The 57,671-nt window shown below is 72.2% G+C and carries 48 protein-coding genes and 5 pseudogenes (2 of these 53 cut by a window edge); 35 read left to right on the top strand and 18 right to left on the bottom strand.

All coding sequences use genetic code 11. From position 1 onward, the window contains the following. The 17 genes and pseudogenes from ACFV9M_RS25630 to ACFV9M_RS25550 all read left to right on the top strand — a co-directional run. Positions 1-1,032 carry the 3' portion of a peptidoglycan-binding protein gene (locus ACFV9M_RS25630; protein ID WP_385066080.1) on the top strand. 279 nt of this gene lie to the left of the window's left edge, so the window shows 1,032 of its 1,311 coding nt (coding positions 280-1,311); its start codon lies beyond the left edge, outside the window; the stop codon is at positions 1,030-1,032. Then, positions 1,029-1,751 (top strand): ABC transporter ATP-binding protein, encoded by a 723-nt coding sequence (locus ACFV9M_RS25625; RefSeq protein WP_385066077.1) that lies wholly within the window; start codon positions 1,029-1,031, stop codon positions 1,749-1,751. The genes ACFV9M_RS25630 and ACFV9M_RS25625 overlap by 4 nt, the downstream gene beginning before the upstream one ends. A 137-nt stretch (positions 1,752-1,888) precedes the next feature. Next, positions 1,889-3,007, top strand: a complete 1,119-nt coding sequence (locus tag ACFV9M_RS25620) for an ABC transporter permease (RefSeq protein WP_385066109.1) — start codon at positions 1,889-1,891, stop codon at positions 3,005-3,007. A gap of 313 nt (positions 3,008-3,320) precedes the next feature. Further along, positions 3,321-3,545: an MbtH family protein gene (locus tag ACFV9M_RS25615; RefSeq protein WP_385066075.1), complete on the top strand. Its 225-nt coding sequence runs from the start codon at positions 3,321-3,323 to the stop codon at positions 3,543-3,545. 70 nt (positions 3,546-3,615) lie between these two features. Then, positions 3,616-5,790, top strand: coding sequence for an ABC transporter ATP-binding protein (locus ACFV9M_RS25610; protein WP_385066072.1), 2,175 nt, complete (start codon positions 3,616-3,618; stop codon positions 5,788-5,790). A 237-nt stretch (positions 5,791-6,027) separates the two neighbouring features. After that, complete coding sequence (locus ACFV9M_RS25605; RefSeq protein ID WP_385066069.1) at positions 6,028-7,101, top strand: streptomycin biosynthesis protein; 1,074 nt, start codon at positions 6,028-6,030, stop codon at positions 7,099-7,101. 355 nt (positions 7,102-7,456) lie between these two features. Further along, the gene (locus ACFV9M_RS25600) at positions 7,457-8,347 is read left to right on the top strand and encodes a streptomycin biosynthesis protein (RefSeq protein ID WP_385066066.1); all 891 of its coding nucleotides are present in this window, start codon (positions 7,457-7,459) and stop codon (positions 8,345-8,347) included. 366 nt (positions 8,348-8,713) lie between these two features. After that, positions 8,714-11,506, top strand: coding sequence for an AAA family ATPase (locus tag ACFV9M_RS25595; protein WP_385066063.1), 2,793 nt, complete (start codon positions 8,714-8,716; stop codon positions 11,504-11,506). Between the two features lie 118 nt (positions 11,507-11,624). Further along, positions 11,625-12,098 (top strand): annotated as a pseudogene (locus tag ACFV9M_RS25590) (alpha-hydroxy-acid oxidizing protein); the annotation flags it as partial. 3 nt (positions 12,099-12,101) lie between these two features. After that, positions 12,102-13,898 (top strand): aminotransferase class I/II-fold pyridoxal phosphate-dependent enzyme, encoded by a 1,797-nt coding sequence (locus ACFV9M_RS25585; protein WP_385066106.1) that lies wholly within the window; start codon positions 12,102-12,104, stop codon positions 13,896-13,898. A gap of 88 nt (positions 13,899-13,986) precedes the next feature. Then, positions 13,987-15,108: a 3,5-dihydroxyphenylacetyl-CoA synthase DpgA gene (dpgA, locus tag ACFV9M_RS25580; RefSeq protein WP_385066060.1), complete on the top strand. Its 1,122-nt coding sequence runs from the start codon at positions 13,987-13,989 to the stop codon at positions 15,106-15,108. Between the two features lie 26 nt (positions 15,109-15,134). Then, positions 15,135-15,797 (top strand): enoyl-CoA-hydratase DpgB, encoded by a 663-nt coding sequence (dpgB, locus tag ACFV9M_RS25575; protein WP_385066057.1) that lies wholly within the window; start codon positions 15,135-15,137, stop codon positions 15,795-15,797. A gap of 49 nt (positions 15,798-15,846) precedes the next feature. Further along, a complete protein-coding gene (gene dpgC, locus ACFV9M_RS25570) occupies positions 15,847-17,163 on the top strand; it encodes a (3,5-dihydroxyphenyl)acetyl-CoA 1,2-dioxygenase DpgC (protein ID WP_385066054.1) in 1,317 nt (438 codons plus the stop codon). Next, on the top strand, positions 17,160-17,972 hold the full coding sequence (dpgD, locus tag ACFV9M_RS25565; RefSeq protein ID WP_385066052.1) for an enoyl-CoA-hydratase DpgD: 813 nt from the start codon (positions 17,160-17,162) through the stop codon (positions 17,970-17,972). Before dpgC ends, dpgD begins: the two co-directional genes overlap by 4 nt. Before the next feature lie 73 nt (positions 17,973-18,045). Continuing rightward, positions 18,046-18,900 (top strand): alpha/beta fold hydrolase, encoded by an 855-nt coding sequence (locus ACFV9M_RS25560; RefSeq protein WP_385066049.1) that lies wholly within the window; start codon positions 18,046-18,048, stop codon positions 18,898-18,900. An 89-nt stretch (positions 18,901-18,989) separates the two neighbouring features. Continuing rightward, positions 18,990-20,295: pseudogene (locus tag ACFV9M_RS25555) on the top strand (AAA family ATPase); the annotation flags it as partial. Beyond that, the gene (locus ACFV9M_RS25550) at positions 20,291-20,479 is read left to right on the top strand and encodes a hypothetical protein (protein ID WP_385066104.1); all 189 of its coding nucleotides are present in this window, start codon (positions 20,291-20,293) and stop codon (positions 20,477-20,479) included. The pseudogene ACFV9M_RS25555 and the gene ACFV9M_RS25550, both read left to right, overlap by 5 nt. Positions 20,480-20,515: 36 nt before the next feature. Here the strand turns inward: ACFV9M_RS25550 and ACFV9M_RS25545 are convergent, their stop codons facing one another. Together ACFV9M_RS25545 and ACFV9M_RS25540 are read right to left on the bottom strand one after the other, a co-directional pair. Next, positions 20,516-21,247 (bottom strand): response regulator, encoded by a 732-nt coding sequence (locus ACFV9M_RS25545; RefSeq protein ID WP_385066046.1) that lies wholly within the window; start codon positions 21,245-21,247, stop codon positions 20,516-20,518. Further along, complete coding sequence (locus ACFV9M_RS25540; protein WP_385066044.1) at positions 21,244-22,989, bottom strand: sensor histidine kinase; 1,746 nt, start codon at positions 22,987-22,989, stop codon at positions 21,244-21,246. Before ACFV9M_RS25540 ends, ACFV9M_RS25545 begins: the two co-directional genes overlap by 4 nt. Before the next feature lie 176 nt (positions 22,990-23,165). Here ACFV9M_RS25540 and ACFV9M_RS25535 point away from each other — a divergent pair, with 176 nt between their 5' ends. Further along, a complete protein-coding gene (locus tag ACFV9M_RS25535) occupies positions 23,166-23,972 on the top strand; it encodes an ABC transporter ATP-binding protein (protein WP_385066041.1) in 807 nt (268 codons plus the stop codon). Then, positions 23,969-26,443 carry an FtsX-like permease family protein gene (locus ACFV9M_RS25530; RefSeq protein WP_385066039.1) on the top strand — a complete coding sequence of 825 codons (2,475 nt, stop codon included), beginning with the start codon at positions 23,969-23,971 and terminating at the stop codon, positions 26,441-26,443. Before ACFV9M_RS25535 ends, ACFV9M_RS25530 begins: the two co-directional genes overlap by 4 nt. Before the next feature lie 175 nt (positions 26,444-26,618). Here ACFV9M_RS25530 and ACFV9M_RS25525 read toward each other — a convergent pair whose 3' ends face one another. Further along, positions 26,619-27,578, bottom strand: coding sequence for a D-2-hydroxyacid dehydrogenase family protein (locus ACFV9M_RS25525; protein WP_385066037.1), 960 nt, complete (start codon positions 27,576-27,578; stop codon positions 26,619-26,621). 158 nt (positions 27,579-27,736) lie between these two features. Between ACFV9M_RS25525 and ACFV9M_RS25520 the strand changes: the two genes are divergently transcribed. Beyond that, entirely contained in the window at positions 27,737-28,630 is an 894-nt protein-coding gene (locus ACFV9M_RS25520) for a glycosyltransferase family 2 protein (RefSeq protein WP_385066035.1), read from the top strand. A gap of 43 nt (positions 28,631-28,673) precedes the next feature. Here the strand turns inward: ACFV9M_RS25520 and ACFV9M_RS25515 are convergent, their stop codons facing one another. After that, complete coding sequence (locus ACFV9M_RS25515) at positions 28,674-30,359, bottom strand: bifunctional 3'-5' exonuclease/DNA polymerase (protein ID WP_385066102.1); 1,686 nt, start codon at positions 30,357-30,359, stop codon at positions 28,674-28,676. Positions 30,360-30,706: 347 nt separating this feature from the next. Between ACFV9M_RS25515 and ACFV9M_RS25510 the strand changes: the two genes are divergently transcribed. Beyond that, on the top strand, positions 30,707-31,825 hold the full coding sequence (locus ACFV9M_RS25510) for a DUF2786 domain-containing protein (protein ID WP_385066032.1): 1,119 nt from the start codon (positions 30,707-30,709) through the stop codon (positions 31,823-31,825). Positions 31,826-31,842: 17 nt separating this feature from the next. On the opposite strand, the gene ACFV9M_RS25505 is transcribed toward ACFV9M_RS25510, so the two are convergent. The 6 genes and pseudogenes from ACFV9M_RS25505 to rpmB form a co-directional block, all read right to left on the bottom strand. Beyond that, entirely contained in the window at positions 31,843-32,706 is an 864-nt protein-coding gene (locus ACFV9M_RS25505; protein WP_385066100.1) for a pectate lyase, read from the bottom strand. A 3-nt stretch (positions 32,707-32,709) separates the two neighbouring features. After that, positions 32,710-33,123 (bottom strand): annotated as a pseudogene (locus tag ACFV9M_RS25500) (RICIN domain-containing protein); the annotation flags it as partial. Between the two features lie 248 nt (positions 33,124-33,371). Then, the gene (locus tag ACFV9M_RS25495; RefSeq protein ID WP_385066030.1) at positions 33,372-33,902 is read right to left on the bottom strand and encodes a DUF4232 domain-containing protein; all 531 of its coding nucleotides are present in this window, start codon (positions 33,900-33,902) and stop codon (positions 33,372-33,374) included. A gap of 201 nt (positions 33,903-34,103) precedes the next feature. After that, positions 34,104-34,601 carry a hypothetical protein gene (locus ACFV9M_RS25490; RefSeq protein ID WP_385066027.1) on the bottom strand — a complete coding sequence of 166 codons (498 nt, stop codon included), beginning with the start codon at positions 34,599-34,601 and terminating at the stop codon, positions 34,104-34,106. A 314-nt stretch (positions 34,602-34,915) separates the two neighbouring features. Then, positions 34,916-35,221 carry a 30S ribosomal protein S14 gene (gene rpsN, locus ACFV9M_RS25485; RefSeq protein ID WP_385066025.1) on the bottom strand — a complete coding sequence of 102 codons (306 nt, stop codon included), beginning with the start codon at positions 35,219-35,221 and terminating at the stop codon, positions 34,916-34,918. Next, positions 35,221-35,457 carry a 50S ribosomal protein L28 gene (gene rpmB / locus ACFV9M_RS25480; RefSeq protein ID WP_385066022.1) on the bottom strand — a complete coding sequence of 79 codons (237 nt, stop codon included), beginning with the start codon at positions 35,455-35,457 and terminating at the stop codon, positions 35,221-35,223. Before rpmB ends, rpsN begins: the two co-directional genes overlap by 1 nt. 62 nt (positions 35,458-35,519) lie before the next feature. Here rpmB and rpmG point away from each other — a divergent pair. The 4 genes and pseudogenes from rpmG to ACFV9M_RS25460 all read left to right on the top strand — a co-directional run. Further along, positions 35,520-35,635: pseudogene (gene rpmG / locus ACFV9M_RS25475) on the top strand (50S ribosomal protein L33); the annotation flags it as partial. 11 nt (positions 35,636-35,646) lie between these two features. Continuing rightward, positions 35,647-36,125: pseudogene (locus ACFV9M_RS25470) on the top strand (GTP-binding protein); the annotation flags it as partial. Positions 36,126-36,135: 10 nt separating this feature from the next. Then, a complete protein-coding gene (locus ACFV9M_RS25465) occupies positions 36,136-36,309 on the top strand; it encodes a bS18 family ribosomal protein (RefSeq protein WP_385066098.1) in 174 nt (57 codons plus the stop codon). 729 nt (positions 36,310-37,038) lie between these two features. Further along, positions 37,039-37,299 (top strand): DUF397 domain-containing protein, encoded by a 261-nt coding sequence (locus ACFV9M_RS25460; protein WP_189943666.1) that lies wholly within the window; start codon positions 37,039-37,041, stop codon positions 37,297-37,299. A gap of 146 nt (positions 37,300-37,445) precedes the next feature. Here the strand turns inward: ACFV9M_RS25460 and ACFV9M_RS25455 are convergent, their stop codons facing one another. Next, entirely contained in the window at positions 37,446-37,946 is a 501-nt protein-coding gene (locus ACFV9M_RS25455) for an ATP-binding protein (RefSeq protein ID WP_385066018.1), read from the bottom strand. Positions 37,947-38,321: 375 nt separating this feature from the next. Between ACFV9M_RS25455 and ACFV9M_RS25450 the strand changes: the two genes are divergently transcribed. Together ACFV9M_RS25450 and ACFV9M_RS25445 are read left to right on the top strand one after the other, a co-directional pair. After that, complete coding sequence (locus tag ACFV9M_RS25450; RefSeq protein ID WP_385066096.1) at positions 38,322-39,146, top strand: helix-turn-helix domain-containing protein; 825 nt, start codon at positions 38,322-38,324, stop codon at positions 39,144-39,146. A 109-nt stretch (positions 39,147-39,255) separates the two neighbouring features. Beyond that, entirely contained in the window at positions 39,256-40,716 is a 1,461-nt protein-coding gene (locus ACFV9M_RS25445) for an aldehyde dehydrogenase family protein (protein ID WP_385066016.1), read from the top strand. 109 nt (positions 40,717-40,825) lie between these two features. Here ACFV9M_RS25445 and ACFV9M_RS25440 read toward each other — a convergent pair whose 3' ends face one another. Then, positions 40,826-42,226, bottom strand: a complete 1,401-nt coding sequence (locus ACFV9M_RS25440) for a glutamate decarboxylase (protein WP_385066013.1) — start codon at positions 42,224-42,226, stop codon at positions 40,826-40,828. Between the two features lie 198 nt (positions 42,227-42,424). After that, positions 42,425-43,708 (bottom strand): ion channel protein, encoded by a 1,284-nt coding sequence (locus ACFV9M_RS25435; protein ID WP_385066011.1) that lies wholly within the window; start codon positions 43,706-43,708, stop codon positions 42,425-42,427. Between the two features lie 136 nt (positions 43,709-43,844). On the opposite strand from ACFV9M_RS25435, the gene ACFV9M_RS25430 reads away from it, so the two are divergent. Continuing rightward, positions 43,845-44,606 (top strand): MerR family transcriptional regulator, encoded by a 762-nt coding sequence (locus ACFV9M_RS25430; protein ID WP_385066008.1) that lies wholly within the window; start codon positions 43,845-43,847, stop codon positions 44,604-44,606. A gap of 182 nt (positions 44,607-44,788) precedes the next feature. Then, positions 44,789-45,769, top strand: coding sequence for a DedA family protein (locus ACFV9M_RS25425; protein WP_385066006.1), 981 nt, complete (start codon positions 44,789-44,791; stop codon positions 45,767-45,769). 145 nt (positions 45,770-45,914) lie between these two features. Here ACFV9M_RS25425 and ACFV9M_RS25420 read toward each other — a convergent pair whose 3' ends face one another. Further along, positions 45,915-47,579 carry a threonine/serine exporter ThrE family protein gene (locus ACFV9M_RS25420; protein ID WP_385066002.1) on the bottom strand — a complete coding sequence of 555 codons (1,665 nt, stop codon included), beginning with the start codon at positions 47,577-47,579 and terminating at the stop codon, positions 45,915-45,917. 174 nt (positions 47,580-47,753) lie between these two features. Next, the gene (locus tag ACFV9M_RS25415; RefSeq protein ID WP_030734045.1) at positions 47,754-48,245 is read right to left on the bottom strand and encodes an inorganic diphosphatase; all 492 of its coding nucleotides are present in this window, start codon (positions 48,243-48,245) and stop codon (positions 47,754-47,756) included. A gap of 79 nt (positions 48,246-48,324) precedes the next feature. On the opposite strand from ACFV9M_RS25415, the gene dacB reads away from it, so the two are divergent. The 6 genes from dacB to folE all read left to right on the top strand — a co-directional run bounded on the left by dacB (position 48,325) and on the right by folE (position 56,338). Further along, on the top strand, positions 48,325-49,995 hold the full coding sequence (dacB, locus tag ACFV9M_RS25410) for a D-alanyl-D-alanine carboxypeptidase/D-alanyl-D-alanine-endopeptidase (protein ID WP_385065999.1): 1,671 nt from the start codon (positions 48,325-48,327) through the stop codon (positions 49,993-49,995). 264 nt (positions 49,996-50,259) lie between these two features. Continuing rightward, positions 50,260-51,390 (top strand): zinc-dependent metalloprotease, encoded by a 1,131-nt coding sequence (locus tag ACFV9M_RS25405; RefSeq protein ID WP_385065996.1) that lies wholly within the window; start codon positions 50,260-50,262, stop codon positions 51,388-51,390. A gap of 234 nt (positions 51,391-51,624) precedes the next feature. After that, positions 51,625-52,746 carry a tRNA lysidine(34) synthetase TilS gene (gene tilS / locus ACFV9M_RS25400; RefSeq protein WP_385065993.1) on the top strand — a complete coding sequence of 374 codons (1,122 nt, stop codon included), beginning with the start codon at positions 51,625-51,627 and terminating at the stop codon, positions 52,744-52,746. A gap of 62 nt (positions 52,747-52,808) precedes the next feature. Beyond that, the gene (gene hpt / locus ACFV9M_RS25395) at positions 52,809-53,369 is read left to right on the top strand and encodes a hypoxanthine phosphoribosyltransferase (RefSeq protein WP_094057060.1); all 561 of its coding nucleotides are present in this window, start codon (positions 52,809-52,811) and stop codon (positions 53,367-53,369) included. 181 nt (positions 53,370-53,550) lie between these two features. Further along, on the top strand, positions 53,551-55,590 hold the full coding sequence (gene ftsH / locus ACFV9M_RS25390) for an ATP-dependent zinc metalloprotease FtsH (RefSeq protein WP_385065990.1): 2,040 nt from the start codon (positions 53,551-53,553) through the stop codon (positions 55,588-55,590). A gap of 142 nt (positions 55,591-55,732) precedes the next feature. Then, positions 55,733-56,338, top strand: a complete 606-nt coding sequence (gene folE / locus ACFV9M_RS25385; protein WP_385065987.1) for a GTP cyclohydrolase I FolE — start codon at positions 55,733-55,735, stop codon at positions 56,336-56,338. A 22-nt stretch (positions 56,339-56,360) separates the two neighbouring features. Here the strand turns inward: folE and ACFV9M_RS25380 are convergent, their stop codons facing one another. The 3 genes from ACFV9M_RS25380 to folB all read right to left on the bottom strand — a co-directional run. Continuing rightward, positions 56,361-56,846, bottom strand: a complete 486-nt coding sequence (locus ACFV9M_RS25380; RefSeq protein WP_385065985.1) for a DUF3180 domain-containing protein — start codon at positions 56,844-56,846, stop codon at positions 56,361-56,363. Positions 56,847-56,917: 71 nt separating this feature from the next. Beyond that, on the bottom strand, positions 56,918-57,529 hold the full coding sequence (gene folK / locus ACFV9M_RS25375; RefSeq protein WP_385065982.1) for a 2-amino-4-hydroxy-6-hydroxymethyldihydropteridine diphosphokinase: 612 nt from the start codon (positions 57,527-57,529) through the stop codon (positions 56,918-56,920). Next, positions 57,526-57,671: the 3' end of a dihydroneopterin aldolase gene (gene folB / locus ACFV9M_RS25370; RefSeq protein WP_385065979.1), read on the bottom strand. 214 nt of this gene lie beyond the right edge of the window; the window shows 146 of its 360 coding nt (coding positions 215-360); the start codon falls outside the window, past its right edge — the gene reads right to left on this strand; the stop codon is at positions 57,526-57,528. The genes folK and folB overlap by 4 nt, the downstream gene beginning before the upstream one ends.

The following is a 57,671-nucleotide window of genomic DNA, read 5'->3' as shown; positions in this document are numbered from 1 at the left end:
GGACCGCCCGCCACGACGAAGGTGAAGCGGACGACGCTGACCAGCTCCCAGACCGTGGACGGGCAGCTCGGCTACGGCGACACCTCGGCCGTCCAGGCCCCGGCGTCCGGCTCGGCACAGTCCGGCGGATCCACCCAGGGCGGCGGCGCGACATCCTCCGGGATCGTCACCTGGATGCCCTCGGACGGCGACACCGTCACCCGCGGGGAGCCGGTCTACAAGGTCAACCAGCAGTCAGTGCCGCTGCTGTACGGCTCGGTGCCGCTGTACCGGACGCTGAAGTCGGGCAGCAGCGGGAGCGACGTCAAGATGCTGGAGAAGAACCTCCGGGCGCTCGGCTACGACGGCTTCACCGTGGACGGCACCTACAACGCCGACACGGCGGCCGCCGTGGAGAAGTGGCAGGACGAGCTCGGCCGTTCGGAGACCGGGGAGGTGCAGGTCGGCGACGCGGTGGTGGCCTCCGGCGCGCGGCGGGTCGCCAAGGCGGAGCTCGCCGTCGGCGACACCCTCGCCGGGGACGTGCTCACTTGGACGGGCACCGACCGGGTCATCTCCGTCGACCTGCCCGTGCAGTACGCGGACCTGGCGAAGAAGGGCGGGGACACGACGGTCACGCTGCCCGACAACACCACGGTGACCGCCTCGGTGACGGACATCGGCACGCCGACGACGTCGGGCGACTCCTCGGGCTCGGGCTCCTCGTCCTCCGGGAACTCGTCGGGCTCCTCGGGCTCGGGTACCTCGAACGCCACCGTCCCGGTCGAGCTGAAGGTCAAGGACGCCAAGAAGATCGGCGCCTACCAGGCCGCCTCCGTCAGCGTCGAGTTCGCGTCCGAGACGCGCCCGAACGTGCTGGCGGTGCCGATCAGCGCCCTGTTCGCGCTCCCCGGCGGCGGCTACGCGGTCGAGGTGGTGACCGGCTCGACGACGGAGTACCGCACGGTGAAGCTCGGGATGTTCGGCAACGGCATGGTCGAGGTCTCCGGCACCGGCGTCACCGAGGGCACGGTCGTGGGGGTCCCGAAGTGACCGTCGCCGCCCACCCGGTGATCGAACTGACCGGGGTCAGCAAGTCCTACGGGGACGTGGCCGCCCTGGTCGAGACGGACCTGGTGGTCCATCGCGGCGAGTTGCTCGCGGTCGTCGGCCCGTCGGGCTCGGGCAAGTCCACCATGCTCAACATCATGGGCACGCTGGACCGCCCCACCGCAGGGACGGTGGCGATCGCCGGCCATGCCGTGGCCTCCCTCAACGACCGCGAGCTGTCGGCGCTGCGGGCCGGCACCATCGGCTTCGTCTTCCAGCAGTTTCACCTCGCCGCCGGAGTGCCCGCCCTTGACAGCGTGGCGGACGGTCTGCTGTACAGCGGCCGGCCGCGCCGCGAGCGGCGCCGGGTCGCCGAGGTGGCGCTGCGCAGGGTGGGCCTGGGGCACCGGCTCCTGCACGAGCCGCAGCAGCTGTCCGGCGGTGAGAAACAGCGGGTGGCGATCGCCCGCGCGGTGGTCGGCGATCCGCCGCTGCTGCTGGCCGACGAGCCGACCGGCGCGCTGGACTCCCGCTCGGGCACGGTCGTGATGGAGCTGCTCCACGAGCTGCACGAGGCCGGGACGACGGTGGTCGTCATCACCCACGACCGGGACATCTCGGCGTCCCTGCCGCGCGAGGTCAGGGTGCGGGACGGCCGTATCGAGCATGACTCGGGGGCGCCGGAGCCCCGGGCCCTGGCGCACACGGGGGTGGAGCGGTGAGTACGACGCATTCGGCGCGGCCGGCCGAACGGCAGCGGCCCTGGGCCGACCTGCCCCCGCCGCCGCGGCCCCGGGCGGCTCGGCTGAGCCTGTCCGACGTGGCCCGGGTGGGCGGCTGGGGCCTGCGCTCGCGGCCCATGCGGGTCTTCCTCTCGGCGCTCGGCATCGCGATCGGCATCGCCGCGATGATCGGCGTGGTGGGCATCTCCACCTCGTCGACGAACGACCTGAACAAGAAGCTGGCCGCGCTCGGCACCAATCTGCTCACGGTCGCCCCGGGCACCACCATGACCGGCGCGAAGGCCCATCTGTCCGAGGACGCCGTAGCGATGATCGCGAACCGGTCGGAGGTGATCTCGGCCTCCGCGACGGGCACCACGGACGCGAAGCTCTACCGCAACGACCACATTCCGGCGGTCGAGTCCGGCGGCCTCACGGTCAGCGCGGCGCGCACCGACCTGCTCCGCTCCATCGGAGGGGAGATCGTGGACGGCCGCTGGCTCAACGGCGCCACCAGCCGCTATCCGGCCGTGGTGCTGGGCGCGGAGACGGCGCGGAGTCTCGGGATCCACCAGGCGGGGCCGGACGTGCAGGTGTGGCTCGGCAACCGCTGGTTCACCGTGGTGGGTCTGCTGGCGCCCAACCAGCTGCTGCCGGTCCTTGACACACAGGCCTTCGTGGGCTGGTCGGTGGCGGAGGAGGAACTGTCCTTCGACGGGTATCCGACGACCGTCTACACCCGGACGAAGGACGCGGACGTCGAGAAGGTGCACGGCGTGCTGGGCCCGACGGTCTCCCCGGAGGACCCCAACGAGGTCAACGTCTCCCGTCCCTCCGACGCGCTGGCCGCCAAGAACGCCACGGACAAGACGCTGAGCGGGCTGCTGCTGGGCCTGGGCGGGGTCGCGCTGCTGGTCGGCGGAGTCGGGGTCGCCAACACCATGGTCATCTCGGTGCTGGAACGGCGCTCGGAGATCGGACTGCGCCGCTCGCTCGGCGCCACCCGGGGCCAGATCAGGATCCAGTTCCTCGCCGAGGCGCTGCTGCTGTCCGGCCTCGGCGGTGTGGGCGGCGTGCTGCTGGGCATCGGCGTGACCGACGGCTACGCCACCTACCAGGGGATAGCTGCCCTGGTGCCGCTGTGGGCGATGGCCGGCGGCCTGGCCGCCACCCTCGCCATCGGCGGACTGGCCGGCTTCTACCCCGCGGTCCGGGCGGCCCGGCTGCCCCCGACGGAGGCCCTCGCGACCAACTAGCCGGCACCGGCCGGGCTTGACATCCAGACCGCGGCGCTCCCGCCGTTCCCCCCCGTCCGGCGGGGGCGCCGCACCCCGGACGCTCCGGTGTCCAAGTGCTCGGGTCGGTCGGTTGGACGACTCTGTCGCGCCGGCGCCCGGCACGTGACACTGGTGAGCCGACTCTCACCTGGTCCGACGGAAAAACAATACCTATATCCACATCCACGGATTGTTCCTCGGAATGCTCGTCGAATTGGTGAACCTTGTTCGCCCCATATGGGTCGGCTAAGGTTTTTCCATCCGCCGAGGAATCCGATCCGTGGGAGCGACTATGGCGAACCCGTTCGACGATGAAAACGGGACCTTTCTGGTGCTTGTAAACAGGGAGAATCAGCACTCGTTGTGGCCTGCATTCGCCGAGATTCCGAATGGCTGGCGGCTCGCTTTCGGTGAGGCCACCCGCAAGGAATGCCTCGCCTATGTGGAGGAGAACTGGACTGATCTCCGTCCGCAGAGCCTCATCGACGCGATGAGGCAGACCGAGGCGGCCCGCTAGTGGCGCGCCCGACCGCAGCGACGCGACCCTGGGAGTACCTGTGGCAATGATGGGCGGGCCCGGCCCGGTCATGGTCCGATCCGACGGGCCGGATTCCTCGAACGACAGACAGCGGGCGAAGCCCGGAACGACGAAAAGGATCATCCCGTACACCCGCGGGCACCGCCGCTCCATCGGCTTCCTCGTGGTCTGCACCACGCTGAACGCCGTCTGCGCGGTGGCCCCGCCCCTGCTGCTCAAGTACCTGATCGACGACGGCATCATGGCCGGCGACACCGGGACCGTGGTCTGGCTCGCGGTCGCGGTCGCCGCGGTCTCCGTGCTGGCCGCCCTGGTGGGCTTCGGGGAGACCTGGTTCTCCGCCAAGGTCAGCGAGGGCCTGGTCTACGACCTCCGCGTGAAGGTCTTCGACCATGTGCAGCGCCAGTCGCTCGCCTTCTTCACCCGCGCGCAGACCGGTGCCCTGGTGAGCCGGCTGAACACCGACGTGATCGGTGCCCAGCAGGCGGTCACCCAGATGCTCTCCACCGTGGTGTCCGCCGGACTGACCGTCGTCTTCGTGCTGGCCACGATGTTCTACCTGTCTTGGTCGATCACCCTGGTCTCGCTGGTGCTGGTCCCGTTCTTCATCCTGCCCGGCCGCCTCATAGGCCGCCGTCTGCAGGGTCTGGCCCGCCGGCACATGCAGGTCAACGCCGAGATGGGCTCGCTCATGCACGAGCGGTTCAACGTCGCCGGCGCGCTCCTCGCCAAGCTCTACAGCCGTCCGGACCGGGAGAGCGCCGCCTATGCGCGGCTCGCCGCCCGCGGCCGCGACATCGGCGTCCGCAACTCGGTCTCCATGAAGCTGCTCTTCCTGTCGACCATGTTCATCGGCTCGATCGCCACCGCCGCGGTCTACGGCGTCGGAGGGGTGCTCTCCGTCCACGGCGCCTTCCGGATCGGCACCCTGGTGGCCCTCACCACGCTGCTCACCCGGCTGATGGCACCGGTGGGCCAGCTCTCCAACGCCCAGGCCGACGCGATGACGGCGCTCGTCAGCTTCGACCGGCTCTTCGAGATCCTCGACCTCAAGCCGCTGGTCACCGAGAAGCCCGACGCGGTGGCGCTGCCGCCCGCCACGGCCCGCGACGCGGCGCCTGCCGTCGAGTTCCGCGGGGTGTCGTTCCGTCACCCGAAACCCACCGACGTGTCGTTGGCCTCTCTGGAGGACTTCGCCACGCCGACGCCCGAGCGCGGCGGCGACAGCTGGGCGCTGCGCGACCTCAGCTTCACCGTGCCGGCCGGCAAGCTCACCGCGCTGGTCGGCCCGTCCGGGGCCGGCAAGACCACCGTCACCCACCTGGTGCCGCGGTTGTACGACTCGGAGGAGGGCACCGTCCTCATCGACGGCCGCGACGTACGCGACCTGACGCTGGAGTCGCTGGGCGACACGGTCGGGATGGTCACCCAGGACGGGCACCTGCTGCACACCACCATCCGGGAGAACCTGCTCTACGCCCGCCCGGACGCCACCGAGGAGGAACTGGTCGCGGCCTGCCGGGCCGCGCAGATCTGGCGGCTCGTCGCCTCGCTGCCCGACGGTCTGGACACCATGGTCGGCGACCGCGGCTACCGGCTCTCCGGGGGCGAGAAGCAGCGCATCGCCATGGCCCGGCTGCTGCTCAAGGCCCCGCCGGTGGTCGTGCTCGACGAGGCGACCGCGCATCTCGACTCCGAGTCCGAGGCCGCCCTGCAACAGGCCCTCAAGACCGCGCTCGCGGGCCGGACCTCGCTCGTCATCGCGCACCGCCTCTCCACCATCCGGGACGCCGACCAGATCCTCGTCCTGGACCAGGGGCGGATCGTGGAGCGCGGCACCCATGACGAACTGCTCGCGCTCGGCGGGCTCTACGCCGAGCTGTACCGCACGCAGTTCGCCGGCCGGGCCCTCGGCAACGAGGACGACGGCGATGTCGAGCTCCTGCCGGAGCAGCGGATCCCGGAACCGGTGGGCCCGGGCGCGGGGCCGGTCGTCTTCGGTGGTCCGGGCGGTCCCGGGGGTCCCGGGGGCCCGGGCGCGGGGCCGGTCGTCTTCGGTGGTCCGGGCGGTCCCGGGGGCCCGGGGATGCGCGGCGGCCCGGGGATGGGCGGCCCCGGACCGGTCGTCTTCGGCGGCCCCGGCGGCCCCGGCGGTCCGGGAGGCCCCGGCCACCCGGGTGGCCCGGGTGGCCCCGGCGGTCCGGGAGGTCCACGAACCCGCTGACTCCCCTTTGCGAGCGGTGCCCGCGACGCCCCCACGGCGGCCGCGGGCACCGCTTCGTCGTCCCGTCAACCCCCTACGCCGCGCTGCCGTTCCTCGGGCAGCAGGGGTTTCGAACAACCTGTGGGGCTGTTACGTTCGGCCTTGTCCAGGTCGGATGGTGTGTGTGGCGCTAGGTGACGAAATAAGCAGAACGGAAACGGCCGCCCGTCGTGACGGTGGGCAGGTGAGGAGTACGGGGTGGAGCACGGGGGAACCATCGATCAGCAGTCCGTGATGGAAGTGGAAATCGACTCCTTACGTCTGGCCGGGTCACCACGCCTGGCCGGCGAGAGGCAAGAGCACATCGAGATACTCGCGGCGGCACCGAACCCGCTGCCGCCGATCACCGTCCACCGTCCCACGATGCGCGTCATCGACGGCTTCCACCGGCTGCGCGCGGCCCGGCTGCGCGGGGACACCACCATCGCCGCCCGCTTCTTCGACGGCGACGAGTCGGCTGCCTTCGTCCTCGCGGTCCGGCTGAACATCACCCACGGGCTGCCGCTCGGGCTGGCCGACCGGCAGCGGGCCGCGGAACGGATCATCATCTCGCACCCCCAGTGGTCCGACCGAAAAGTGGCTTCCGTCACCGGCATCGCCCCCGGAACCGTCGGCGAGATCCGCCGCCGTCTGGGTTCCGGCGCGGCCGGCCCGGACGAGCGCCGGCTCGGCCAGGACGGCCGGATGCGCCCGCTCGACGGCACGGCCGGCCGCCTGCGCGCCGGCCAACTGCTCACCGAGGAACCCGGTCTGTCGCTGCGTCAGGTAGCCCGCGCTGCCGGCATCTCCCCGGAGACCGCGCGCGACGTGCGCAACCGCCTGCGCAACGGGGAGGACCCGCTGCCCCGCTCGCGCCGCCGTGACCGTGACCCCGAACCCGAGCCGGGCCGTGAGTCCGTGCCGGGCCGTGAGTCCGTGTCGGGCCGTGAGTCCGTGCCGGGCCGTGAGTCCGTGCCGGCGCCGCGCGGCGAAACCGCCGCCCTGCGGCTGGCCGGCCCCGTCGCCCGGGCCCGCGCCCACGCCGCGCCCGACCGTGTCGTCCTGGTCAGGCGGCTGACCGCCGACCCGGCGCTGCGCTTCTCCGAAACCGGCCGCAGCCTGCTGCGACTCCTCGCGATCCACGCGGTCCGCGAGGAGGAGTGGGACGAGATCACCGGCAACGTCCCGCCGCACTGCAGCGGCGTCGTCGCCGATGTCGCCGTCCAGGTCGCCGACATGTGGGCGGACTTCGCGACGCGGCTGAGGCGGGACAGCGCGGCCTCCGTCGGCTGAGTGCCCCCTAGGTGTAGGGGGGCGTGACCGCGAAGTCCACAGGGGTTTCGGCCCGGATGTCGGACTGTTAATTTCGGTCACATCCGAAGCGTGCATATGCACAAGTCGCTGGAATCGCCATCTCCCGCGTTCTCGCGGCAGGCAGTGAATTTTCCGCGAAAAGCATGCTCGGGCAAGAAATTCTTCTTCGTGGACGGCGACCGCCTTTCGCATCAGCGGGGGTATGTGAGGAGCTGGGGTGGAGTCCGAGGGGGCCATAAGTCAGCAACCCGTCGTGGAGATCGAGATCGGCTCGTTGAGTCTGTCCGGATCACCGCGGCTGGCAGGAGAGAGACCCGAACACATACAGGTACTCGTGGCAGCGCAGAACCCGCTGCCGCCGATCACGGTGCACCGGCCGACGATGCGGGTCATCGACGGCTACCACCGGCTGAAGGCCGCCCGGCTGCGCGGCGAGAGCACCATCGCGGCCCGCTTCTTCGACGGGGACGAGGCCGAGGCCTTCGTCCTCGCGGTGAAGCTCAATGTCACCCACGGCCTGCCGCTGGCGCTCGCCGACCGCAAGCGGGCCGCCGAGCGCATCATCGTCTCCCATCCGCAGTGGTCGGACCGGAGGGTGGCCTCGGTCACCGGGATCGCCCCCGGGACCGTGGGCGACATCCGCAAGCGGGCCGTCCAGGGGGCGGGGCCGGAGGGGCGAAGGCTGGGTCAGGACGGCAGGCTCCGGCCGGTCGACGGCAGCACCGGCCGCATCCTCGCCGGTGAACTGCTCGCCGAGAACCCGGACCTCTCGCTGCGGCAGGTCGCCCGCGCGGCGGGCATCTCCCCGGAGACCGCCCGGGACGTACGCAATCGGCTGCGCGACGGCGAGGATCCCCTGCCCCGCAAGCGCCGGCGGAAGAAGGAGGCCGAACCCGGCGAGGAGCCCGCCGCCCGGGCGGAGTTCGCAGCCCTGCGGCTCGCCCAGCCGGGCCCCCGGACCCGTCCGGAGGCCGCGCCGGCTCTGGACCGTGCCGTGCTGATCAAGCGTCTGAAGGCCGATCCGGCGCTGCGCTTCACCGAGACCGGCCGCAATCTGCTGCGCCTGCTCGCCCTGCACACGTTACGCAAGGAGGAGTGGGAGGCGATCATCGACAACGTCCCGCCGCACTGCAGCGGCATCGTGGCCGACCTCGCCCGGCAGTTCGCCGACCTGTGGTCGGAGTTCGCCGAGCGGGTCAGGGAGGACGTCGCGCAGATCGGCTGAGCCGGCGCATCGGCACGAGGGGCCGTCGCGGAAGATGCCGCTTTCGCGACGGTTTCCTGGTACATGTGCACCGTCGGCAATATGGCGTGAATCGTTCCACCATTTTTCGGCAGGAGCTACGCGTTACTTTTGAGGTTTCCTTGAATTCCTGGGTGTCGATGTCCGAAAGGCATCCCATCCGTTCCCTGCCGAGTGGCTGAAACTCTGCCCGTGTCGGCGTGAACGAGACGCTATCCTGGCGATGTCGTTGCAGGTCAGAGTCGCTGCTGCTCTGACCTCAATTGCCTGAAAAGTCGCGAGCCGATAGCGCCACGTTGGCCGCCACTGAGTTGCGCTGACGGATCGGCGAAGGTGCGGGGGGTACCTGTGGAGCTCAGTGAAAGGGACGAAGAACTCGGTCTGCTGCGGGAGCTCTACCGGGGATGTGTGGCCGGAAAGGGTGCCCTGGTCATCGCCAACGGCCCCGTGGGGTGCGGCAAGACAGCCTTGGTCCAGGCGTTCGCGGAGCGGATCGCGGGGCAGGGGGGTGTCTTCCTGTCGGTGACCGGCTCCGCGAGCGAGAGCGTCGACAGGCTGGGGCTGATCGACCAGCTGGTGACCGCGATACGTGCTGCGGGCCCGGCCGACGGGCCGTCGGCCGTCGCGGAGGTCGCGACGGCGGCGGCGGAGGCGAGCGGACGGGTGCCGCGCGCGCTGATGCAGCGCGTCTACCGGGCCGTCGCCGAACTCGCCGAGCGGCGGCCGCTCGTCCTGCACGCCGACGACGTGCACTTCGCCGACGAGGCCTCGCTGCAGTGCCTCAGATATCTCGTGAGGCGTATCGATTCGCTGGCCGTCCTGGTCGTCCTGACCGAGAGCTCCAGCCATGAACGGGCCCTCGCGACGCTCCACGCGGAGACGCTGCACCTGCCCTACTGCCATCGGATCAGGCTCGGTCCGCTCACGGTCGACGGGGTCGCCGGATACCTGAGGGGTCATCCGGCGACGCGTTCGGTGGCGCCCGAGGCCGTCGGGCAGTGGGCCCGCACGAGCGGCGGGAACCCCCTGCTGCTGGACGCCCTGATCGAGGACCTCGCCGAGCAGGGGACGGACCGGGCGTCAGGGTGGGACGCCCCGGTGCCCCGCGAGTCCTTCCGGAACGCCTTTCTGCGCTGCCTCCACCGCTGTGAGCCGACCCTGCTCGCCGTCGCGCGCGCCGCCGCCGTCCTCGGCGAGTCGGTCACCCTGGCCCTGATCGGCGACCTCATCGGGGAGGACGCGACCTCCGTCCGCTGGAGCGTCACCGACCTGCGCGCGGCCGGCCTGTTCTCGGGATCGTGGTTCGGGCACGAGCGCGCCCGGCTGACCGTCCTCGCGGACATTCCCGGCAGGGATCTCCCCGCCATGCGGGCCCGGGCCGCCGAACTGCTCCGCGAGAGCGGCGCTCCCGCCATGGTGGTGGCCGAACAGCTGCTGGCCACCCACGACTCGGCCCAGGCCGCCTGGCAGCCCGACATCCTCCGGGAGGCCGCGCGCGAGGCCCTGGCCGCGGGAGACATCGGCGCCGGCGTCGACTATCTGCGCCACGCCTCCGGCATCTGCACGGACGACAAGCAGGAGGCGGAGGTGATCGCCGCCCTCGCCGAGGCCCAGTGGCCCATCGACCCCGCGAAGGCGTACCGGTACCTCCCGCAGCTCAGCCGTATGGTGCGCGCCGGTCTGCTCACCGGGTCCGACGCCCTGGTCGTGGTGAAACAGAAGGTGTGGCGGGGCGAGTTCGCGCAGGCCGACGACCTGTTGCGGATCATCGAGGCGCGGGAGGGGACCGGCGCGGAGAACTCCTGGGACCCGGTGGACTACCTCCCTGCCGTCATCCGCTCGGACCTCACCCTCGTCCGTGTGTGGCTGTCCTTCTGCTGCCCCGTTCTGCGGCGCGGGGCCAAGCCGGCGACGCGTACGCGGACAGGGGCCGACCTCTCGGCCGGGGATCTCGCCGCGATGTCGCCGCGTGCCTTCATCGCCCTCTCGGCCGACCTCGTCGAGCTGGAGAAGGGCAGGGCCACCGACCAACTGCTGCGCGGCACCGGCATCGCCAGCCCGCTCGCGGACACACTCGTGGCGCTGATCTTCCTGATCGGGGCCCAGCGGCTGGACGAGGCGGTGCTCTGGTCGGAGCGGCTGCTGGACGAGCCGCGCAACCGGCGTGTCCCCATGGGGCGCGCGCTGCTGGAGACGATCAGGGCGGCCGCGGCCCTGAGCCGTGGCGACGTCACCGACGCGGGCGAGGCCGCCGGAACCGCGCTGCGACTGGTCAGCCCCGAGGCCTGGGGTATCGCGATCGGTCTGCCGCTGGCCCTGGCGATCCGGGCGGCGACCGAGAGCGGCGACATCGACACGGCGAGGACCTACCTCGACCTGCCGGTGCCCATGGTCATGTTCGGCACCCCCTTCGCGCTGCCCTACCTCCACGCCCTGGGCCGCTTCCGCCTCGCCCTGGGCCGGCCGCACGCGGCCCTGCGGGACTTCGAGTCGTGCGGGGAGCTGATGGCGAAGTGGCAGCTCGACTCCCCGGAACTCGTGGACTGGCGCAATGACGCGGCCGCCGCCCTCATCGCCATGGGCGATCACCGGCGGGCCCGGGAGCGGATCGAGGAACATCTCGCCCGGCTCGGTGAGCGGCCCGGCCGGGCCCGCGGCATCGCGCTGCGCCATCTCGCCGCGGTGGGCGCGTCCCGGCACCGGCTACGGCTGCTCCAGGAGGCGGTACGCATCCTCGACGCCTGCGGCGACGGTCTGGAGCTGGGCCGTGCCCGCGCCGACGAGGAAGCCGCGCGCCGGGCGGAGGGGCAGACCCCCGCGCTCGGGCCCGCGCACCCGCCGGCGGCGCTGGGGGGCACTCCGTCCCCGCCGGCCCGGGGCGAGGTCCTGACGGGCGACGCCGATCCGGACGCGGTGCCCGCGGCGCTGGCCGAACTCACCGAAGCCGAACGCCGGGTCGGAGCCCTCGCCGCTTCCGGCCGCACCAACCGTGAGATCGCCGACCGGCTCTCCGTCACGGTCAGCACAGTGGAACAGCACCTTACCAAAATATATAGGAAACTGAAGGTGCGCGGCAGGGCGGATCTTCCGATGTCGATCGTACGTTTTTCCGAGGTCTCATGTCCTCCTGGTGAACCGTGAAATTCCCCGTCCAAGTGGCGGTTCCGGACCGTTGGACAGTGTTGTGGTGAGGATTGCGACCGTGTGATCCTGAGCGCCGAATCCACTTTCCAAAACCGATTCCGCCGGGAGGAATTCCATGGCCGGACGGAGCCTCGACGACTATGCGCGGCTGGCGCGAAAAGGCCTGGATCGCGTTCTGGCGGAATCCCTGGAAGCCGGTGAACGCGCCTCCGCGGAGAACAGGGCGGCCTTCGACCGGACCGGTCTGAGGCCGGGCCGGCCCACCCGGCCCGGGCCGCCCGACACCGCCACGAAGATCCTGGACCGTTCCTGGGCCGCGCCGGTCGCCGTCGGCCGGCTCGCCGGGCTCGCCCGGCCCGCGGCCGAGCCCGCCGTGCTGCGGGCGGCCGACGCGGCCGGACTCCCCGTCGTGGTCGACCTGTTCACCTCGCACGACCCCGGGAACGCGCACGACCCCAGGAATGCGCACGACCCCGGGAATCCGGTGCTCTCCGGTGACGGTCCGCGATGGCTGCGGACGTACGCCTTCCGGGACCGCGACGACGCCGAGCGGGCGGTGGCCGACGCGGAGAGTGCCGGTTTCGCCGCTCTCCTGCTCGCGCTGGGCCCCCAGGACGGCGCCGAGCTCCCGCGCCCCACCAGCTCCTTCGCGGACTGGGCCGACGTGGAGCGGCTGCGCGCCACGTCCGCGCTGCCGCTGCTCGTCGCGGGAGTACGCACGGCCGCGGACGCCTCCCGCGCGTTCGACGCCGGGGCCGACGGCCTCGTCACCGACTCGCTGGACGCGCTGCCCGACCTCGCCGCGGTCGCGGGCGGGCACCGGCCCGTGCTGCTCGGCGGCGGCATCCGCCGGGGCGCCGACGTCCTGGTCTCCCTCGCCTCGGGGGCGGACGCGGTCCTCGTGGGACGGCTGGTGCTGGACGGGCTGCTCGTCGACGGGGAGGCGGGCGTCACCGAAGTGCTGGGCGCCCTCGTGCGCGAACTGGAGGAGGCGATGACGTTCACCGGAACCGCCTCGGTCGCCGAGGCCCGCCCCGACAGCCTCCGTACCGGACGCCGGCCGCCGGCCCCCGCACGCCCGGCCGCCGCCGGGCACCCCCTGCGCAAGGACGACCTCCACCCCAGCCTCTCCGATCCCGTCCTGGACACGATGACCTTCCTCAACGAGGTCACCCACCGCTATCCGGACGCGATCTCCTTCGCGCCCGGGCGGCCCTACGACGGGTTCTTCGACACCGAGCAGATCTTCGCCCACCTCCGCCGCTACCTGGACCACCTGGCCGCGCAGGGCCACACGGAGCAGGACATCCGTACCGCCATGTACCAGTACGGCCCCACCGCCGGCCAGATCCGTGAGATCGTCGCCGACTCGCTGCGCAAGGACGAGGGCATCGACGTCCCGGCCGAGTCGATCGTGATCACGGTCGGCGCGCAGGAGGCCATGCTGCTGGTGGTGCGGGCCCTCACCGCCGGCCCCGACGACGTGCTCCTCGCGGCGAGCCCCTGCTACGTCGGCATCACGGGCGTGGCACGGCTGCTGGGCGTGCCGGTGACGGCCGTCGAGGAGCGGGAGGACGGGTTCTCCTGCGCCGGTCTGGAGGCCGCGATCCTGCGGGAGCGGGCCCGCGGACGGCGCCCCCGCGCCCTCTACGTGATCCCCGACCACTCCAACCCGTCGGGCACCACGATGGACGCGCCGACGCGCGCCGCGCTGCTGGAGACGGCGGAGCGGCACGGCATCCTCCTCATCGAGGACAGCCCGTACCGCAGGGTGAGCCCCGGCACGCCGCTGCCGACGCTCAAGTCCATGGACCGTTCGCGCAGCGTCGTCCACCTGGGCTCGTTCGCCAAGACGGTCTTCCCGGGCGCCCGGGTCGGCTTCGCCGTCGCCGACCAGCAGGTGGCCGACGACTCGGGCCGCACCGGTCTCCTGGCCGCCGAACTCGCCAAGATCAAGAGCATGGTGACGGTCAACACCTCGTCCCTGAGCCAGGCCGCCGTGGCGGGCGCCCTGCTGGCCGCCGACGGCCTGATCTCCGAACTGAACGCCGAACCGGCCGCCTACTACGGCAACGCCATGCGGACCACACTGCGCGCTCTGGACGCCCGGCTGCCCGCGGCCCGGCGCGCCGCCCTGGGCGTGCGATGGAACGAACCCACCGGAGGTTTCTTCCTCACGGTCCACGTCCCCTTCCGGGCGGACAACGCGGCCCTCGCCCGGTCGGCACAGGAATTCGGCGTCATCTGGACGCCGATGAACTACTTCTACCCGCAGGGCGGCGGCCATCAGGCCCTCCGCCTCTCCACCAGCTATCTGACGACGGCCGATATCGAAGAGGGCACCGCGCGGCTCGCACGGTTCATGGAAGCCCAGGCCCCGGCGTCGTGAATTCCCCGGGAAAGGTGAAGCAAGTGATCGGGAACAGCACTGCACAACGACCGCGGTCAAAGCCGCGTATGTGGGGGTGGACTTTTCGATGACCATCAATCTGGAACGGCCCTTGGTCCTGACCGGTGACGGCGCCCTGAAAACGCCGTACCGTCCCCGGATCGTCGGGGTGGGGACCGCCGCGTCGGAGACCACCTACTCCCAGCAGGAGGTGCTCGACGCCTTCGCCATCACCGACCCGAAGATCCGGTCCGTCTTCGCCAACAGCGCCATCGACCGGCGCCATCTGACCCTGCCGGAACCGGACGCCGACGGTGTCCGCGCCCCCGAACCGCAGGGCGACCTGCTCGACAAGCACAAGGCCATGGCGGTCGGGATGGGCGCCGAGGCGCTGCGCGCCTGCCTGAAGAGGGCCGGCGCCGAACTCTCCGATCTGCGGCACCTGTGCTGCGTGTCGTCCACCGGCTTCCTCACCCCCGGCCTGAGCGCCCTGATGATCCGTGAGCTGGGCATCGACCGGCACTGCAGCCGCAGCGACATCGTCGGCATGGGCTGCAACGCGGGGCTCAACGCGCTGAACGTCGTGGCTGGCTGGTCCGCCGCCCACCCCGGCGAACTCGCCGTCGTGCTCTGCACGGAGGCCTGCTCGGCGGCGTACGCGATGGACTCCTCGATGCGGACCGCGGTCGTCAACAGCCTCTTCGGCGACGGTGCCGGAGCGATCGCCCTGATGTCCGGCCCCGGTGACGCGGCGTCCGGTGCCGCCGAGGGCCCGACCGTCCTGAAGTTCGCCAGCTGCATCATTCCCGAGGCGATCGGCGCGATGCGCTACGACTGGGACCGCGAGCTGGACCGGTTCAGCTTCTACCTCGATCCCCAGATCCCCTACGTCGTCGGCGCCCACGCCGAGATCGTGGTCGACCGCCTGCTGGGCGACACGGGCCTGCGCAGGAGCGACATCCGCCACTGGCTCGTGCATTCCGGCGGCAAGAAGGTGATCGACGCGGTGGTCGTCAACCTCGGACTGACCCGCCACGACCTGCGGCACACCGTCGGCGTCCTGCGGGACTACGGCAACGTGTCGAGCGGATCGTTCCTTTTCTCGTACGAACGCCTCCTCGACGAGCAGGTGACCCGGCCCGGCGACTACGGAGTGCTCATGACCATGGGACCGGGATCGACGCTCGAGACGGCGCTGGTCCAATGGTGAAGACAGGAGAGAGCGCGGTGCGAGGCGTGAGTGACGTTCTGACACTGGCCATCGACGGATCTCAGCCGCTATCGGTCGGGACCGTCAGGGACCTCACCGTCCTGTGCGACGAGGCGGAGGACCGGGGGGACCTGGGCGGGGCCGTGACGCTGCACGTCACCGGCGTACCCGCGGCGGGCTGGGCCGACGGGCTGGACGTCTCCGTCGTCACCAAGTGGGAGCGGACGCTGCGCCGGCTCGAACGGCTGCCCGCGGTGACCGCCGCGGTCGCGACCGGCGACACCGGGGGAGCGGCCCTCGACGCCTTCCTCACCGCCGACATCCGGATCGCGACGCGCGGCACCCGGCTGCTCCTGTCCTTCGACGGGGAGGCCACCTGGCCCGGCATGGCCGCCTTCCGGCTCGCCCGCCTGGCCGGCGCCGCGCGTGCCCGCCGTGCCGTCCTGTTCGGGCACCCGATCCAGGCGCCCGAGGCGCTGATGCTGGGCATCGCCGACGAGCTGGACGAGGCACCGGAAGCCGCGGCGGCCGCCGCCGTCCAGCGCTGCGCGGGCCTGTCCGGCAAGGAACTCGCCCTACGGCGCCAGCTGCTCTTCGACGCGACGGCGACCAGCTTCGAGGACGCCCTCGGCCCGCACCTGGCGGCCTGTGACCGCGCTCTGCGGCGTACCGCCGAGGAGGCCGCCTGATGCCGAGGCCGAGCCATGGACCCCAAGACGCGCCAGGCGGGGCGGCGGTATGACGACCGCCCCGCTGGAACAGGAGACCGCGCGCGAGGAGTGGTCGGCGCTGACGGAGGCCGCCGAGCACGTGGAGAAGACTCTCGCGTCGCTGCCGGACCCGACACGGCGCACCCCAGGAGAACGGGACCTGGCCGAGGCGGTGAAGAACCGGGCCCGCGCCCTGCGCACCCGGTTCCTGGACGCCCACGCCGACACCGTCTACGACCGGCTCACCGAAGGGCGCACCCGCGGCCTGCGGATCGACGAACTGGTCGCGGCCGCGGCGACCGCCTTCCCGGGCCTGGTGCCGACCGACGACCAGCTCGCGCGGGAGCGGAGCCGGCCGCAGGCCGACAAGGAAGGCCACGAGATCGACCAGGGCATCTTCCTGCGTGCCGTCCTGCGCTCGCCCGCGGCCGGCCCGCACCTCCTCGACGCCATGCTCCGGCCGACGGCCCGGGCGCTGCGGCTGCTGCCGGAGTTCCTCAGCACGGGCGTGGTGGAGATGGAGGCCGTACGGCTGGAACGCCGCGACGGTGTCGCCCGGCTGACGATGTGCCGGCACGATCGTCTCAACGCCGAGGACAACCAGCAGGTCGACGACATGGAGACGGCCGTCGACCTGGCCCTCCTCGATCCGGGGGTCCGGGTCGGCCTGCTGCGGGGCGGGGAGATGAGCCACCCCCGCTACCGCGGCAGGCGGGTGTTCAGCGCGGGCATCAACCTCAAGAACCTGAGCTCCGGCGACATCTCCCTGGTCGACTTCCTGCTGCGCCGTGAACTCGGCTACCTGCACAAGCTGGTCCGGGGCCTGCGCGCGGAGGGCTCGGCGGACCCGGACCGCTGGCACTCGCCGTACACCGAGAAGCCGTGGGTCGCCGCGGTCGACGGCTTCGCGATAGGCGGCGGCGCCCAGCTGCTCCTCGTCTTCGACCACGTCCTCGCCGCGTCCGACGCCTACCTCAGCCTCCCGGCCGCCAAGGAAGGGATCATTCCCGGGGTCGCCAACTTCCGCTTCAGCAGGTACGTCGGGCCCCGGCTGTCCCGCCAGGTGATCCTGGAGGGCCGCCGGATCTGGGCCTCGGAGCCACAGGCCCGACTGCTGGTCGACGAGGTCGTGGAGCCGCAGGAGCTGGACGCCGCCGTCGAGCGGAGCCTGGAACGCCTGGACGGCGAGGCGGTGCTGGCCAACCGGCGGATGCTCAACCTCGCCGAGGAGCCTGCCGAGGCGTTTCGCGCGTACATGGCGGAGTTCGCGCTCCAGCAGGCGCTGCGGCTGTACGGGGAGGACGTGATCCACAAGGTCGGCAGGTTCGCGGCGAGGTCCACGTGAGCAGCGACGACCGCGCCCGGGTGCGGTACGAGAAGAAGGATTACGTCGCTCGCGTCACCCTCGACCGTCCCGAGGTGCTGAACGCGATGGACCTGCGCACGCACGAGGAACTCGCCGGGGTCTGGGACGAGGTGGAGGCCGACGACGACGTACGGGTCGCGGTCCTGACGGGCGCGGGCGACCGGGCCTTCTCCGTCGGACAGGACCTCAGGGAACGGGCCCGCCTCAATGCCGAGGGAACCCCTCCGACCACGTTCGGTAGCCGTGGCCAGTCCGGCTGGCCCCGGCTCACCGAGCGGTTCACCCTGTCCAAACCGGTGGTGGCGCGGGTCAACGGCTACGCCCTCGGCGGCGGCTTCGAGCTGGCGCTCGCCTGCGATCTCGTCATCGCCTCGCACGACGCGGTGTTCGCACTGCCGGAGGCGCGGCTCGGACTGATCCCGGGCGCGGGCGGCGCCTTCCGGCTCGCCCGCCAGCTGCCCCTGAAGACCGCCATGGGACACCTGCTCACCGGCCGCCGGATGGACGCGCCGACGGCGCTGCACTTCGGCCTGGTCAACGAGGTGGCCGGGGAGGAGGAAGGGGACCTGGACCGCCGGGTCACCGCCTGGACGGACGACCTGGTCCGTGCCGCGCCCCTGTCGGTGCGGGCCATCAAGGAGGCCGTGATGCGCTCGCTCGACCAGCCGCTGGAGGAGGCGTTCGCCACCAGGTACGTGTGGGAGGAACGGCGCATGCACAGCCAGGACGCGGTGGAAGGCCCCCGGGCCTTCGCGGAGAAGCGTGATCCGGTGTGGTCCGGCCGGTGAGGTGGGCGGTCCCCCCACGTCTTCGACGTCAACGGCGCGGCCGCCTCGCAGGGGACGGCGGAAGGACACGACGATGCCGATAGCGCACGTCAACGGAATAGATCTCAGCTACGACGACTACGACGACCACGACGACCACGACGCATACGGCGCCCACGACCCTGCCGGTCCGCGGGAGCCTGTCGTGATGATCACCGGCACCGGCGGCCCGGGACGGGTCTGGCGGACCCACCAGGTGCCGGCGCTCAGGGCGGCCGGCCACCGGGTGATCACGCTCGACAACCGGGGAATCCCGCCGACCGGCCCGTCCTCCGGCGGCTTCACCCTCGACGACATGGCCGCGGACGTGGCCGGCCTGATCGAGCACCTGGGAGCGGGGCCCTGCCGCGTCGTGGGCCACTCGCTGGGCGGTCTCATCGCGCAGGAACTCCTCCTCGCCCGCCCCGAACTCGTCACGCGGGCCGTGCTGATGGCCAGCTGCGGACGGGCGGACGCGCTGATCACCGCGATGTCGGCCGCCGACATCGAGCTGGCCGACAGCGGCGTCAAGATCCCACCCGCGGTGTCCGCGTACCGGCACGCCCTGCAGAACCTCTCACCACGCACGCTCAACGACGAGGACAAGCTGCGGGACTGGCTCGGCATCCTGGAGCTCTCCGCCCCCGACCCGTCGACGATCCGCGCCCAACTCGGCCTGGAAGTAGTCCCGAACCGCCTCCCTCACTACCGACGGATCACCCACCCCTGCCTGGTCATCGCCTTTCAGGACGACCTGGTCGTCCGCCCCCACCTCTCCCGCGAACTGGCCGAGGCCATCCCGGCAGCCGCCTACACCGAGATCCCCGGCTGCGGCCACTACGGCTACCTGGAACGCCCCGACGCGGTGAACGAGACGATCACCGCCTTCCTTGACCTCGCGCTTTCATGAGGCCTGGTGTCCGACGGGAGGTCAGACAACCGAGAAAGGAGTGCGAGATCCGGAAGGCCGGCGGCGCGGCCCTGCGGGTCGCCGACGACGGCCGCCCGCTCCTCGGCAACAGCACCCTGGCCGACGCCGCCGGACCCGGCCTCCTCGTCGCGGCGGGCGGCCTGGCGGACATCCGGGACACCGTCGTCGACGGCAGCGCGGCGGAGGGCGTCCGGGTCGAGGAGGGCGGCGAGGCAGCCGCCCTCCGCAACCGGATCACCGCCTCCGGCTCGCACGGCGTGCTGCTCGCCGCCGGGGCACGGGCCGCGCTGGGCGGCTGCGAGGTCTCCAGCGGCCGGGCCGACGGCATCCGCGTCGACACCGCCGAGCAGGTCTCCGTCCTCGACTGCACGGTCAGCGACAACCGGGGAGCCGGACTGCGGCACACCGCCCGGGACGGCGCGCTCACGGTGGAGCGGCTGTCCAGCGTGGCGAACGGGTCCCGGGACGCCTGGGACGGAGCGCCGCCGCCCGCCCCGGGTGACCCGGGTGACCCGGGTCACCCGGCGTCCCCGGCGGCGGCCCGATCCGGACCCGCCGAACCGGAGGGCCCGGTCGAGGAGCTGGCGGCCCTGGTCGGACTGGGCGCGGTCAAGCACCAGGTCAAGGGCCTGGTCAACCTGACCCGGCTGGCCCAGCGCCGGGCCAGCCTCGGCATGCCGGCCCCGCCGGCGAGCTGGCACTTGATCTTCGTGGGAGCCCTCGGCACCGGCAAGACCACGGTCGCCCGTCTCTACGGCTCCATCCTGGCCGAGCTCGGCAGCCTGCGCTCCGGCCACCTCGTCGAGGTGTCCCGGGCCGACCTGGTCGCCCAGGTCGTCGGCGGTACGGCGATCAAGACCACCGAGACCTTCAACCGGGTCCTCGGCGGCGTGCTGTTCATCGACGAGGCCTACACCCTCGCCTCCGACAGCAAGAACTCCGGGGCCGACTTCGGCCGCGAAGCCGTCGACACCCTGGTCAAGCTCATGGAGGACCACCGCGACGACGTGGTGGTGATCGCGGCCGGCTACTCCAAGGAGATGGAGTCCTCGCCGTCAACCCCGGTCTGGCGTCCCGCTTCGCCCGCACCGTCGAGTTCGTCAACTACACCGTCGACGAACTGGTCACCATCGTGGAGAGCATGTGCGAGCGGCACCGCTACGAACTCGCCCCCGACACCAAGGACTCGCTCGCCGCGCACTTCGCGGACATGCACCGGGGCCCCAGCTTCGGCAACGGCCGGGTGCCCGGCAGGTGTTCGAGGAGATGGTGGACCGGCAGGCGTCCCGGCCGGCCGCCCTCCCGGAGGCCGGGGAGCGTGATCTGACGCTGCTGCTGCCGGAGGACGTCGGCGAGGCCGCGGCCGCCGCTGACGTTCTTCGAGGCCCAGCCCCGCGACCGGTCCTTCGGCAACGCGCGGCTGGCCCGGCAGACCGTCGAACGGATGGCCACCCGGCAGGCCCGGAGACTGGCCGCGATGGACGCCCCGGGCATGACGGAACTCCAGACCCTGCTGGCGGAGGACCTGCCCGGGCCGCCACCCGGCCCCGACCGGTAGCCCGGACCCCGAAGACGGCCCCACCGGAACCCCCGGTCAAGCAGACGACCAGGGGTTCTTCGGCGTGCCCGGCGTGCCCGGCGTGCCCGGTGTGCTGGGGGCTCGCGGAACGATCAGGCCCGTCTCGTAGGCCACCACGACCGCCTGGGCGCGGTCGCGCAGACGGAGTTTGGCCAGGATGCGGGCGACGTGGGTCTTCACCGTCGACTCGCTCAGGACGAAGTGGGTGGCCAGGTCGGTGTTGCTCAGGCCGCGGCCCAGGGACTGGAGGACCTGCAGTTCGCGCGGGGTGAGGACCGAGAGGTCGCGGTGGAGGACGGGGGTGTCGGCGGCGGAGGTGAAGCGTTCGACCAGGCGGCGGGTGATGGCCGGGGCGAGCAGGGCGTCGCCGGTGCGGGCGAGACGGACGGCGGCGACCAGGTGTTCGGGGGTGACGTCCTTGAGGAGGAAGCCGCTGGCGCCGGCGGTGAGGGCCGCGTAGACGTAACGGTCGAGATCGAAGGTGGTCAGCATGATCACGCGGGGCGTGTCGGGCCCGGCGCCGGAGAGGATGCGGCGGGTGGCCTCCAGGCCGTCCGTGCCGGGCATGCGGATGTCCATCAGGACCAGGTCGGGGCGGGTGCGGTGGACCGCCTCGACCGCCTCGTCGCCGTCGGCCGCCTCGGCGACGACGTCGATTCCGTCGGCGGCCAGGATCAGGCCGAAGCCGGTGCGGACCAGCGCCTGGTCGTCCGCGATGACGACGCGGGGCGGCGGCGGTTCGGTCATGTTCTCCCGTCCGTCCTCGCGGAGCGCGGTACGACCGCGTGAACCCCGTAGCCGCCGGTGGGCCGCGGACCGGCGTCGAGGGTGCCGGCGTGGAGGGCCAGGCGTTCACGCAGGCCCAGGAGGCCGCGACCGGTACCGGGGCCGGCGCTCGGGGCGGGAGTGCCGCCGGTGCTTGTGACATCGATGTGCAGGGCGTCGGGGGTGTGGTCGAGGACGACCTGGACTCGGGCGCCCGCAGCGTGCCGGACGGCGTTGGTGAGGGCCTCCTGCACCACCCGGTACGCGGTGAGGTCGGCGCCGGCGGGCAGCGGCGACGGTGTGCCGGTGACGGTCAGGTCCACGGACACCCCCGTCCCGCGGACGCGGTCGACGAGGGCGGGGATCCGGTCCACGCCCGGTTGCGGGCTCAGCTCCGGGTCGTCGGCCGGGTCGGGATCGTCACCGGACGGGGTGAGCAGGCCCATGACGTGCCGGAGCTCCGCCATGGCCGTGCGCCCGCCCGCCTCCACGGCCAGCAGCGCCTCACGGGCACGGTCGGGCGCGGCGTCCATCACCTTGCGGGCCGCCCCCGCCTGGATCACCATCACGCTCACATTGTGCGTGACGATGTCGTGCAACTCACGGGCGATGCGCGCGCGTTCACGGTCGACCGCGAGCGCGGTCGCGGTCTTCTGCCGCTCCTGGAGCGTGTGCACGCGCTGCTTCCAGACATGGATGGCGTTGGCACCCAGTCCCACACCGAGCAGCACCAGGAACGGCACCACGCCGGGCGTGAGGGGCAGGAAGTTCTCGTCGGACAACAACGCGATCAGGCCGGCGCCGGCGACCAGACCGGTGAGCGCGCGCAGGCGGTACGGGCTGTACACGGCGGCGCCGTAGGCCGCGATCACGCAGGACAGGAACGGGTAGACGGTCGCGGTCTCGCCGCTCAGGCGCTGGTTGAGCAGCAGCGTCGTGACGATCACGGCCCAGTACGCGACCAGCGGGCAGCGGCGGCGCACCACCAGGGGCAGGGCCGTCAGCGCGGCCAGGACGAGATACCACGGCTGGACGGGATCGACCTGCGCCCACTCCACCGGCGGAGGCGGTACCGGTGGAAGCGCCGGCGCCGTCCCGGGAACCAGCACCTGCCCCGACAAGGGTGGGACGACCAGGTCGGCCGTGTCCCGCAACCGCACCGAGCCCACGGCGCAGGCGGCGAGGGCCACGGCCAGGATCACGTCGGCGGTCCACATCCAGCGGGAGGGCCGCGGCAGTGGATGCGGAGTGTGCGGCAGCGCCGCCGTGCCCGCCGTGCCCGCCGTGCCTGCCGTGCCTGCCGTGCCTGCCGTGTCCGTCGCCCACGGCGTGCCCGTCGCCCACGGCGTGCCCGTCGCCCACCGGCGCGCCGCTGCCAGCCGCTCCGCGCCCAGCCGTAGTGCTCCCTGCCGTAGTGCTCCCTGCCGTACTGCCGCCGGCCGTAACGCCCCCAGCCGTGACAATCCCAGCCATGACCGTCCCGGCCGCAACGCCCTCTGCCGCGCGGTCTTCTGCTGGACCGTCTCCGTCTCCGTCTCCGTTCCCGTCTCCGTTCCCGTCCCCGTCTCCGTTCCCGTCCCCGTCTCTGTCTCCGTCTCCGTCCCCGTCTCCGTCTGCGGAGCGGCCGTGTCCGGCCGTACCGCGTCCGTCCGAGAAGCCCCGCCGGTCCCGCCGGTCCCGCCGGTCCCGCCGGTCCCGCCGGTCGCGCCGGTCGCGCCGTCCATGGGCCCAGTGTGGCAAGACCCCGGCCCGGGGCACATCGTTCCCGGAGCGGACGGACGTGATCTCCACGGCGTACATCGCGGGGATGACGTGGCGGGCGGGTCGGTCCGGTGCGGCAGCCGGGACCGTCGTCGAGGGGGACGCCCCGGACGGGGGTGCGTCCCTAGCGTCGGGGCGAATGCTCGACCACCGCCTGGGAGGCACCGTGACAGCGACCGCGCCCGTCATCGACATCCGCGACGTGAGCAGGACCTACGGCGAGGGGCCGCCCGCCCTCGCCGGGGTCACACTGAGCGTGAGCGCGGGGGAGGCGCTGGCCGTCGTGGGGCCGTCGGGCAGCGGCAAGTCGACGCTCCTCAACCTGATCGCCGGGCTGGACCGCCCGAGCACGGGCAGCGTCACCGTCGACGGGCTGCGCGTGGACGCGATGAGCGAGACCGCCTCGGCCCGGTACCGGCGGACGAGGATCGGCATGGTCTTCCAGTTCTTCCACCTCCTCGAGGATCTGACGGTCACCGACAACGTGCTGCTGCCGGCCCAACTGGCGGGGTTCAAACGGGCGGAGGCCCGGGCCCGCGCCGCGGAGCTGCTGGAGTACCTCGGGGTCGAACGGCACGCCGGGGCGTTCCCGGGGAGGCTGTCCGGCGGCGAGCGCCAACGCGTCGCGGTGGCCCGTGCGCTGATGCACCGTCCAGCACTGCTCCTGGCCGACGAGCCGACGGGAGCGCTGGACACCGCCTCCGGTGCGGACGTCCGCGAGCTGCTCATCACGCTCAACGCGGGCGGACAGACGGTCGTCCTGGTCACCCACGATCTCGGCCTCGCCGAGGCCTGTGCGACGCGGACCGTCGAACTGGTCGACGGCCGGATCGTCCGGGACACCGGCACGGGCGCCGGAACCGGAACCGGAACCGGACCCGGCCAGGGCACCAGTTCCGGCATCGGTCCTGGCGATGCCGCGTCCGTCACGGGGGTGGGCCGGTGAGCGCCCTGGGCCGGGTGGTGCGCGCGGGGGTCGGGCGGCGGCGCGTGCAGACGACGGTGATGGTCCTGACCACGCTCATGGCCGTCACCGCGTCGGTCCTCGCCGTCGGCCTGATGGTCGCGTCCAGGGCACCCTTCGACCGGGCCTTCGCCCGGCAGCACGGTGCCCATCTGACCGCGCGGTTCGACGGGACGGAAGTGACGCCCGCACAGCTGGCGGCGACCGCTCGGGCGTCCGGTGTGAGCGCCGCCGCCGGCCCGTTCCGGACGCTCACGGCACGGCCGCGCACCGCCTCGGACTCCGATGCCCTGCCGGCCGGGGTGGACCTCCCGCCGGTGACGGTCGTCGGCCGGGCGGACGCCGAGGGCCCGGTCGACCGCATCGACCTCGTCGACGGCGCGTGGGCCACCCGTCCGGGCGAGATCGTGGTGGCCGAGGGGGCGCTGCCGGTGCCGAAGGCGGGCGCACGGTTGGCGTTCCCCGACGCGCCGGACAGCCCGACGCTGACCGTGGTGGGAGTCGCCCGCTCGGTGACCGGCACGGCGGAGGCCTGGGTGACGCCCGCACAGGCCGAGGCGCTGGCCGGGACGCGGGCCGACGTGTCGTCGTCGGAGTCGTCGGAGTCGTCGGAGTCGTCGGAGTCGACGGGCTCGGAAGGCTCGTCCGGCTCGGAGGAGTCAGGCGAGTCCTCCTACGAGATGCTCTACCGCTTCCACGACGCGGACACCGACGACGAGGTGGCCGCCCGCCGGAACGCGGTGGCGGCGCTCGTGCCGCAGGGCGCGATGACCGGGACGCTGTCGTACCTGACCGCCCGGCAGGAGCAGACGGCCAACGCGATGGCGTTCGTGCCGTTCCTGGCCGCTTTCGGGGTGCTCGGGCTGTCGCTGTCGGTCCTGGTCATCGGCATCGTGGTCAGCGGCTCGGTCGGTGCCGCGACCCGCCGTATCGGCATCCTCAAGGCCCTCGGGCTCACCCCGGCGCAGATCGTCCTGGCCTACGTCGGGCAGGCGCTGATCCCGGCGGCCGTGGGCTGCGTACTGGCGGTGGTCCTCGGCAACCTGGCGGCCGGGCCGGTGCTGGCCGAGGCCGGGACGGCTCTCGGCGTGCCGGCCGGCTCGATCCCCGTCCAGGTCGACCTCCTGGTGCCCGCCGCCGCCCTCGTCCTGGTCGCGGGCGCCGCCCTGTGGCCGGCCCTGCGCGCGGGCCGGCTGCGCACCGCCGACGCGCTCACCGGCGGGCGGGCACGCGGCACCGGCCGCGGGCGGCCGGCACGGCGGCTCACGGCCCGGCTGCCGGTGCCGCGCGCGGTGAGCCTCGGGCTCGCCCACCCCTTCGCGCGCCCGGCGCGGTCGGGCACGATGGCCGCCGCGGTCGCCTTCGGCGCCGTCTCCGTCACCTTCGCCGTGGGGCTCGCGCTCTCGCTCGGCGTGGTCTCCGACGGGCGCATGCTCAACTCGGCCGGCACGGTCGTCGTGCAGGCGGGCGGGGGCCAGGGACCGCCCGGCGCCGAGGTGGTCCCCGCGGGCGGCGCGGCCGACACGCCGAAGGCCGATCCTGAGCGGGTCGCCGCCGCGCTGCGCGCGCAGCGGGGGACCAGCCGCTTCTACGGCACGGCCCAGGCCCAGGTCGGTGTGACCGGGATCACCGGCGCGACCACGGTCGTGGCGTACGAGGGCGACTCGTCGTGGGGCGCTCCACGGACGGTCTCGGGGCGCTGGCTCGACGGGCCGGGCCAGGCGGCGGTCACCGGCCGGTTCCTGAAGGCCGCCGGTGTCGAGGTCGGTGACACCGTGACCCTGAGGGAGGGGGGACGGCGCGCCTCGGTGCGGATCGTCGGCGAGGTGTTCTTCACGGAAGGGAAGGGCATGGCACTGCTGACCTCGACGGCCACCCTCTCCCAGCTGGGTGTGGACGCGACGCCCGGCCGCTACGACGTGAGAACGGAGCCGGGTACGGACGCGGATGCGTACCTCACCGCGCTGAACGCCGCCCTGGAACCGGTCGGAGCGACCGCTCGGCCCAACGCCTCCGACTCGTCCAGTGTGGTCCTGGCCATGGACGCGCTGATCGGGATGCTCACCCTGATGCTGGTCATGGTGGCCGGCCTGGGCGTGCTCAACACGGTCGTCCTCGACACCCGTGACCGCGTCCGTGATCTGGGTGTCTTCAAGGCCCTGGGGATGACGCCCCGCCAGACCGTGGCCATGGTGGTCGTCTCCGTCGCCTGGCCGGGCCTGCTCGTCGGCGCGGCCGCGGTCCCGGTCGGCGTCGCGCTGCACCACTGGGTCATGCCCCTCATGGGGGACGCCGTCGGTATGGCCCTGCCCGCCGCGACGGTCGCCGTCTACGACACACCGTGGCTGGTCGCGCTCGCGCTGGGGGGTCTGGTCATCGCGGTGGCGGGAGGCCTGCTCCCGGCCGGCTGGGCGGCCCGGACGGACACGGCCACCGCGCTGCGTACGGAATAGCACGCGCCGAAGGGGCGGGTCGGCCGGCACATGCCGAAGGGCGGCCGGCCGGCACCTGCCGGGGGCGGGTCGGCCGGCACATGCCGAAGGGCGGTTGGCCAGCACTTGCCGAAGGGCGGTTGGCCAGCACTTGCCGAAGGGCGGGTCGGCCGGTACCTGCCGGGGTGGGAGCCGGTCAGCCGAGGACGCGCACCGGCCTCCCGGCGAGGAACGCCCGGATGTCGTCCACGGCCTGCCCGTAGTAACGCTCGTAGTTGGCCCGGGAGACGTACCCCAGGTGCGGGGTCGCCAGAAGGCGGGGTGCCGTCCGCAGGGGATGGTCGTGGGGAAGGGGCTCGACGTCGAACACGTCCACCCCGGCGCCCGCGATCCGGCCCTCCCGCAGGGCCGCCAGCAGCGCGTCCTGGTCGACGATCGCCGCACGCGAGGTGTTGACCAGGAACGCGGTCGGCTTGAGGAGGGCGAGTTCCGCGGGGCCGAGCAGGCCGCGGGTGCGGTCGCTCAGGGCGAGGTGCACGGAGACGAAGTCGCTTCCGGAGAGCAGCTCCTCCTTCGAGGCCGCCGGACGGACGCCGACCTCGTCCGCGCGCTCCCGGGTGAGGTTCTGGCTCCAGGCGGTCACCTCCATGCCGAAGGCGAGGCCGACCCGGGCGACCAGGCTGCCAACCTTGCCCAGGCCCAGCAGACCGAGTCGGGCGCCGTGCAGGTCGGCGCCGACGGTGGACTGCCACGGGCCGCCCTCGCGCAGGGCGGTGGTCTCCTGGACCAGGCCGCGGGCGGGCCCGAGCAGCAGGGCCCAGGTGAGCTCGACCGGCGGGGTGGAGGAACTCTCCGTGCCGCAGACGGTCACGCCGTTCGCCCGCGCCGCCGTGTAGTCGATCACCGAGTTGCGCATGCCGGAGGCGATCAGCAGCTTCAGGCGCGGCAGCCGGTCCAGCAGCGAGGCGGGGAAGGCGACGCGCTCGCGCAAGGTGACCACACAGTCGAAGTCGGCCAGCGCGGCCACGAGTTCGTCCTCGGTGGCGACATGCTCGGTGAAGGCGACGACCCGCACCCCGTCGCCCAGGACCGACCAGTCGACGACCGTGGTGGCGACGTTCTGGAAGTCGTCGAGTACGGCACAGCGGAAAGGCATGTCGGTCAGGTCCTCCTGCTCGGGGAAAATCGGTGTAAAGCCGACACGAAGTGAACCGGCGTCGGGGCAGCCTCCGGATCTGAGGCAACATCTTGGTGAACGACGGGCACCGCCGGGACGGGCCGGGGAGCCGTCGCGGGCCGGACGGAGCGTGGGACGTGGTGGAGCCGAGGATCGCCGTTGCCGTGGTGACGATGGGCAACCGGCCCGCCGAGGTCGACGCCCTGCTGGAGTCGGTGGCGAAACAGGACCTCGCGCCCGCCCGCATCGTGATCGTCGGCAACGGCTGCCGACTGCCCGAGTTCGCCCGCCGGCTCTCCCTGCCCGGCGAGGTCACCACCGTCGAGACCGACGAGAACCTCGGCTGCCCCGGCGGCCGCAACGTCGCCCTCGCCCGGCTGCGGGAGTACGGCGACGTCGACGTCGTCGTGGAGCTGGACGACGACGGGCTGCTCGTCGACGCCGACGTGCTGCGCCGCGTCCGCGACCTGTACGCCGCCGACCCGCGCCTGGGCATCGTCGGCTTCCGCATCGCCGACGAGCACGGTGAGACCCAGCGGCGGCACGTGCCGCGCGTCGGCGCCTCCGACCCGATGCAGGGCGGGTACGTCACCGGCTTCCTCGGCGGCGGCCACGCCCTGCGCATGGAGATGCTCGACCGGACCGGCGACTGGCCCGCCGAGTTCTTCTTCGCGCACGAGGAGACCGACCTGGCCTGGCGCGCCACTGACGCCGGCTGGCGCATCCTGTACGCGCCCGAGCTGCTCCTCCAGCACCCGAAGACCTCGCCCGCCCGGCACGCCATCTACCACCGGGTCACCGCCCGCAACCGGGTGTGGCTGGTCCGGCGCAACCTCCCGCTGCCGCTCATCCCGGTGCACCTGGGGGTGTGGGTCCTGGTCACGCTGCTGCGCACCCGTTCCCTCGGCGGTCTGCGGGCCTGGTTCGGCGGGTTCGCCGAAGGGGTGCGCACGCCGGCCGGCCCACGGCGGCCCATGCGGTGGCGGACGGTGTGGCGGCTGACCCGGCTGGGCAGGCCCCCGGTCATCTGAGACCCCGCCTCCGGCCGTACGGCGTGGCCGGGGCCGGCGGTCGTCACTTGGCGTCGGCATAGCACTCCACCACGGCCGCGGTGAACGGGAACCGCACCGGCGTCTCGCCGAACGTCAGCCGTCCGGCCAGGTCCGCCGCCTCCCGGATCGCGGCGACGACCGTCTCGGCCTCCTCCTGCGGACAGTGCACGATCACCTCGTCGTGCTGGAAGAAGACCAGCTCGGCCGCCATGCCCGCGCATGTGCGGCGGAGTGCGGCGAGCATCAGCAGAGCCCAGTCGGCGGCGCTGCCCTGGACGACGAAGTTGCGGGCGAAGCGGCCGCGCGCGCGGGCGTCGGAAGAGGTGTGGCCGGGCACCCACGGCCGGCTCTCGGCCTCCTCGTCCCCGGCGGGGATGCCCGCCTCCTCCGCCGTGCCGTCCGTCGCCCCGGCCGCGGGCGGACAGGTCCGGCCCAGCCAGGTGCGCACGAGCCGGCCCTCCTCGCCGGCCCGCGCCGCCTCGTCGACGTAGGCCACCGCGCGCGGGAAGCGGCGGCGCAGCGCGGCGAGGTTCTTCAGACCGTCGCCGGACGTCTGGCCGTACACCGCGCCGAGCACGGCGAGCTTGGCCTGGGCGCGGTCGCCGGAGAAGGCGCGGTCGGAGACGGACTGGTAGAGGTCGGTCTCGCGGCCCGCCACCTCCATCAGCCCGGGGTCACGGGAGACCGCCGCGAGCACCCGCGGCTCCATCTGGTCGGCGTCGGCGACGACGAGCCGCCAGCCGGGGTCGGCGACCACGGCCCGCCGGATCACCTTGGGGATCTGCAGGGCGCCCCCGCCGTTGGTCACCCAGCGCCCGGTGACCGTGCCGCCGGCGAGGAACCCGGGCCGGAAGCGGCCCTCCCGCACCCAGTCCTGGAGCCAGGACCAGCCGTGCGCCACCCAGATGCGGTACAGCTTCTTGTACTCGATCAGCGGCCGCACGGCCGGATGGTCGATCGACTCGATCTCCCAGCGCCGCGTCGACCTGATCCTGATCCCGGCCTGCGCGAACGCTCTGACCACATCGGCGGGCAGGTCCGGCCGCACCCGGCGCCCGAAGGCGGCCGACACCTCGTCGGCGAGCTCGGCCAGCCGCCGGGGCTCGCCCCCGCCCGCGTACCGCTCGCCGAGCAGATCGTGCAGCACCGCGCGGTGCACCCGCGCGCTCCACGGCAGCCCCGCCCGGTTCATCTCGGCGGCCACCAGCATGCCCGCCGACTCGGCCGCCGTCAGCAGCCGCATCCGCTCCGGGTGCTCCGCCCGGTCGTGGCGCCGCTGCTGGCCGGCGTAGACGGCGAGGAGGTCGGCGAGCGGCAGCCCGGCGTCCTCCGGTTCGAAGAGTGAGGACTGAGCGCCGGGCTCGGCGGACCGCTGCGGCGGGTCCGGCGGTACGGGCCCGCCGCGCAGCCGGGCCAGGGCTGCGGCGGCAGACCGGGGCTCGCCGTGCCGCCCTTCGTGGCCGAGCAGGAGGGTCTCGGCGTCCTCGACGTCGTAGCACCGTTCGACTCGCACGCCCGCGGCGAGCAGCCGTGGATACACCTCGGCCGTCGAACGCCAGACCCACCGCGCCACCCCGGGCCGCCCCCGCACCGCCTCCACCAGATCCCCCTCCCGCACCACGCGCCCCACCGGCAGCCCGTCCCCGCCGAGGGCGACCAGTTCCGCACCGCCACCCTCGACCGGAGCGAGCACCCACCGATCACCCATACCGCGAGTCTGCCAGGAGGGTCTGACAACGCCCCGCGGGTCCGTGGCCGGCGGGTCCGTGGCCGGCTGGTCCATGGTCGGCAGGTCCATGGTCGGCGAGTCCGTGGCCGGCGGGTCCGTGCTCGGCTGGTCCATGGTCGGCAGGTCCATGGTCGGCGAGTCCGTGGCCGGCGGGTCCGTGCTCGGCTGGTCCATGGTCGGCGGGTCCGTGCTCGGAGGATCCGTGCTCGGCTGGTCCATGGTCGGCGGGTCCGTGGCCGCGAGTCCGCCCCGCTCGGGCGGTCGGTGTCGCGTCGGTCGGCGCGACCGCTTGGTGAGCCGCTCCCCGTCCGTGACACCATCGCCGGATGACCAGCAGTACGCCCACCGTCGACCGCGCCCTCCGTGCCGCCCTCTACGAAGCGGGCGACGCCGCCCTCGACACGGGTGCGTCCCTGCTCGCCGCCGACCCCTCGGCGGACGCCGACCTCGCTCGGCGCGGCGAGGAGTTCGTGGCGGCGGCCTGGCGGCGCGGCTGGCAGCCCGCCGACGTCGTACGGCTCGTGCGCCGCGACCTGGACGAGACCCACGTCCGCCTGCTCGCGTCACTGATCCGCGCACAGGACCGCCGGGAGGAGGGGCGCCCGCGCGGCCGGCGCTGGACGGCTCAGCTGGAGGAGCTCCCCACGGAGGCCCCGCCGCGCACCGACCGCTTCTCCCACGCCACCGCAGTCCTGGAGCTGTACCGCCTGCTGCTGCGCCTGCCCACCCTCGAACCCCTCCGGGAACCGCGGCAGGGCCGGGCGGCCCGCTCCGACTCCCGCATGCTCACCCGCATCCGCGCCCTGCTCGCCAAGGCGGAGGCGACCGGATACCCGGAGGAGGCGGAGGCGCTCACCGCGAAGGCGCAGGAACTGATGGCCCGGCACAGCGTCGACGAGGCCCTGCTCGACGCCCAGGCCTCGGACCCGGACGCCCCCGCCGCCTGCCGCATCGGCGTCGAGCCGCCGTACGAGCAGGCCAAGGCGGTGCTCCTGGACGCGGTCGCCGACGCCAACCACTGCCGGGCGGTGTGGAACGAACCCTTCTGCTTCTCCACGGTCGTCGGGTTCGAGGCCGACCTGGAGGTGGCGGAACTGCTCTACACGTCACTGCTGGTGCAGGCCCAGACCGCGCTGGCCAGGGCGGAGGCGGCCCAGCGCGCGGGCGGCCGCAGACGCACCAAGACCTTCCGCCAGTCCTTCCTCGCCGCCTACGCCCACCGCATCGGCACCCGCCTCGCGGCGGCCGCCGAGACCCAGGTGACCGACGACCTGCTCCCGGTCCTCGCCACCCGCGACCTCGCGGTCACCGACGCGACGGACCGCATGTTCCCGGAGACCGTCACCACCCGCCTGCGCGGCGTCACCGACGAGGCGGGCTGGACGGAGGGCGCGCAGGCGGCGGACCGGGCCCGGATGAGTTCCCGGCCGCGCCTGCCCGGATGAGTTCCGGCCCCTGAGGACTACTGGTAGGTCACGTCCGAGGAGTCGTAGACGCAGTACGTGCCGTCCGGGCCACTGCCCAGCTCGGTCGGCTCGTCGCCGCTGCTGTTGCCCTCGAAGCGCTCGCACACGGTGATCTTCTTGCTGCTGTCACCGACGATCGTCACGCCGGACAGCTTGGCCGTGTCACCGTAGTTGGAGTTGATCCCGACGACGACCTTGCCGGGGCTGGTGACCTTCACATTGCTGATCACCACGTGCCGGGTGTACTGCGTCGAGCAGTTGCCGCACGAACGGTAGAGCTTGCCGAAGTCGGAGACCTGGAAGTTCTTGATGGTCAGGGTGCCGGCACCGTTGTGCTGGAAGACCTTGTCGTCCGCCTTCTGCGCACCGCCGCCGTCGATCACGTAGGTCGCCGAGGAGGACTTGCTCTTGAAGGTCGCCGCGTCCTCGCCGACGTCCTCCCACCACACGTTCTGCAGCGTGCAGCTGCCGGAGCAGTGGATGCCGTCGGCGGCCGGGGAGCCGAGGATCACGTTCTTCAGCGTCGCGCCGTCGGCGAGCTTGAAGAGCGGGTCCTGGCCCTCGTCCTGGCCGTCGCCGCCGAGGTCGCCCGAACCGTAGAAGCGCTTCAGGGAACCGTCGTACGTCCCGCTCACCTCGATGGTCTCGGTGACGGCCTGCTCGCCGGTGGCGGTGGGCCAGGAGGCGAACGTGGTGCCGCCGGAGGCCGTGGCGGTCGCGGTGGCGGTGGCGGTCGCGGTCGCCGTCGCGGAGGCAGTGGCCGATGCCGATGCCGACGCCGATGCGGTGGCCGAAGCCGACGGAGACGCGGAGGCGGACGTCGTCGCACCGGCCGACGGTGTGGCCGACGCGCCGGTCACCGTCTGCAGGGTCCAGCTCTTGGTGGCCGCCTTGTCGCAGGAATTCTGCTGCGCCCGCGCGGACTTGGTGTTCAGGCACTTCTCGCTGTGCTCGTTGACCAGGTGGTACGCGTCGTCCAGCGCGCTGACCCGCCAGACCTGCGAGGTGCCGTCGTCGCAGGTCTGTTGCTGTACGGCCTTGCCGGCGGAGGCCGAGTCGCCCTGGACCCCGGCGCACAGCCCGGTGGCGGAGGACGCCACGGTGAACCCGTCCCCGGACGCGGTCAGCTTCCAGTTCTGGTCGGCGCCCCCGTCACACGTGGCCAGCGCCAGCTGGACACCGTCCGCCGTGCTCGCCGAGGGGACCTCCAGACAGGTGCCGTCCGAGTTCACCAGACGGTAGGTGCCCGCGCCCGGTCCGGAGGCGGACGCCGTCATCAGCACTCCGCCGACGACGGCGCCGCCGACCAGCGATGTGGCGATGGCGCCGACCAGAACGGTACGGCGGCGTCCGTTCCTCCGGCGGTGCCCCGGGCGTGGGGCTGTCTCTGTACTCATGTCGCAGCTTTCGTTCGGCGTGCGATGGCCTTCCTCGTCCATCTGACCCTTTGTCGCCGCCGCCCGGCCGGAGGTTGCCGGGCGGCGGGATCTTTTTCCCGGGCCCGCGACGGGGAGCTTCCCGCCGGTCAGTCACCCGCCTGCTGGAAGGCGCTCACCGAGGCGTCCGGGGTGTCCTCGCCCTTCAGGGCCACGTCGCCGTACGACCACGCGAAGCTCTGGTCCGCCTCGCCGCCCGGCAGCCCGTACTTCACCGTCGTCACGGCGAGGCTCTCCGAGCCGCCCTCCTCGGCGCGGACGTACGTGATCGTGAAGGAGGTCGTGCCCTGCTCCGGCAGGGTCAGCTGCTGTGCCTCGGCGGCTTCGTTCCGCGGAACGGCGGTGCTGGTGCCGTCGGCGTCGAACTCGACCTCGGGGAAGCCGTCCAGGGTGCACTCGGCGCCGTTGTTGGTGACCGTGACGGTGACGTTGCCGGTGTCCCCGGCGGCGGGCGCGGCGTTCACCGCGCCGAGCTCCATGGCGAGGTCGCCGGCGGCACAGGCGGAGCCGGACGCGGCCTTGCTCTCCTCGCCCCCGGAGGAGCTGTCGTCCCCGCCGCCGCATGCGGTGAGGAGGAAGGCGGCGGCGAGGGCGGTGACGGTGATCGGAACGGCGCGCATGTGTGGGTCCCTTGCATGACGTGACGGTGCTCGAAGGATCATCACGCATGTCCGCCCCGAACCGCCGCCCACCCCGCCATCCGGACCCCCGGTCACAGACCCCGGCCACGGCGGTCACAGGGTCCGGTCACCGGGTCCGGTCACCGCGCCCGGAGGGTGTCCGGTCACCGCGTCCGGAGGGTGTCCGGTCACGGCGTCCCGTCACCCCAGGCCGGCCGTCGGCAGCCCCGACGGCAACTGGCCGCCCTCCGCCTTGGTGTACGTCTCCTGACCGGCCCCGCCCTCCCAGGTGATCCGGAGGGAGTCCGCGTCGACGGAGTCGACCATGCCGGTCGTCCGGTCGTCCGTACCGGTCGTGCACTTCAGGCGGATCATCCGCATGTCCGCCTCCTCGCCGGCGGTCCCGCTGCACACGCTCCCGCCGGTCGCGAAGAGGGCGGCCTGCGAACCGGTGATGACCAGGGCGACTGCCTTGCCGTCCGCGGTGGCGAGCCAGCTGCCCTCCAGCTCGGAGGAGGCCCGTGCGGACGCGGATCCACCGGTGCCGCCGGAGTCGCCGGAGTCGCCGGTTCCGCCCCCGGTGTCCGCGCTCGACGCCGTGCTCGATGCCGTACTCGACGTGGCCGACGGCGTGTCGTCGGATCCGCCGTCGTCGCTGCACGCGGTCAGCGCGAGCGCGCCCGCCAGCGTGGCCGTCACGACGGCCCCCCGGACCACCCGGCGGACCGGCCCGCGCGCGGGACGCGCCGAAGGGGAGGGCGAGGGCGAGAGGGAGGGGGAGTGGCTCGAGGAGGGCGTGGTGTGCGAGAAGTTCGCCGTGGTCACTGCTAGCTCCCAAGCGGTAGCCGGACGGCCCGGTCGGCCGGAAGGACCGCAGCAAGCTACCAGCCGCCCCCGGCCCGGCAGCACCCCCGGCAGCACCCCGGACGGCCCTCACCGGGCCCCCTCACCACATCGCGCCACCACGCCCTCCATTGCCCCCCCCTTCCACCACCCCCCTTGACCGCCCTCCTTCACCACGACCCCTTCCGTACTCCCGGCAGATACCCCGCGTGCGCCTGCTCCCGCAGACTCACCCGTGACAGCCCGAACGCACGGAAGTACCCCCGCGGCCGCCCGTCCACCTGGTCACGGTTGCGGACGCGCGTGGCACTCGCGTCGCGCGGCTGGCGGCGCAGCTCGCGTCGAGCGGCCTGCCGTTCCGCGTCCGTCGACGACGGGCGCCGGAGGATCTCCTTCAGTTCGGCCCGCCGCTCGGCGTACCGGGCGACGGTCTCCCGCCGCTGCTCGTTCTTCGCGATCTTGCTCTTCTTCGCCATCAGACCCTCACTCCCCGGGCGCGGATCCGGGCCACGGCGGCCTCGACACCGATCGCGTCGACGGTCCGGATCCCACGGGCGCTCAACCGCAGCCGTACGTACCGGCCTTCGCCGGGCAGCCAGTACCTCTTGGACTGGATGTTCGGGTCGAAGCGGCGCGAGGTGCGCCGGTGGGAGTGGGAGACACGGTTGCCGAAGCCGGGCCGGGCGCCGGTCAGCATGCAGTGCGCGGACATGGGTGACGTACCTCTCCTGAAGCCTTAGTGCTAATGGAATTCATTTTCAGTAAGGTATCAGCATGGCACGCAACGAACTGCGCCCGGTCATCAGACTGCGCTCCACGGCGGGAACCGGATACACCTGGTCACCCGCAAGAACCGCCGCAACGACCCGGACCGCATGACCCTGCGCAAACGGGGCGGGGCGTGAGCCTGTCCGTGGTCCTCGTCGGCGGGCTGCACGCCGACGCCCGCCGGGCGGCCGTCGCGCGGCTGCACGCCGACGTGCCCGGCACGGTCGTCCTCCACCGCGACCTGTCGACGGCCGCCGCCGGCACGGTCGTCCGGACCGTGAGGGACGCCACCGGCATCCTCTCGGCCGGTGGGGCGCCCCTGGTCGACGACTGCGCCTGCTGCGCCCTGCGCGAGGACCTGGTACCCGAACTGCGCCGCCTCGCCGACGACGGCACCACCCGGCTCGCGGTCGTCGAGCTGTGGGACTCCGTCGAGCCCAAGGCCATGGCCGAGGCGGTCGTGGCCGGCGGCCTCACCGTCACCGCCGTGATCACGGCCGTCGATCCGGCACTGCTGCTGCCGTACCTCGCCGACGGCGACGACCTCGCGACGTCGGCCTCGCCGCGGCCGCCACCGGCCGGCGGACCGTCGCCGACACCTTCGCGCGGCGACACCGATCCGCTGCGGACGTTCCTCTCCGACCGAGGCAAGATCCGCAGCCGCCGGGTCACCCGGGTCTCGGCCCGGCAGCAGCGCCAGGTGTCCGCGCGATCAAGAACGCCAGGGAGATGGCCCTCCTGCCGTACAGCGGCCGCTGACGCCGAGGGCGGCAGCGGAGACCGGCCACCGGCGTAGGGACGTTACCGCCGGTGCCGTATGCCCGGGGCGCCGTTCGCCGAGGCGGGAATACGGCCGCCGTCCGGTTCCGTCGTGTGCCGGCTCCGGGTGAATCTGCGTCGACGTGCCCTCGTCGCGGCCGTGTGCGCGCCGGTCCCACGTCTCGCCCCCGTGGACGATCTCCCCGTCGTCCACGGGGGCGAGCGCTTGTCACGGACCCCGGGCGCGGGGAAGTCCGCCCGGCCTGTTCGCGCCGGGGGCGGGGGAGGTGTGCGGCGTTCGGGTTCGCGCGGCGCGAAGGCCTCGTGAGCCGCCCGCGCGCCGCGCGGCCCCGGCGAGTGGACGGTCCGCGTCCGCCCGGGCGCGGGGGCCCCGGCCGGAGCCCGTGGTGTGCACGGTGCGTCGCCGGCCGAACCGGATGCGCGACAGCGGAACACGGGCGCCACCCGGTGCGTCTTCTCCTGTGCGCGAATGGTTCGATCCGAACCATCGCGTACGGCGCGCGGCTGTGCAGGTCACCCACAGGAACCGGTGATCGCATGGCCCGTGGGCCCCGGGGCAGACGCGCGACGGAGACCGGAAAGCCGAACGCGTCCGGTACGGCGGGCGTCCCCGCTGTAACCGCACAGGCACCCGGCGTGCACGTGCATCTGCTCATGCAGCTGCACATGAACGGGGTTATGATCCGGAACAGTTGACCACCGCACCTATGGCCACACGAGCCAGTGCACCACCAGGGAGCGACCTGTGGACCACGACGTTGACGGGGGGCACGACGTGTACAACGGCATGGCGGCCACACAGTTGTCCGGGGTTGCCTGGCAGAAGAGCCGGCACAGCAATTCACAGGGGTCCTGCGTGGAGTTCGCGCGGCTGCCCGGCGGTGACGTGGCCGTGCGCAACTCGCGCTTCCCGGACGGTCCCGCGCTCGTCTACACGCGCGCCGAGATCGAGGCGATGCTGCTGGGCATCAAGGACGGCGAGTTCGACCACCTGATCGCGAGCTGACCACCGTCCCCTCCGGCGTGCCGCGCGTCGGAGCGGGGGGCGGGAGTACGGGTGTGGTTGTGGGTGGTGGCGGAGATTCCGTGGGAACCGGTGGAAAAGCGGCTACGACGCGCGTAGAACCGCGGCGTCACAAGACGCCGCGGTCCTCATTCACCCGCGGTGGGCAGCCGGAACAGCGCCCAGACGACCTTGCCGCCCAGCGTGCCGGCGAAGGGGTGCCAGCCCCAGCCGTCGGCGAAGGAGTCGACCAGGAACAGGCCGCGGCCGCACTCGGCGGCGAAGTCGTCCGCCTCGCGCGGCAGCGGGCTGTCGTCGCTGGGATCGCGCACCGCGCACACCAGCCGCTCGGTCCACCGCATCAGGTGCAGCCGCACGGGCGGGTGCTGCTCGTGCGGGAGCTGCTCGTCGGGAAGGAGGGGGGCGGAGTCGGACGGCAGTCCGTGCCGCAGGGCGTTGGTCACCAGTTCGGAGACGACCAGACAGACATCGTCGAAACGGTCGCCGACATCCCACTGTCCGAGCGTTCTGCGGGTGAACCGCCGTGCCTCGCGGACCGCTTCGTAGCGGGCGGGCAGTGCACAGGAGGCGGCGTCGGACACGGCCGCGGGATCAAGCGGCGGAAGGCCCTGCCGTAACGGCTCGAGCATGGTCGATCCATTCGTCCCCATGCGAGGCACTCCCGGGATTCGCGGTCGTTGCGATGCAGCGGTGGCGCGGGACCATCGTTTCCGATGCGTAGGGCAGATGCAAGGGCAGATGCACGTGCACGTGACCGAAATGGACCTGCCCGTACCGCTTCTTGGCCATTTTTTCCGCCATCTTCTCGCCGATCAGAGGCAGGTCCTTGCCTTCTCCCCTCTCTTCCCTGGCGTCACTCTGTGCGTATCCTTTGGCTTCTTTCCATCTCTGTAATCGGACGAGTACAGCTCGAAGTGTTTTAGTGGCAGACTGCGGGACCCTGAGAACGGTTGGGGAGGCTGGCGAAGGTGAGCGCGGGAGAGCCCGGATCGGTGGTGCGGCGGATGCTGCTCGGTTCGCAACTACGGCGACTGCGTGAGGCGCGCGGCATCACGCGCGAGGCGGCGGGCTACTCGATCCGTGCGTCGGAGTCGAAGATCAGCCGTATGGAGCTGGGCCGGGTGAGCTTCAAGACGCGGGACGTGGAAGACCTGTTGACGCTGTACGGCATCACGGACGACTCCGAGCGCCAGGCGCTCGTCTCCCTCGCCCGTGAGGCCAACGTGGCGGGCTGGTGGCACAGTTACTCCGACGTCCTGCCCAACTGGTTCCCGACGTACGTCGGCCTGGAGGGCGCCGCCTCGCTGATCCGCGCCTACGAGGTGCAGTTCGTGCACGGGCTGCTCCAGACCGAGGCGTACGCGCACGCGGTCGTGCGGCGCGGCATGAAGGGCGCGAGCGTGGCCGACATCGACCGCCGGGTGGCGCTGCGCCTGGAGCGGCAGAAGTACCTGGTGGCCGAGAACGCCCCCGACGTCCACATCGTCCTCGACGAGGCCGCCCTGCGCCGGCCCTACGGCGACCGCGAGGTGATGCGCGGACAGCTCCAGCACCTGATCGACGTCTCCGAGCGACCCAACGTGCGGCTGCAGATCATGCCGTTCGGCTTCGGCGGGCACTCCGGGGAGAGCGGCGCCTTCACCATCCTCAGCTTCCCGGAGTCGGACCTGTCGGACGTCGTCTACCTGGAGCAGCTCACCAGCGCCCTCTACCTGGACAAGCGCGAGGACGTCGCCCAGTACGAGCAGGCGCTGAAAGAGCTCCAGCAGGACAGTCCCGGGCCCGGCGAGAGCCGGGACCTGCTGCGCGGGCTGCTCCAGCTTTCCTAGGGTTTTCCCCAGAGAATCCCGGGGTAGCCCCAACCCCCTTGCCGCGCAAGTACGATGACGTGCGATCAGATCGTGACGTCGATCGCAGCGCAGGGGATTGAGGGATCACATGTCGTCGTACTTCACCGACCTGGCCCAGCAGTACATCGACGGTGAGTGGCGCCCGGGAACAGGCTCCTGGGACATCATCGACCTCAACCCCTACGACGGCGAGAAGCTCGCCTCGATCACGATAGCCACGGTCGACGAGGTCGATCAGGCCTACCGGGCCGCTGCCCGCGCCCAGAAGGCCTGGGCCGCGACCAACGCCTACGCCCGCCGCGCCGTCTTCGAGAAGGTGCTGCGCCTGGTCGAGGAGCGCGAGCGGGAGATCACCGAGGTGATCATCGCCGAGCTCGGCGGCACCGGCCTCAAGGCCGCCTTCGAACTGCACCTCGCCAAGGAGTTCCTGCGCGAGTCCATCCACCTGGCGCTGCGCCCCGAGGGCCGGATCATCCCCTCGCCGGTCGACGGCAAGGAGAACCGCCTCTACCGCCTCCCGGTGGGCGTCGTCGGCGTGATCAGCCCCTTCAACTTCCCCTTCCTGCTGTCGCTGAAGTCCGTCGCGCCCGCCCTCGCGCTCGGCAACGCCGTGGTCCTCAAGCCCCACCAGGACACCCCGATCGTCGGCGGCACGCTGGTCGCGAAGCTCTTCGAGGACGCGGGCCTGCCCGCCGGCCTGCTGAACGTCGTCCTCACCGACGTCGCCGAGATCGGCGACGCCTTCCTCGAGCACCCGGTCCCGCGGGTCATCTCCTTCACCGGCTCCGACAAGGTCGGCCGTCACGTCGCCACCGTCTGCGCCGCGCACTTCAAGCGCACGATCCTGGAGCTGGGCGGCAACAGCGCCCTCGTGGTCCTCGACGACGCCGACATCGACTACGCGGTCGACGCGGCCGTCTTCAGCCGCTACGTCCACCAGGGCCAGGTCTGCATGGCCGCCAACCGCGTCCTGGTCGACCGCTCGATCGCCGACGAGTTCACCGAGAAGTTCGTCGCCAAGGTGAAGTCCCTCAAGGCCGGCGACCCGAGCGACCCCCAGACGGTGATCGGCCCGGTCATCAACTCCTCCCAGGCGGAGGCCCTGACGGCCGCCGTGGAGCAGGCCGTCGCCGGCGGCGCCACGGCCCTCGTCCACGGCGCCACCACCGACAACCTCGTCGAACCCAGCGTCCTCACGGACGTCCCCGCCGACTCGCCCCTGCTGCGCCAGGAACTCTTCGGCCCGGTCGCCTTCCTCATCCCCTTCGACGGCGAGGAGGAGGCCGTCCGCCTCGTCAACGACACCCCGTACGGCCTCAGTGGCGCCGTCCACACCGGCGACGTCGAGCGCGGCGTCCGCTTCGCCCAGCGGATCGACACCGGCATGTTCCACGTCAACGACGGCACCGTCCACGACGAGCCCCTCGTGCCCTTCGGCGGCGAGAAGAACTCGGGCGTCGGCCGTCTCAACGGCGAGACCACGCTGGAGGCGTTCACCACCACCAAGTGGATCTCCGTCCAGCACGGCCGCAGCGGCTTCCCGTTCTAGGGCCTGCCGCGGCCTGTCGTTCGGGTCAGGTCGCAGGAACCGGTCCGCCGCCCTGGGCCGCTGAGACCCGCCGGGGGAGGGCCGCCGGCGGGCTCCGGCGCGCCGCGCCTCAGTGGTGGAACCCGGTCGCCGCCCCCTTGTCCCGGACCGCCGGTCCCGACTGGCGCCGCAGCTCCGGCAGCAGCCGTTCCAGGTTCTCCACGAACAGCTCCGCGAGGTCCTCCGAGAAGCCGTTGCGGCAGACGACCCGCAGGACGGAGAGGTCCTCCCGGTTCGGCGGGAAGGTGTACGCCGGGACCAGCCAGCCGTTCTCCCGCAGCCGGCGGGAGACGTCGAAGACGTCGTACGCCGTCACGTCCGGTGCCGTCGTGAACGCGAAGACCGGCAACTGGTCGCCCCGGGTGAGGAGCCGGAAGTCGCCGAGGGCCTCCACGCGGTCGGCGATGCCCCGGGCCACGTCCCGAGTGGTCTGCTGCACCGCGCGGTAGCCCTCGCGGCCGAGTCTCAGCAGTGTGTAGTACTGGGCGACGACCTGCGCACCGGGCCGGGAGAAGTTCAGCGCGAAGGTCGGCATGTCGCCGCCCAGGTAGTTCACCCGGAAGACGAGTTCCTCCGGCAGGGCCTCCTTGTCCCGCCACAGCGCCCAGCCCACCCCGGGGTACACCAGGCCGTACTTGTGCCCCGAGGTGTTGATCGACGCCACGCGCGGGAGGCGGAAGTCCCACACCAGGTCCTCGTCGAGGAAGGGGGCGACCATGGCGCCGGACGCGCCGTCGACATGCACCGGGATGTCGAGGCCGGTGCGCTCCTGGAGGGCGTCCAGGGCCGCGCACAGGTCGGCGATCGGCTCGTAGGACCCGTCGAAGGTGGAGCCGAGGATGCCCACGACCCCGATGGTGTTCTCGTCGCACAGCTCGGCGGCGGCCTGCGGGTCGAGGTGGAAGCGGTCGCCCTCCATGGGGACCAGACGGGCCTCCACCTCCCAGAAGTTGCAGAACTTCTCCCAGCACACCTGGACGTTGACGCCCATGACGAGATTCGGCCGTGCTCCGGGGGCCTGACCACGCTTGCTCCAGCGCCGCTTCAGCGCCATCCCGGCCAGCATGCACGCCTCGCTGGACCCGGTCGTCGAACAGCCCACCGCCGCCGACGGATCCGGCGCGTTCCACAGATCGGCGAGCATCGCCACACAGCGGCGCTCCAGCTCGGCGGTGCGCGGGTACTCGTCCTTGTCGATCATGTTCTTGTCCCGGCACTCGCCCATCAGGACGCCGGCCTGCGGCTCCATCCAGGTGGTGACGAAAGTGGCCAGGTTCAGCCGTGCGTTGCCGTCCAGCATCAGCTCGTCGTGGACCAGCTGGTACGCCGCCGACGGAGCCATCGGTTCGTCCGGCAGCCGGTGCTTGGGCGGAGCCTCGGCCATGCCGCCGACCGGGTTCGCCTCACCGTAGAACGGGTTCACGGACAGGGGGCGTTCGTCGGGCTTCTGGGGACCTTTGTGCAGGGGCACGGACTTCCTCCCAACCGCGGACCGGCCTCCGGCCGGCTCGCATCGGCTTGCATCACGTCATCGGATCGAGGGGTGTGTTCGGTTCATCGGGTCGAGGGGGTGTGTCCGGTTCATCGGGTCGAGGGGGTGTGTCCGGTTCATCGGATCGAGGGGGTGTGTCCGGTTCATCGGATCGAGGGGTCTGTCCGGTTCACACGCTCAGGGCACCGCCGTTCCGTCGTCGCGCAACTGCATCTGCGGCCGGCCCGTCACCAGCAGCCACGCCGGGAGCGAGGCGATGCACAGCAGCGCGACGACCGTCGGGGAGGACACCAGGACGGCCGCGACGAACAGGCTCACCCAGCCCTGCCGGGTGATGGCCAGCAGCAGCCCCAGCACGCCCGTGGCCACGCCCACCGCCGGATGCACCCCGGGCACCAGCGCGTGGGCGGTGAGGCCGAGAGCGGAGCCGATGAACACGGCAGGGAAGATCCGCCCGCCCCGGAACCCGCAGGACGCGGCGACGAGCAACGCGGCCAGCTTCACCACCGTCATCGTGGCCAGCTGCCCGGCCGACCAGCCGTCCGGATCGGACGCGAGCTCCCCGACCTCCTCCAGTCCCTTGAAGAGCGTCAGAGGGCCGCCCAGGGCAGCCAGCAGCCCCAGCACGAGCCCGCCGGCCGGCAGCGCCAGCATCGGATGCCCGAGGCGGGCGAACGCGCCGTGCACGTACGGGAAGGCCCGTACGGCGCACATGCCGAGCAGCGCGGCCACGGACGCGATCACGAGCGCTGCGAGCAGGTCGGCCCAGCCGGGATGTCCGAACGGGGGGAGGTGCAGGTCGAAGCTCGGCTCGGCCACCAGGGTGGTGGTCATCGAGCCCGCCGCCGCCGCGACCAGCGGCGCGAAGACGCTGTCCCACAGCGGCCCCTTGGTCCCTCTGCCCGCCAGCGCCTCGGAGATCAGCAGCGCCGCCGCGACCGGGGTCCCGAACAACGCCCCGATGGTCGCCGCCTCGGCGAGCACCGGCCACACCGGGCCCGGCATCCGGGGCACCAGCCTGCGCCCCAGCCAGAAGGCGAGCGCGACGTTCACCGCGATGATCGGGTTCTCCGGACCCAGGCTGGGCCCGCCCGCCAGCATCAGCGCGGTCGCCACCACCAGGCCCGGGAGGACGACGGGCGGCAGCACGGGCGCGTCCAGGCCCGTCGTGGCGGGGTCGGGCCCCGCGTGCCCCGGAGCCTTCCACACCACGAGACCCACCAGGATCCCGGTCGAGGTCAGCATGACGAGCATCCACAGCACCGAGTACCGGCCCACCCCCAGCGCGTCCGGAAGATCCCCCCACAGCACGTCCTGGAGCCGCTCGGCCGCCCCGCTCACCAGCAGGAGCAGCAGGCTCGCCAGGACGCCGACGGCCAGGGCGGGCAGGATCAGCGGCAGCAGGGCGCGTGCCGGGGTCGTGGGAGCGGTGGGCGCCTGCCGCGTGCTGTCCTGGGCCACGACCTCAAGATAAGCAGGCAAAACGGACATGACATGCGGGGGGAGCCGAAAGGGGGCATGCGGGGCCGGCGGGACTTGCACCTCACGCGGCGTGAGGGCGCACCGTGGAACGCGAACCGAGAAGGGAGTGGACGAAGTGAGCTACGCCATAGGACAGGTGGCGGGTTTCGCCGGGGTCACGGTGCGCACCCTGCACCACTACGACGAGATCGGACTGCTCGTCCCCGGCGGCCGCAGCCACGCGGGCCACCGGCGTTACGACGACGCCGACCTCGACAGGCTCCAGCGGATCCTGTTCTACCGCGAGCTCGGCTTCCCGCTCGAGGAGGTCGCCGCCCTGCTGGACGACCCGGACGCGGACCCGCGCGCGCACCTGCGCCGCCAGCACGAACTGCTGACCGCGCGGATCGAGAAGCTCCAGAAGATGGCCGCGGCCGTGGAACACGCCATGGAGGCACACGAGATGGGCATCAAACTCACGCCCGAGGAGAGGTTCGAGGTCTTCGGCGACAAGGACCCCGAGCGGTACGCGGAGGAGGCGGAGGCGCGCTGGGGCGGCACCGAGGCCCACGCCGAGTCCCGGCGTCGCGTCGCCCGCTACACCAAGGACGACTGGAAACGGCTCCAGGCCGAGGTCGACGCCTGGAGCGGGCGCTACACGGACCTCATGGAGGCCGGTGAGCCGCCCACCGGCGAGGCGGCCATGGACCTCGCCGAGGCCCACCGACGGCACATCTGCGCCTGGTACTACGAGTGCCCGTACGAGATGCACCGCGGTCTGGGCGAGATGTACGTCTCCGACGAGCGCTTCAAGGCGTTCTACGACTCCATGCGGCCCGGTCTCGCCGAGCACCTCAAGGAGGCGATCACGGCGAACGCGGCCCGGTACACCTCTTAGCGCCCGGTACGTCCGCCGGGGCCCTGCCCACCGGCGTGGTTCCCGGTACCCGTGCCACAGGTTTCACCGAACGGGATCACAGTGCATCCTGGGAAGCCCCATGGAACCTGGGCCGCGGCGGCTGCGTTGATACGTTGGGGCAGCCAGCCCCAGCCCGCAACCACAGCAGGAGCCACATCCCCGTGACCACGCTTGCGCTAGGCCCCGAGTGGCTCAGCCCGGACTACCTGATCGAGACCTTCAGCCTCCCCGGCATCCTGCTGATCGTGTTCGCGGAGTCCGGCCTCTTCGCCTTCCTCCCGGGTGACTCCCTGCTGTTCACGGCGGGTCTCTTCGTGGCCCAGGGCCAGTACATCAGCCAGCCCCTGTGGCTGGTCTGCACGCTGATCGTGATCGCCGCCGTCGTCGGCGACCAAGTGGGCTACATGATCGGCAAGTTCTTCGGTCCCAAGCTCTTCAGCCGGCCCAACTCCAAGCTCTTCAAACAGGAGAACCTGGAGAAGGCGCACGAGTTCATGGAGAAGTACGGCCCGAAGGCGATCGTCCTGGCCCGCTTCGTGCCGATCGTGCGCACCTTCGCCCCCATCGTGGCGGGCGCCGGCCGGATGAAGTACCGCACCTTTTTGTCGTACAACGTGATCGGCGGCGTCGCCTGGGGCACCGGCGTCACCCTCGCGGGCTACTGGCTCGGCCAGATCGAGTTCATCCGGACGAACGTCGAGGCGATCCTCGTCCTCATCGTGGTCGTCTCCGTCGTGCCGATCATCATCGAGTACCTGCGTGAGCGGGGGAAGAAGAAGCGCGCGGCGGCGGAGGAGCCCCCCGCCCCGGCCATGGCCCAGGCCCACACGCCGGTCCTGGACGACGCCACGACCCAGCTCCGCCGCATCGACCAGCACGAGCCGTACGCCACCCACCAGGGCCAGGGCGAGTACCGGGACGGGCACCAGGGGGAGTACCGGGACGGGCACCAGGACGGCTATCAGGACGACTACTACGGCCGGCAGCAGTACCCCCACCAGCAGCAGTACCCGCAGGAGCAGCCGTACCAGCAGCAGTACCCGCCGCAGCAGGACTGGCAGCCCCAACAGCAGCCCCAGCAGCAGCCGTACGGCGGCCAGCAGCACCAGAACGGCCAGTACCCCCACAACCAGGGCTACTGACACCGGCCCGAAAGGGGCGCGGGGAACTGCGCGACAAGCCACGACGAGCCCGCGCCCGCACGGAACGCACCGCACCGGAACGCACCGCACCGGAACGCACCGCACCCGCACCGGAACGGAACACACCGCACAGCGCGCGCCCCGCTCAGAATCCCCGTGTCCTCTTGGCCGCCCGCCGTTTCTCGGCGGAGCCGATCCGCAGGAACATCCGCGACACCTCGGATCCCAGGTTCACCCCGATGGCGATGGCCATGGCCAGCGCCGCGGCCTTGGTCAGCGAGGTCAGCCCCGTGTCCACCTCGCTCTGGGCGATCGACAGCAGCCCGAAGTAGGTGGCGGACCCCGGCAGCAGCGGTCCGATCGCCGCGGTCGTGTAGGGCAGCGCCGAGGCGAACCGGTACCTCGACAGCAACTGCCCGAACAGCCCCACCACCCCCGCCGCGACGGCGGTGGAGGCGACCGGTGAGATGTCGCCGGCGTAGTGCATGGCGCCGTACACCGACCAGGCGACACCGCCGTTCAGCGTCACGGCCAGCACGGTGGTCCGCTCCTGCTGGAGCAGGACCGCGAACGTCAGCGACAGCAGCATCGACGCGCCGATCTGCACCACGGGCCGCTCGGTGATCCCCAGGGCCGCGTCGGGGTTGAGACGGGCGCCGAGCTGCACGCCCACGTACAGCATCAGCAGCACGCCGACGATGATGCCCACGAAGAAGTACAGCACCTCCAGCAGGCGGGCGGCCGCGGTGATGTAGAAGCCGGTCAGACCGTCCTGGACGCCCGCCACGAGCGCCCGCCCCGGCAGCAGCGCGAACAGCCCACCGGTGATCACCGCGGACGCCTTCACATCGACGTGCGCCAGCGTCAGCGCGATCCCCATCGCGGCCGGCGGCATCGCGGCCACCAGGAACTGGTAGAACTCGGGCAGTCCGCGCCCCGCGCAGAGCCAGGCGAGCCGGTCGCCGAGCATCGCGCCGAGCGCGGCGGTCACGAACACGACGACGTCACCGCCGACGAGCACCGAGGCCGCGCCCGCGAGCAGTCCGCTCGCCGAGGTCAGCACCCAGGTGGGGTACGGGTGCCGGTTGCGCCGTATCTCGGCGAGCCGCCGGTAGGAGTCCTCCAGGGACAGGTGCGTCTCGGGGTCGCTGAGGTCGTCCACCAGCTGGAAGACGGCCGCCAGCCGCGTGTAGTCGGTGCCCCGGCGCCGCACGGTCCGCGACGCCGTCACCGGGTCCTCCACCAGGGACGGCTGGTAGGAGATCGACAGCAGGGTGAAGGTGACGTTCGGCTCGCAGCGGTCGAGCCCGTAGGAGCGGCAGACCGCGAACATCGCGGCCTCCACGTCCTCGGCGCCCTCCCCGCCGGCCAGCAGCAGCTCCCCGATGCGCAGCGTCAGGTCGAGCACGCGCGGGACGGCCGGACCGCCCTCCTCCTCCGCCTTCGGCACCCGCTCCGGCGCGGGCCGCTCGGCCACCGGCATCCGCAGCATCGTGCGCATCCGGTCCTGCCAGGGCACGTCCTTGGTCAGGCTGACCACCGGGACGCCCCCGGCGGGCGTGAACGCGGCCGGGGCGTGGCGGGAGCTGTAGGTGCTCGGCGTGCTGAACGCCGACCCCTCGTGCTCCCCCGACACCGGATGCGGGGCGTCCAGGCCCTTGGGAACGGCGAACTCCGACGTCGTCTCCGACTCGCCTCCGGACCTGGGCACCGCCAGGCCCGGAGGGACCGCGAACTCGGAGGTGATCTCGGAGTCGGGCACGCTCCTGGCCTCGTCCGACTGCGGTTTGCGGTCCTCCGCCTCCGTCACTGAGCAACGCTCCCTGAACGACACATTCCGTAAACCTCAGTATGCGCAGACGTCCGTCCACACACCGAGGTACCTCTGCCCACGGTCACGCGACCCGCACAACAGGCCTTCCGTCCGCGGACATGCGAGAGGGGGCCGCACGCGCGCGGGCGGCCCCCTCTCGCTGCGGGGAGGTCAGTGACCGCCCTGCTCCTTGAACCGCTTGTACGACCGCTCGATCTCGGTCTCGGCGTCGGTGCGGCCGACCCAGTTGGCGCCCTCGACGGACTTGCCGGGCTCCAGGTCCTTGTAGACCTCGAAGAAGTGCTGGATCTCCAGGCGGTCGAACTCCGACACGTGGTGGATGTCGCGCAGGTGCTCCACGCGCGGGTCGGTCGCCGGGACGCACAGCAGCTTGTCGTCGCCGCCGGCCTCGTCCGTCATCCGGAACATGCCGATCGCGCGGCAGCGGATGAGGCAGCCCGGGAAGGTCGGCTCGTCCAGGATGACCAGCGCGTCCAGCGGGTCGCCGTCCTCGCCGAGGGTGTTCTCGACGAAGCCGTAGTCGGTCGGGTAGGCGGTCGAGGTGAAGAGTCGACGGTCCAGGCGGATCCGACCGGTCTCGTGGTCCACCTCGTACTTGTTCCGCGAACCCTTCGGGATCTCGATCGTGACGTCGAACTCCACCGGTGGCTCCTCCATGATCAGCACATAGTTCTGGTGGTTAAGTGTCCCTCACGCAGGGGTGTGATCGCGAAAGGGGCTGGTGGTCGTGCCAGAACTGAGGCCTTGGCGCGCCGCGAGACCGCACGTGGTGCGGGCCGCGAACGCCGTACGACCGCGTCTGGCACGGGCCGCAGGAATCGTACGGCCCCGCGCCGAACGGGCCGCGGCCGCCGCGAAGCCGCGGATCGCACGGTTCACGCAGGCCGCGAAACCGCAGCTCGCGCGGATCACGAGGCCGAAGGCCGGCCGATCCTGGCAGTACACCGCGACCGCGGCGACCGCCGGACTGGCCCTGGCCGTCGGCGTGGCGACCGCCGCCGGCCCCTGGGACTCCACCGGTCAGCGTACGGCCGAGCGCCACCGGGCCGCCGCACTGCAACGGACGGGTGGCACAGATCACGGCGTCACGGCCGAAGCGCCGGACACCGGCCCGTCCGATGTGTCCGGTACGTCCGGAACGGCGGCCGGCGCGCCGCGGCCCGCCCCCAGCGCTGCCTCCGTCCTGACCGGCCTGGGCGGCACCACTACCACCGTGAAGTCGGCCCCGGCGGCCGGCGCCCTCGCCCGCGTCCTGGACCCCCTGCTCGCCGACCCGGCCCTCGGCGCCCGCCGCACGGCCGCGGTCGTCGACATGGCCACCGGCACGCTCCTGTACGGCGCGGGAGCCGACGAGGCACTCACCCCGGCCTCCACCACCAAGATCGCCACCGCGGTCGCCGCGCTCGCCGCGATGGGCGCCGACCACCGCCTGACCACCCGCGTCGCACTCGAACCCGACACCGGGGAGGTCGTCCTCGTCGGCGGCGGCGACCCCACCCTCACCGCCCGCGCCGACGCCGGGGGCTTCGCCAGCCTGCGCACCCTCGCCGCCTCGACCGCCGCGGCCCTGAAGAAACGCGGCATCACCCAGGCCACGCTCTCCTACGACACCACCCTGTACGCCGGTTCCGGGATTCACCCCATCGGGGTCAACCCCAACCTCGCCCTCGTCACCGCCCTCAGTGCCGACGAGGGCCGCACCGACGGCTCGGCCAAAGGGCCGGCGACCCGCGTGGCGGACCCGGCGGCCGACGCGGCGAGCGCGTTCGCGGACCTCCTCCGGTCGCACGGCATCGACACCACGCCCCCCGGCCCGTCGAAGGCGACCGCCCGCGCGGAGACCCTCGCGACGGTCTCCTCGCCCCCCCTGTCCACCCTGGTCGAGCGGATGCTGACCAACAGCGACAACGACATCGCCGAGGCGCTCGCCCGCCAGACGGCCGTCGCGACCGGCGAACGCGCCGACTTCGCCGGCGCCGGCCGGGCCGTCCGCGCCCAACTGGCGAAGCTCGGACTGCCGCTGTCCGGCGCCGAGTTCAAGGACGGCAGCGGCCTCGACCGGGAGGACCGCCTGACCGCGACCCTGCTGACCGCCCTCCTCGCCAAGGCCGGCGACCCGGCCCACCCCGAGCTGCGGCCGACCCTCACCGGTCTGCCCGTCGCCGGCTTCACCGGCACCCTCAGCACCCGCTACACCGACGGCGCGGCCGGCGTCGTCCGCGCCAAGACCGGCACGCTGACCGGCGTCAACACCCTCGCCGGCACCGTCGTCGACCAGGACGGCCGCCTCCTGTCCTTCGCCCTCCTCACCTCCGACACGACCGACCCGACGGCGGCCCAGACGGCGCTGGACCGCGCGGCGACGGCACTGGCGGGGTGCGGGTGCCGCTGAGGAGGTAGCCCCCTGGCCCGCCCGGCTCCCGGTCCGCCCGGTCCTCGGCCTGCCCGGTCCCCGGCCTGCCCGGTCCCCGGTCCGCCTGGCCGCCGGTCCGCCTGGCCCCCGGCCTGCGTGGCCGCCGGTCCGCCCGGCCGCCGGCCCGCGTGCCCCCCGGTCCGCCCGGCCCCCGGCCTGCCCGGTCCCCGCGCCACCCTGATGTGTCCCCCACCCTCCTTCCGCGATCTGCCCCCAGCGCGGGCGCTCACGTACGGTTGACACATGACGAGCTTCGGTGGTGCCTCTTCCGGGATGGTCGACTGGAATCTCGCGGTGGCGACCGCGACCCGGCTCGTGCGGCCGGGCCCCGAGGTGAGCCGCGACGAGGCGCGTGCCGTCGTCGCGGAACTGCGCCGGCACGCCAAGGCCTCGGAGGGACACGTCCGGGGCTTCACTCGTATGGGGACCGAGGACATCCACGACACCCCCGTCCTCGTCGTCGACCGCCCCGGCTGGGTCCGGGCGAACGTCGCCGGCTTCCGCGAGATCCTCAGGCCGCTCCTCGACAAGATGCAGGAACGCCGGGGCAACGCCCCCGGCGGCGCGGTGTTCGGCGCCCTGGGCGGCAAGGTCACCGGCGTCGAACTCGGCATGCTGCTGTCGTTCCTGGCCTCCCGGGTCCTCGGCCAGTACGAGACCTTCGCCCCTTCCACCCGCGACCTGCCCGCCGGCTCCGACGGCGGCGGCCGCCTCCTCCTCGTCGCGCCGAACATCGTCCACGTGGAGCGCGAACTCGACGTCGAACCCCACGACTTCCGCCTCTGGGTGTGCCTCCACGAGGAGACGCACCGCACCCAGTTCTCCGCGGTGCCCTGGCTGCGCGACCACCTCGAGGGCGAGATCCAGGCGTTCCTCGCCGAGACCGACGTCGACCCCGTGACCTTCCTGGAACGCATCAGGGAAGCCGCCCAGTCCCTCGTCGGCGGCCGCCCCGAGGGCGACGAGGACGACGGCGGCCGCTCCCTGGTCGAACTCGTGCAGAGCCCCGCCCAGCGCGAGATCCTCGCCCGCCTCACCGCCGTGATGTCCCTCCTGGAGGGCCACGCCGACTTCGTCATGGACGGGGTGGGCCCGGCCGTCGTCCCGACCGTCTCCGAGATCCGCGAGAAGTTCCAGCAGCGCCGCGCCAAGGGCGCGTCCCGCCTGGACATGGCGCTGCGCAAGCTGCTGGGGCTGGACGCCAAACTCAAGCAGTACAAGGACGGCGAACGCTTCGTCCGGGCCGTCGTCGACGAGGTGGGCATGGACGGCTTCAACCGCGTGTGGACCTCACCCAACACCCTCCCGACCAAGGCCGAGATCGCCAAACCCGCGGACTGGGTCACGCGGGTGCACCGCAGGGCCGAGCCGTGAACCGGACCGGTCCGCTGTGATCCCCCGTGATCCCGTGTGATCCTCCGTGATCCCTCATGAACCAGGAACCGGCCGCACGGCAGTCGAATGCCCCTTCAATCACCCGTCCGAGGGACCGTGGGCCCACGGCAGGCGTGCGATGCTCGGGGAACGGCCCGGTTCTGTCACCATCTACACACTCTGAGTGACCGAGCTCGGGTTCACCCCCCGACAACTTCATGAAGGGAACCGGACATGGGTCCCCATCCTGCGGTCGCGGCGATACGCCTGGCGGTCCGCCGCGTCCTCCACGACCTCCTCACCGAACACACCAGCACCCCTGACGCCCCCGACACCCCCCGGGGCGCCCCGCCGCACACCCCCCTGAGCGTCCCCCCGCACGAGCGCCCCCCGTCGCCGCTCGTGCTCGTGGCGTGCTCCGGCGGCGCCGACTCCATGGCGCTCGCCTCCGCCCTCGCCTTCGAGGCCCCCAGACTCGGCATCCGCGCCGGCGGCATCACCGTCGACCACGGTCTCCAGACCAGCTCCGACCTACGGGCCGAGGAAGTCGTCCTGCGCCTGCGCGAACTCGGCCTCGACCCGGTCGAGTCCACCGCCGTGGCCGTCGGCCGCACATCGGACAGGGCGGCGCACGGCGCCTCCTACACAGGTGGTGGCGGGCGACGTGTGGGACCCGAGGCCGCCGCCCGGGACGCCCGCTACGCCGCCCTCGACGCCGCCGCCGAACGCCACGGCGCCACCGCCGTCCTGCTCGGCCACACCCGCGACGACCAGGCCGAGACCGTCCTGCTCGGCCTCGCCCGGGGCTCCGGCATCCGCTCCCTGTCCGGAATGGCCGCGGTCTCGGGGGCCGGCGGCCGTTACCGCCGCCCCTTCCTCGCCCTCGACCGGCAGACCGCCCGCAAGGCCTGCATGGTCCAGTCCCTGCCGGTCTGGGACGACCCGCACAACACCGACCCCGCCTACACCCGCTCCCGGCTGCGCCACGAAGGCCTGCCCGCGCTGGAGAAGGCCCTCGGCAAGGGCGTCGTCGAAGCCCTCGCCCGCACGGCCCGGCTCTCCCGCGACGACGCCGACGCCCTCGACGCCTGGGCCCGCCAGGCCGAGGCCGCCGTACGGGACTCCGCCGGGCTCCTGGAGTGCGCCAAGCTGTACGCCCTCCCGCCCGCCGTACGCCGCCGCGTCCTGCGGCGGGCCGCCATCGAGGCGGGCGCCCCGGCCGGTTCGCTGTTCGCCCGGCACATCGAGGAGGTCGACCGGCTGATCACCGGCTGGCGCGGCCAGGGAGCCATCAATCTCCCCGGCCGGGTCGTCGCCCAGCGCCAGGGTGGCAGACTGGTGATTCGGCAAGGCTGAATCCCGACCCCCTCCGAGCACCTCGGAGAGGGGTCGGACGGCCGGTGGGACGACCGAAAGTGATGCGGGTGGACGCGAAAGACATGGGTGCCGACCTCCAGCAGGTACTCATCACCAAAGAAGAGATCGACGCGAAACTGGCCGAACTGGCCGCGAAGATCGACGCGGAGTACGCGGGCAAGGACCTGCTGATCGTCGGTGTGCTCAAGGGCGCGGTGATGGTCATGGCGGACCTCGCCCGGGCCCTGTCCACCCCCGTCACCATGGACTGGATGGCCGTGTCGTCGTACGGCGCGGGCACCCAGTCCTCCGGTGTGGTGCGGATCCTCAAGGACCTCGACACCGACATCAAGGGCAAGCACGTCCTGATCGTCGAGGACATCATCGACTCCGGACTGACGCTGTCCTGGCTGCTGTCCAACCTCGGCTCGCGCGAACCCGCCTCCCTCAAGGTGTGCACGCTGCTGCGCAAGCCCGAGGCCGCCAAGGTCGCCATCGACGTCGAGTGGGTCGGTTTCGACATCCCCAACGAGTTCGTCGTGGGCTACGGCCTCGACTACGCGGAGAAGTACCGCAACCTCCCGTTCGTGGGGACGCTCGCGCCCCACGTCTACGGCGGCTGAGCCACACGAGTCCCTTGCGGGGCGATCGGGAACCCCAGCGGGTTCCGCGCCGTTGAAGCATGCAGACGGGTCCGTCAGCCGTTCCGTGCCGCTTCGGGCGCCACTGCTGGGGTACCGTCAGAAGAACTGTCTTATCAAACTCACTATGGCAGGAGGGACGGGGCGGCACCGCTCCGTATGGATGGACGTGAAGCGATACTTCCGTGGGCCGGTCATGTGGATCGTGCTGGCCGTCCTTGCCGTGGTCGTGTTGATGCAGGTCGTCGGCTCGTCCGGCGGCTACAAGACGGTGGACACCGGCCAGGTCGTCGCAGCGATCAACGACAACAAGGTCGAGTCGGCCAAGCTCACCACCGGTGACGAGCAGATCATCAAGGTCACGCTCAAGGACGGCGTAAAGGTCGAGGACAGCTCGAAGATCCAGGCGAGCTACATCGGCGACCAGGGCGTGACCATCGCCAACACGCTGCAGACCAAATACCAGGACAAGCAGATCCCGGACGGCTACACCGTGTCGCCGTCCAAGCAGAACCCCATCGTGGGCATCCTGCTCTCCCTGCTCCCCTTCGTCCTCATCGTGGTCGTCTTCCTGTTCCTGATGAACCAGATGCAGGGCGGCGGCTCCCGCGTCATGAACTTCGGCAAGTCCAAGGCGAAGCTCATCACCAAGGACACCCCGAAGACGACGTTCTCGGACGTCGCCGGTTCGGACGAGGCCGTCGAGGAGCTCCAGGAGATCAAGGAGTTCCTTCAGGAACCGGCGAAGTTCCAGGCCGTCGGCGCCAAGATCCCCAAGGGCGTGCTGCTCTACGGACCTCCCGGCACCGGCAAGACCCTGCTCGCGCGCGCCGTCGCCGGCGAGGCGGGCGTCCCCTTCTACTCGATCTCCGGTTCCGACTTCGTCGAGATGTTCGTCGGTGTCGGTGCCTCCCGAGTCCGTGACCTCTTCGAGCAGGCCAAGGCGAACGCCCCGGCGATCGTCTTCGTCGACGAGATCGACGCGGTCGGCCGCCACCGCGGCGCCGGCCTCGGCGGCGGTCACGACGAGCGCGAGCAGACGCTGAACCAGCTGCTCGTCGAGATGGACGGCTTTGACGTCAAGGGCGGCGTGATCCTCATCGCCGCGACGAACCGCCCCGACATCCTCGACCCGGCCCTTCTGCGCCCCGGCCGTTTCGACCGCCAGATCGCGGTCGACCGCCCGGACATGCAGGGCCGTCTGGAGATCCTCAAGGTCCACCAGAAGGGCAAGCCGGTCGCGCCCGACGTCGACCTCTCGGCGGTCGCCCGCCGCACGCCGGGCTTCACCGGCGCGGACCTGTCGAACGTGCTGAACGAGGCGGCGCTGCTCACCGCGCGCTCCGACCGGAAGCTGATCGACAACCAGATGCTGGACGAGGCCATCGACCGCGTCGTGGCGGGCCCGCAGAAGCGGACCCGGATCATGTCGGACAAGGAAAAGAAGATCACCGCGTACCACGAGGGCGGTCACGCCCTGGTCGCGGCGGCCTCCCCCAACTCCGACCCCGTCCACAAGATCACGATCCTGTCCCGCGGCCGCGCCCTCGGTTACACGATGGTGCTCCCGGACGAGGACAAGTACTCGACCACCCGCAACGAGATGCTCGACCAGCTGGCCTACATGCTGGGCGGACGCGCGGCCGAGGAACTGGTCTTCCACGACCCGACCACGGGTGCCGCGAACGACATCGAGAAGGCCACCGCCACGGCCCGCGCGATGGTCACCCAGTACGGCATGACCGAGCGGCTCGGCGCCATCAAGTTCGGCGGCGACAACACCGAGCCCTTCCTCGGCCGTGAGATGGCCCACCAGCGCGACTACTCGGAAGAGGTCGCCGCCCTGGTGGACGAGGAAGTCAAGAAGCTCATCGAGAACGCGCACAACGAAGCGTGGGAGATCCTCGTCGAGAACCGCGACGTCCTCGACAACCTGGTGCTCCAGCTGCTGGAGAAGGAGACGCTGGGCAAGGAGGAGATCGCCGAGGTCTTCGCCACCATCGTCAAGCGCCCGCCGCGGCCCGCCTGGACCGGCTCCTCGCGGCGCACGCCGTCCACCCGCCCGCCGGTGCTCTCCCCCAAGGAGCTGGCACTGACCAACGGTGCCAACGGCGCGGCTCCCGCGATCACCACCGCCAAGTCCACCGTGACGGACTCCGCCCCGGTGGCCGAGCCGGCCCCCGAGGAGCGACCGGAGAACTGACCTTCGGCCTCCGGCGGCCCACCAGGCCCGGAATGGATGCCGCGCCCCCCAGGTTCTAGCCTTGGGGGGCGCGGCATTTCCGTCATGCCCGCACGTACACGCGTGACCGATACGCGACCCGCACAGGAACGAGGCAACAGGAATGACCGACCCCGTGACGCTGGACGGCGAGGGCCGCATAGGCGAGTTCGACGAGAAGCGCGCCGAGAACGCCGTACGCGAGTTGCTGATCGCGGTCGGCGAGGACCCGGACCGGGAGGGGCTCAGGGAGACGCCGGCACGGGTGGCGCGAGCCTACAAAGAGATCTTCGCCGGGCTGTGGCAGCTGCCCGAGGACGTCCTGACGACGACGTTCGACCTGGGGCACGACGAGATGGTGCTGGTGAAGGACATCGAGGTGTACTCGACCTGCGAGCACCATCTGGTGCCGTTCCGGGGGGTCGCGCACGTCGGGTACATCCCGGCCACCACCGGCAAGATCACGGGCCTGTCCAAGCTGGCCCGCCTGGTGGACGTCTACGCCCGCCGGCCGCAGGTGCAGGAACGCCTCACCACGCAGATAGCGGACTCCCTGATGGAGATCCTCGAACCGCGCGGCGTCATCGTCGTCGTGGAGTGCGAGCACATGTGCATGTCCATGCGGGGCATTCGCAAGCCCAGCGCGAAGACCCTCACCTCGGCGGTGCGCGGGCAGCTCCGGGACGCGGCCACGCGCAACGAGGCGATGAGCCTGATCATGGCGCGCTGACGCCCGTGGGGAAGCTGGCGGCTCACGCCGTCGAAGCCGCCCCCGTGTTGTTGTCGTCGTCCTCCGGGAGCTTGCACACCCGCTCCAGGAAGAGGGCCGCCGCTACGACCGCGATGCCGGCCAGTACGGAGAAGCCGGCGTAGATGGCCTGGTCGCGGCGGGCGGGGATGTCGAGGGACTCCAGGAGGAAGACGCCCGTGCCGCCGTACATGCCGGCGACCAGGGCGGCGACCAGGGCGCTGGACTGGCCGAAGACGACCGCGCGGGCCGCCATCAGGGGGTCGACGCCCTTGGCGTCGGGGCGGCGCTCGCGCTGGGCCTTGAGCCGGGCGCGCAGGGAGAGCGCCGTGGCGAGCAGGATCGCGGCGATCACGGCGAGGACGATGGGGGCGGCGAGCGGGACGCTGGGGAGGGTCCCGACCGAGTTCCACAGACGGGCGCCCGCCCAGGACAGGACGCCGGCGACGACGAAGACGCCGGCCAGCGTCCTGATGCGCAGCTCTCTCACGATGTCCCTTCGGTTCCCCCGGATGCCACGGGCCGGGGTCGTGCGACGGTGGTCGTCGTCGACCTTAACGACTACTCGGGCAGCCGGAGTTCCAGGTCCTTGCGAGGGGCCACGCCGTCGCGTGTGACGACGGCGAGGAGGTCGGCGACCGGGCCGCGGCCGGCCAGCCGGGCACCGGGCTCCACGTCGTGCCACGGGGCGAGGACGAAGGCGCGTTCGTGCGCGCGGGGGTGCGGGAGCGTGAGATGCGGGTCGTCGGAGACGACGTCGGCGTACGCGACGATGTCGACGTCGAGGGTGCGGGCGCCCCAACGCTCTTCGCGGACGCGGTGGAAGGCCTCCTCGACCGCGTGGGCCCGCTCCAGGAGCGAGGACGGGGGCAGGGTCGTCTTCAGGCGGACGACCGCGTTGAGGTAGGACGGCTGGCTGCCCGGCTCCACGCCCCACGGCTCCGTCTCGTACACGGGGGAGACGGCCTTGACGCGTACGCCGGGGGTGTCCTCCAGGGCGTCGATGGCGCCCTGGAGGGTCTCCAGGCGGTTGCCGAGGTTGGAGCCGAGGGAGATGACGGCCCACTGCGGGTTGTGCAGGGTGGTGTCGGCGGCGTCGACCTTCTCGACGACGGAGGCGGGTACCGGCTGTACGGTCGGGTCGCTGTGACCCTCGGTGAAGGACGCGGTCATACTCGGCTCCGGGTGATGGTGACGGTCACGTCGTCGAAGGGGACCGTGATCGGCGCGTCCGGTTTGTGGACGCAGACCTCGACCTCCTGGACTCCTTCGTGCTTGAGACAGGCCTGGGCGATGCGCTCGGCGAGCGTCTCGA

It is taken from the genome of Streptomyces sp. NPDC059895, from assembly GCF_042731035.1.
Taxonomy (GTDB): Bacteria; Actinomycetota; Actinomycetes; order Streptomycetales; family Streptomycetaceae; genus Streptomyces.
The sequence above is the reverse complement of the archived record's forward strand: the minus strand, read 5'-3'. Positions and strand labels throughout refer to the sequence as shown.

What these genes read in the sequence shown, in the direction of transcription:
- ACFV9M_RS25535 (WP_385066041.1), top strand. Translation starts at nt 23,166, where the DNA reads ATGCTCGACCACCGCCTGGGAGGCACCGTGACAGCGACCGCGCCCGTC.
- ACFV9M_RS25510 (WP_385066032.1), top strand. Translation starts at nt 30,707, where the DNA reads ATGACCAGCAGTACGCCCACCGTCGACCGCGCCCTCCGTGCCGCCCTC.
- ACFV9M_RS25450 (WP_385066096.1), top strand. Translation starts at nt 38,322, where the DNA reads ATGCTGCTCGGTTCGCAACTACGGCGACTGCGTGAGGCGCGCGGCATC.
- ACFV9M_RS25495 (WP_385066030.1), bottom strand. Translation starts at nt 33,902, where the DNA reads ATGCGCGCCGTTCCGATCACCGTCACCGCCCTCGCCGCCGCCTTCCTC.
- ACFV9M_RS25445 (WP_385066016.1), top strand. Translation starts at nt 39,256, where the DNA reads ATGTCGTCGTACTTCACCGACCTGGCCCAGCAGTACATCGACGGTGAG.
- rpsN (WP_385066025.1), bottom strand. Translation starts at nt 35,221, where the DNA reads ATGGCGAAGAAGAGCAAGATCGCGAAGAACGAGCAGCGGCGGGAGACC.
- dpgA (WP_385066060.1), top strand. Translation starts at nt 13,987, where the DNA reads ATGACCATCAATCTGGAACGGCCCTTGGTCCTGACCGGTGACGGCGCC.
- ACFV9M_RS25455 (WP_385066018.1), bottom strand. Translation starts at nt 37,946, where the DNA reads ATGCTCGAGCCGTTACGGCAGGGCCTTCCGCCGCTTGATCCCGCGGCC.
- ACFV9M_RS25610 (WP_385066072.1), top strand. Translation starts at nt 3,616, where the DNA reads ATGGTCCGATCCGACGGGCCGGATTCCTCGAACGACAGACAGCGGGCG.
- folE (WP_385065987.1), top strand. Translation starts at nt 55,733, where the DNA reads ATGACCGACCCCGTGACGCTGGACGGCGAGGGCCGCATAGGCGAGTTC.
- rpmB (WP_385066022.1), bottom strand. Translation starts at nt 35,457, where the DNA reads ATGTCCGCGCACTGCATGCTGACCGGCGCCCGGCCCGGCTTCGGCAAC.
- dpgC (WP_385066054.1), top strand. Translation starts at nt 15,847, where the DNA reads ATGACGACCGCCCCGCTGGAACAGGAGACCGCGCGCGAGGAGTGGTCG.
- ACFV9M_RS25525 (WP_385066037.1), bottom strand. Translation starts at nt 27,578, where the DNA reads ATGCCTTTCCGCTGTGCCGTACTCGACGACTTCCAGAACGTCGCCACC.
- ACFV9M_RS25405 (WP_385065996.1), top strand. Translation starts at nt 50,260, where the DNA reads ATGACGAGCTTCGGTGGTGCCTCTTCCGGGATGGTCGACTGGAATCTC.
- ACFV9M_RS25515 (WP_385066102.1), bottom strand. Translation starts at nt 30,359, where the DNA reads ATGGGTGATCGGTGGGTGCTCGCTCCGGTCGAGGGTGGCGGTGCGGAA.
- hpt (WP_094057060.1), top strand. Translation starts at nt 52,809, where the DNA reads ATGCGGGTGGACGCGAAAGACATGGGTGCCGACCTCCAGCAGGTACTC.
- ftsH (WP_385065990.1), top strand. Translation starts at nt 53,551, where the DNA reads ATGGACGTGAAGCGATACTTCCGTGGGCCGGTCATGTGGATCGTGCTG.
- ACFV9M_RS25540 (WP_385066044.1), bottom strand. Translation starts at nt 22,989, where the DNA reads ATGGACGGCGCGACCGGCGCGACCGGCGGGACCGGCGGGACCGGCGGG.
- ACFV9M_RS25615 (WP_385066075.1), top strand. Translation starts at nt 3,321, where the DNA reads ATGGCGAACCCGTTCGACGATGAAAACGGGACCTTTCTGGTGCTTGTA.
- folK (WP_385065982.1), bottom strand. Translation starts at nt 57,529, where the DNA reads ATGACCGCGTCCTTCACCGAGGGTCACAGCGACCCGACCGTACAGCCG.
- ACFV9M_RS25560 (WP_385066049.1), top strand. Translation starts at nt 18,046, where the DNA reads ATGCCGATAGCGCACGTCAACGGAATAGATCTCAGCTACGACGACTAC.
- ACFV9M_RS25620 (WP_385066109.1), top strand. Translation starts at nt 1,889, where the DNA reads ATGCGGGTCTTCCTCTCGGCGCTCGGCATCGCGATCGGCATCGCCGCG.
- ACFV9M_RS25545 (WP_385066046.1), bottom strand. Translation starts at nt 21,247, where the DNA reads ATGACCGAACCGCCGCCGCCCCGCGTCGTCATCGCGGACGACCAGGCG.
- tilS (WP_385065993.1), top strand. Translation starts at nt 51,625, where the DNA reads ATGGGTCCCCATCCTGCGGTCGCGGCGATACGCCTGGCGGTCCGCCGC.